Here is a 57,671-nt window from a genome sequence, read left to right on the forward strand (position 1 = left end):
CTTCATCATCCATTAGGATGACCATTTTGCCTGCGCGAATATCATCAATAATTTCTTGTGGCGTACTGATTGGCATAGTCTGTTATCCCGTTATTCTAAATTTGTTATTGCGACAGCAATGAAAAATTACGTTGCAGTGAATGCTAGTTAGGTCAATAGTTTGAGCTTTGCATTAAGCAAGTCAATGAATCTCGCGGTGTTCTGTGAGTCTGCTCTTTATCGCATGCCTCACGCAGCCACTCCCAAGACTTATGCAAAACCGTTTTGCTGTAAAAAGTCCATCGTGATACGAGACTCGGCCTTATCTTCTCGTTGTCCTTGCAGTAAACGCTCCATATAACGCGCAAGTACATCAACTTCTAAGTTGACTTTGCGCCCCACTTGAAACTGGTCATTCGTAGTTTCTTCACTCGTATGAGGAACGATCGTCAGCTTAAAAGCATTTTTACGTAAGTCGTTGACGGTTAGGCTAATACCATCAACAGTAATGGAGCCTTTCTCTGCAACGTACTTGCTAATTTCCGCAGGCATTGCAACCCAAAACTCTATCGCACGGCCAACTGAATTGCGTTCGACAATTTCACCAACCCCATCGACATGGCCAGAAACGATATGTCCACCCAATCGCGTTGTTGGCAACATGGCTTTTTCTAGATTCACCTTATCGCCTACTTGGTAATCAGCAAACCCAGTTTTCTTCAAGGTTTCTAATGACAGATCAGCACTGTAATAGTGGCTTCCGAAGTCAACTACCGTTAAGCAAACACCATTGGTCGCAATGCTATCGCCTAACTTAACGTCTGACATATCAAGCGTACCCGTTTCAACCGTGACGGTGATGTCTTCGCCCTTCGGCGTAATCGCAGCTAACTTGCCCACTGCTTCTACTATTCCTGTAAACATACTATTTCTTATCTAATTTCATTACGTTTTATGGTGGCGGTGATGCGAATGTCTACCCCAACCATACGAACGTCTGTAATGTTTAAATCTATGACGTCAGCCATAGCGCTTAACCCTAAAGCACCGATAAGCCCCCGACCATCGCTGCCCATGAGTTTTGGCGCAAGGTAAACAATGAGCTCATCTACAAGATTAGCCTTTATCATCGCACTCGCTAGCGTAGCTCCAGCTTCAACCCATAAGTGATTGATGTGGTGCTCATCCGAGATACGTTTTAATGTCGTTGATAAGTCAATTTGGTCAGCGCTGTCCAATAGAGGGATACAGTCTCCATCAGAGCGAACAATAACTCGTTCTCCATCGGTATGGAACAGCTTGAGCGCATCAGTTAAATGGTTCTGACGGTCTAAGATTACACGTACTGGTTGACGAAGCTCTTCTTGTAAATACTGCGCTTGAACACTATTAGGTAAGTCATCCCAGCGCACATTGAGTGATGCATTATCATCAATCACCGTTTTGCTAGTAGAAAGAATGCCACCACTTATCGCTCGATAACGCTGCACATCTTGGCGGGCCGCTGGGGAGGTGATCCATTGGCTCTGACCATTACTGAGTGCGCTTTGCCCATCCAAACTGGCTGCCATTTTTAATTGAACAAACGGCATGCCTGTACGCATGTACTTTATAAAACCAGGGTTAAGGGCAAGGGCATCTTGCTCTAACAAGCCGATTTGTACTTCAATTCCGGCATCACGTAACATCTGGATGCCGCGACCTGCAACTTTCGGGTTTGGGTCTACCATGGCGCAAACCACACGTGCCACTTTGGCTTTAATCAGCCCTTCGGCACATGGCGGTGTACGGCCGTAATGAGAGCAAGGTTCTAGCGTCACATAAGCGGTTGCACCAACTGCTTTTTCACCCGCCATGCGCATCGCGTGCACCTCGGCATGCGGCTCACCAGCACGATGGTGATAACCTTCACCGACAATTTCTTCATCACGAACGATGACACACCCTACATTTGGATTAGGGGCGGTGGTATAAATGCCACGTTTCGCTAACTTAATAGCTCGTGACATCATGGCGAAATCTAAATCAGAAAACGCTCTTTCAAGAGTGTGTTGAGTCATGAGCTACTCAGTCTTCTAGGCGGGCAATCTCTTCGCCAAACTCGCGAATATCTTCAAAGCTGCGGTAAACGGAAGCGAAACGAATGTAAGCCACCTTATCGAGCTCTTTGAGCTGGTCCATGACTAAATTACCAATCATTTCACTCGGAACCTCTCGCTCACCCGTCGCACGCAGTTGTGATTTGATCATACTGATCGCTAACTCTATAGAATCGGCACTCACTGGGCGTTTCTCTAAAGCGCGTTGAATACCGCCAACCATTTTATCTTCATCAAATGGTTCACGGTTGCCATTCGATTTGATCACTTTAGGCATCACTAACTCTGCGCTTTCAAACGTAGTGAAACGCTCGCTACACGCCAAGCACTGACGGCGACGTCGAACTTGATGGCCATCAGCCACTAAGCGGGAATCAATAACTTTGGTATCGTTCTCGGAACAAAAAGGACAATGCATATCACCTCCATATCTATACCAAAATAACCTCATGAGCAATCACGGATAACCACGCGTTCATGGTTATACGGACTCTATTAAAGCTATTTGGGTATAACGCTTTCAAACCGAAATAAAAGCTCATGTAGTGTAGCGGAATTGGTATGTTAGACAAAACAAAAAGGGGCGCAAAGGCCCCTTTTTCACTCAAGATCTCGTCGAATGTGTTAACTGCGTGCTAAGTAGTTCGCTTTACCAACCCACTTGTAGCTAGTTAGCTCTTCTAAGCCCATCGGACCGCGTGCATGTAGCTTTTGCGTAGATACTGCGACTTCTGCGCCAAGGCCAAATTGCGCACCGTCTGTAAAGCGCGTTGAAGCATTCACATAAACCGCCGCCGAACCGACAGAATTGATGAACAGCTCTGAGTTTTCCAAGCTATTGGTCATGATCGCATCTGAGTGGCTCGCGTTATGGACACGCATATGATCAATGGCATCTTTCACATCAGACACAACTTTTACACCAAGAGTGTAGCTCAACCATTCCGTATCAAAGTCACCTTCAACAGCATCGCGAATTTGTGTTGCTTGAGGCATCAGTGCTTTTGCCTTAGGCTCTGTCACGAAGGTCACTTTATCGTTCATGCGCTCTACGATCATTGGTAGGAATTGCGCTGCAATTTTTTCATGCACGAGCAGCGTATCTAATGAGTTACACGCAGATGGACGTTGAACTTTAGAGTTCTCAACCACATTCAGGGATTTCTCTAGATCAGCGGATTCGTCGACAAAGATATGGCTGATACCAAAGCCACCAATAATCACCGGAATCGTGCTGTTTTCTTTACACATTTTGTGTAGGCCAGCACCACCGCGTGGAATGATCATGTCGACGTAATCGTCCAACTTAAGCAATTGAGAAACAAGCTCACGATCTGGTTTTTCAATGTACTGCACAGAAGCGGCTGGAAGGTTCGCCTTTGCGAGCGCAGACTGAATAACCTTCACTAATTCCATATTCGAGAAAAAGGTCTCTTTGCCACCACGTAAAATGCTTGCGTTGCCGGTTTTCAAGCACAACGCTGCGATATCAATGGTTACGTTTGGACGCGCTTCATAAATTACGCCCACGACACCAAGCGGCACGCGACGACGAGACAGTGACATCCCATTTTCCAGTACCTTACTGTCTATTTCGCTGCCTACAGGATCGTTCAAGCTAATGACGTTGCGAACATCATTCGCAATTGCAGTCAATCGTTCTTCATTAAGCAAAAGGCGATCGAGCAGCGCATCGGTTAAACCCGCTTCACGGCCAAGTTCGATGTCTTTAGCGTTTGCCGCCAAAATAGCAGCAGAGTTTGCTTCTAGCTCATCAGCAATGATGGCTAATGCTTGGTTTTTTTGCGCAGTTGACGCTGTCGCTAATTCGAAAGCTGCATCTTTAGCAGCTTTACCCATATTCGTTAAATCCACTTTGCTTCCCTCTAATTCTATTCCTGAATGACGACCAAATCATCGCGGTGAATCACCTCAGAGCCATAATCATGACCCAAAATAGAGATGATATCTTTACTGTGCTTACCCGTAATTTTAGTTAGGTCATCACTTGAGTAGGCGCTGATGCCACGAGCCACCAACTTACCGTGAGCGTTTGTTACACGCGCCACTTCGCCTCGTGCGAAGTCACCACTAACTTTGATGACCCCTTTAGCAAGTAGGCTACTGCCCTTGCCGACCACAGCATTGACTGCACCATCATCAATAATGATGTCGCCCGATGCCGCAGGTCCCGCTAGAATCCAGCGTTTACGGTTCTCTAAGGCTTCAGCGCAAGGTAGGAAGCGCGTGCCCTGAGGTTCAGCACTTAAAGAGTCAAAGATAACATTCGGCGCACTACCAGCAGCAATAATAACCTCTATACCTGCGCGGCGAGCGATGTCTGCGGCTTGCAGCTTCGTTGCCATACCACCAGTACCCAATGTTGTACCGCTTCCACCTGCGATTTTACGCAGCGTATCGTCGATGGTTTTTACTTCCTTGATAAGCTCTGCGTTCGGATCTCTACGAGGGTCAGCAGTAAACAGACCTTTTTGGTCCGTTAAAAGCAAGAGCTTATCTGCACCACATAAAATGCCTACCAAAGCGGAAAGGTTGTCGTTATCGCCAACTTTAATCTCGCTAGTCGCAACGGCATCATTTTCGTTTACGATAGGAACAATATCGTTCGCAACGAGCGCATTAATAGTGTCACGCGCGTTAAGGAATCGCTCACGATCTTCTAAATCGGCACGGGTTAGTAGCATTTGGCCGATCTTGATACCATAAATACCAAACAAAGACTCCCATGTTTGAATCAAGCGACTCTGCCCCACCGCGGCAAGTAACTGCTTACTCGCCATCTCGTTGGGCAATGCGGGGTAACCAAGATGCTCACGGCCTGCTGCAATCGCACCAGACGAAACCATTACGATTGAATGGCCTTGTTTTTTAAGCTCAGCACACTGGCGTGCTAACTCAACCATGTGTGCACGGTCGAGTGCCAGAGTGCCGCCTGTCAGCACACTTGTACCCAGTTTCACAACGACAGTTTGTGGTTGTGAAACAACTGCATTTTGTTGATTCGTTGTCATGATGTCTTCTGAAGTGAAAAACAAATAAAGAGAGGATGTTTTAACAATCAAATAGGGAATTAACAAGAGAAAAGGTGCGTTTTCGCACCTTTTTGTTTGGTATTAAATGAAAACAACCAAATTAAGCGAAATCGAAAGACTCCGTGTGATATTCGACTTCTAATTTGAAGTGTTCTTCTAAAGTATCAACCAGCTTTTGATGGAATGTGCTCTGCGTGAGATACACTTCCTCTACCACTTTTTTGGGAAGGGCTTCAGATACCCATTGCCCTTCTTTGTTGTACTTGCCAATATGATATTTAGCAGTAAAGCCTCCCTCGATGGATTCCAAATCCATCCACCAGCCCCAAAATTCACGCTTCTCAGGCGATTTTTTGTCGTCTACACATACAGATAAACAATCAAAATAATAGCGCCCTTCTTGCGATTGTGGTTCGCGCAGGTAAGGCCCTATCGCCTTCAACTTTGACATCAAGCGAAAGTGAGTCGGGCCCTGAGTCGTCTCTGACATATGAATCTCCGTTTTCATAGTTAAAAGTAAACACCCAAGAATGATTATTATTTTTAATTATCATGAGCTTATTTTTTGCTCAGATATATCACTCTTAACTAATTTAGGAGAATTGTCACCCTAATAATTCATCTTCTAGCCACTTTATGGCTAAATCGAGGGATTGCTCATATCCTTTTGTAATTGTTTTGGAACTGATTTTTTTTGCTCTACCATACTGGCTAAATAGAGCAACAAGTTGATTATCACTGTGTGGCGACACTGGATCGCCTTCAAGACTCAAAGCCAAAATAGGCACTTTGGTTTTTCGACTGCTCAGGAAGCCCTGAACCTTCAATGACCACGCCATCATCTGACCAGCCATGCTATTAATATCAACCGCATTTTTCCCCAAACGGGAAGCCAAAAGATCTAAATACATCTTCGGCATTTTTTGTAACTTCTGAGGGGAAGTAAAAATATCATGTACGGGTGCGCCTAGAGCGACACAAGCTTTGATCTTTTCCTGCTCGACAAAAGAGAGTCTGATCATTGCATTACCACCAAAACGAAACCCAACTAACCCCACTTTGTGATGATCAACCCAAGGTAGCGAGTAAAGCTCATTCAATACCGCTTGATGTAGGCAACTTGAATTCTCGGTCAAGGGCCAATGAGAGCTATGCCCTACCGAAGGCATGTCCACGGTTAACATCGCAATATCTCGCGGTGCAAGACGATTACGGAACAAACGCCACATGTCGGTTTGTAGGGTATCCAAACCAGCGCTCACCATTACCACAGGCAACTGTTTATCCGTTCTTGGTAAATGGAGGTTCGCGATGATTTTGCGATTTTGGTAAGGCACTTCAATTTGCTTGATGGTGTACTTAGTTTTTTCTGCGCCGTCAGAATACGCTTTGTTTGCCAGAACTTGAGCTTGCGATGCCAAGTTGTCATTTTTTAAATGTGGGTAGCCTGCAATACTAAAACACAAAGAAGCAGTGAAGAGTTCATCCGCTGCCTCTTCTCCTTGCATTTCATTTGCTCGCTTCTGATGATCCATACCAAGCTTGATCCACTCAAATGTCCAGTTACCACTGTGATAACCCATTACAGTGTCTAACCAATCATCATTGGTTCGCGAGTGAGAAGATGAAGCAATTTTGGACAGTACGCCTTCCATTTCGATCGGAGACAATCCTTGCCAAGCCCATTGCAAGCGACGCAAATGACGATACCAAGCACGATCACCTTGCGCTTCTCGTTCATCAAGTATTTTTTTACTGGTCGGCATGTACTGGGTAAGCGCGGAGGTTTCTTTTGCTTGCTTATGTTTCACGAACAAAGTTTCGGAAAGATTTTTACTGACGTCTTCAGACATAGGAAGAACCCTAGGCTATTAGCATGATTTAATATCATAATAAAAAAAATGCCCCTATAAAGGGGCATTTCTCAATATTCTTTAACCGCGTTTATTTTTGCTTGCGGTTTACTGGCTCAGCATACTGGATTGACATATCCCAAGGCTGCTCGATCCAAGTGTCTTGAGCAATATCTACAACGTAATCATCCAGCAGCTCTTTGCCTGATGGTTTCGCACACACAGCGATCATTTTCGCTTTTGGATACATCTCACGTAGTTTGCGCGCTGTATCACCACTGTCTACTAGGTCTTCAACGATTAGGTAACCTTCGCCATCACCTTCAGGTGCTTTTAGTACCGTCATATCGCGCTGATGATCATGGTCGTAGCTTGAAATACAGATTGTATCAACGTAACGAATACCCAGTTCACGAGCCAAAATAGCGCCAGGAACCAAACCGCCGCGGCTTACCGCCCAAATTCCTTTCCATTGCTCAGCTGGCATTTGTTTTTCAGCCAGTTCACGGCAGTAAGTCTGCATTGCATCCCAAGTGATAATGAATTTTTTACTCATTGTAATAACCTAATAATTTGAAAATATGCATCCTCAAAATCTAGCGAAGTCACTCAAAAGCGGAATGCTCACTAACTTCTCCAAAATGTTTGGAGACGAGGATTTCAAGCTGCGCAAACGATTATTCTACCGAAACACACCGCTAATACCAACGGTGATATCAAAATTCTCTGCCTATTCCGCAGAAAAACCGTCTTCTGTGAACAACGTAAAAAAGAAAAAGCCAGCGTGAATAAATCCACACTGGCTTTTTGCTCGAGAAATTAACCGACGAGGTATTTAACGATGAAGATGGCTGACATCACCCATACACTCATCGACACTTCACGGCCCTTGCCGCTAAATAATTTGATCGCCGCGTATGCGATAAAGCCTAACGTGATACCTTCTGCAATCGAGAATGTTAGCGGCATCACCAAACAAGTCACAACAACTGGCGACGCTTCAGTTAAGTCACGCCAATCAATGCTTACTAGCCCAGACAGCATCAAGATCGCCACATAGAATAGCGCACCTGACGTTGCATAAGCAGGGATCATACCCGCAAGTGGTGAGAACAATAGAGCAAGTAGGAACAGTACACCAACAACCACGGCTGTTAGACCAGTACGCCCACCCGCAGCCACACCAGAAACGCTTTCAATATAAGATGTCGTGTTAGAGGTACCAAGTAATGCACCTACTGACGTTGCTGTTGAGTCTGCAAGTAACGCTTTGTTTAAACGAGGGATGTTGCCATTCTCATCAGTTAGACCTGCTTTTTGAGAAACGCCAACGAGCGTACCTGCGGTGTCAAATAAATCGACAAATAGGAAAGCAAATACGACGGAAATCATGCCTACTTCAAACAAACCAGAGAAATCCAGTTGCATGAAAGTTGGCGCAATGCTTGGTGGCGTTGACATAATACCGCCCCACTGCACATCACCAAATAGAAGACCAAGCGCTGTAACGCCAAGAATGGCGATCATCACCGCACCTTTCACACCACGGTGAACCAGTGCAATCGTAAGAAAGAAGCCAATCGCGGCCAATACAGATGGCAATGATGTGATCTCTCCCATAGAAACTAATGTCGCTGGGTTATCAACGACGATACCTGCATTTTTTAATGCGATAAACGCTAAGAAAAGACCAATACCAGCTGAAATACCTGTTCGTAGAGAATGCGGTATCGAGTTAATAATCCACTCACGGATCTTAAATACGCTTAAAAGAATGAACAGAAGGCCAGAAACAAATACAGCCGCCAACGCAACTTGCCACGTATAACCCATTCCCAATACAACAGAGTAAGTAAAAAATGCGTTCAGGCCCATTCCTGGTGCCTGTGCGATTGGGTAATTGGCAACAAATCCCATGATAAAACAGCCGATTGCGGCAGCAAGACAAGTCGCGACAAAAATGGCACCACGGTCCATACCGGTATCCGACAGGATCGCTGGGTTTACAAAAATAATGTAAGCCATAGTTAGGAAGGTCGTAACACCTGCAATGATCTCAGTACGCACATTTGTGCCATTTTCACTGAGTTTAAAAAGCCTCTCGAGCATGATCGAATCCTGTAAAGGTAAAAAAGTAAACGGTTGCGTAATCGATTGGCGGGAATTATAAAGTTATCAAATAGCAAATTCTAGATAGAATCTTCACTCTAATGCGTTTTTTTTCTTTGGATATGAAACACATTCTCTAACCTATCAAAGTAGGCAAAGGAATATATTCTTACAAAACAATAGGTAACCTAGATAACACAGTTCCCTAAAAGAGAATAAAAACTGAGCAATGTACTAAACTTTCAGATGAAAAAGGCCCATTTTTAACATGGTATCTAACAGATTTGATGGAAAAGTCGATAAAACCGAAGAATGGGGAATAGAAGAAGGCTTTGATGGCAATAAGTGAGTCAGGAAGAGAAAATAGAGATAAAAAAACGCCACCCAATTTGGGTGGCGGTGAATCATGTCAGCACTATCACTGAAAAAAAATTCCAATTTATAGGGGTGAACAAACTGTTCGAGTCACATGCGTTGACTTCACTTAGTAGCCAAAGCTTGTTGGGTATACAAAGTTACCGGTGTAAACAGACTTGCTATTCCAGAACATTGTACTTGGTAAACCTTTCATAACTATCACCTTTTAAATCAATTAAACATTCGTTGATTTCTCGGTTCCTTGGAGGCGATAAAACGGACTCATCCTTTGAGCATTTCATTCTTCTCTCAGAAGCTGGTTACAAATATACCACCAAGAAATTTAATTACAAGCATTTTAGTGATTGGAATCACAAAAAATACATAAATTGACCTTTATCAAAGTTTATATGTAATTAAATTACAATTTTATGAATTAAAAAATAAAGCCACTTTCAGAATGTATGATAGAGAACACATAGTGCTTGTTATTGTATTCACAAACTGTGACAGTTCTGAGAGAAATCCTTGTGATCGCGACTACTCGTACTCCTTATCTGGTGGTATGCTAACGGCAATTTGAAGGCCAAATCGTCTAGCATTTAATGCTACCTTGACAATATTTTTACGGTATATATTTGGCAAAGCACATCAAAAGGAGTCCTCCGTGTCTGAGTTCCATTCTGAGATCAGTACCTTATCACCTGCTCCACTTTGGCAGTTTTTCGATAAGATTTGTTCTATCCCTCATCCATCGAAACATGAAGAAGCATTAGCACAGTACATTATCAACTGGGCAACAGAGCAAGGCTTTGACGTTCGCCGTGATCCAACCGGTAACGTGTTCATCAAAAAGCCCGCGACACCAGGAATGGAAAATAAGAAGGCTGTTGTACTTCAAGCACACATCGACATGGTGCCGCAGAAAAACGAAGACACTGAACACGACTTCACCAAAGATCCAATCCAACCTTACATCGATGGCGAATGGGTAACTGCGAAAGGCACGACGCTTGGTGCAGATAACGGTATTGGTATGGCTTCTTGCCTTGCTGTATTGGCATCTAAAGATATTAAGCACGGTCCACTCGAAGTTCTGCTGACGATTGATGAAGAAGCAGGCATGACTGGCGCATTTGGCCTTGAAGCTGGTTGGTTAGAGGGTGAGATTCTTCTAAATACAGACTCTGAGCAAGAAGGCGAAGTCTACATGGGTTGTGCAGGTGGCGTTGATGGCACCATGACTTTCGATATTTCTCGAGAATCAACGCCTGCAGGTTTTGTAACACGCCAACTGACGCTGAAAGGCCTAAAAGGTGGTCACTCAGGTTGTGACATTCACACAGGTCGCGGTAATGCCAACAAATTACTTGGTCGTTTCCTTGCCGGTCATGCTCAAGAGCTTGATTTACGTTTAGTCGAATTCCGTGGTGGTAGCTTACGTAATGCAATCCCTCGCGAAGCGTTTGTTACTGTCGCGCTTCCTGTCGAAAACCAAGACAAACTTGCTGAGCTGTTCAACCACTACACTGAGCTGCTTAAAACTGAATTGGGTAAAATCGAAACAGGTATCGTAACCTTTAATGAAGCGATCACGACTGACGCGCAAGTATTTTCAATCGCCGATCAGCAACGATTCATTGCGGCACTTAACGCTTGTCCAAACGGCGTAATCCGTATGAGTGATGAGGTGGAAGGCGTTGTTGAAACTTCTCTAAACGTTGGTGTGATCAGCACAGAAGAAAATAAAGTCACCGTGCTTTGCTTGATTCGTTCTCTCATTGACTCTGGCCGTAGCCAAGTGGAAAGCATGCTGCGCTCGATTACTGAGCTAGCAGGCGCACAAATTCAGTTCTCAGGCGCTTACCCTGGCTGGAAGCCAGATGCAGATTCCGAGATCATGGCAATTTTCCGTGATATGTATGAAGGCATTTACGGTCATAAGCCGAACATCATGGTCATCCATGCTGGTCTTGAGTGTGGCCTATTTAAAGAACCATACCCACACATGGATATGGTTTCTTTCGGTCCAACAATAAAATTCCCTCACTCTCCAGATGAGAAAGTGAAGATTGATACTGTTCAGTTGTACTGGGATCAGATGGTCGCGCTTTTAGAAGCGATTCCAGAGAAAGCATAATTCAATCACGAAAAACGACAAAGGGTGCCATACGGCACCCTTTTTTTGGTTTAGTTGAACCCAACTACACACGGTTTTGCGCGTAAGCGGCTAATTCATCCATTGAGGTTTGTGCAACAACTTCACCATCAATGTAGTAAGTAACAAACTCACCATCGCGTACACCCAAGAGTGTCGCCTTTTCACCGTTACTGTAAGTAATATCCATTTGAACAGTGTTCTCATCGATTTGCTGCATTCGCCCCTGCTCAATGACACGGTTATCCGCTAATGGTGCAATTGGTGCCGTCGTTAACGATTTATCTAACTGGTGATTGACATCAATGTAAGTATCTACCTTTGTATCGAAGATATGTGGCTTACCATTTAACGGGTTCTTACCCGTCCAAAATTCTAGAGAGTTAAACACGATATAATCCGCTGCGATCGCGACACCATAAACAGGCGCTAAAAGCATATTTAGGCCACCTCGAGCGTAACGGTTGTCAACAGCTTTCAAGTTAAACCCCATGACATAACCTGTCACGGCATTACTACCTACGCAACCTGAAAGTGAAACTGCTACCGCAGTCAATGCACCAATTTTAGCAATTGCCTTTTTCATCAAAACCTCTAGTTAGAAAGTGTGAAACCTCAAATTCGGCGCGGATATTATCGGATAAAAAGTAGGGTTAAAAGTCCGTTTTTTTGTCCTCCATGAACAGTATTATTTTTAATACAGTCACATTTTTTAAGGCTATTATTGCGCTCTCTTCTCTATGGCTTGTTATGTATTAAACTGATAGAAAAGATCATATTGAAAACAAAAACTTCACACATACCAAAATTTCACGCATGACGATTAAAGTAATTTGTCGTGTCCTTAATGAGAATGATTAGTGCGATTTTGCAGCAATTGTTACATTGCTGATGACGCATTTGACAGAGATGGTTTATGGCCAGAAGTAAAAAAAGCAAAGTGTTTGAGCTCTTAGGACATCAAATACAACCAGGACAACGATTAGAGATCGAATTTGAAGCAGCGAAGCTATATACACATTCGCCTTTATCTATTCCTGTGGAAATCATCCATGGGAAACAAGAAGGACCAGTGTTAATGGTGAATGCCGCTATCCATGGTGATGAGCTTAATGGCGTAGAAATCGTTCGTCAGATCATTAACCAACTGGAACCACAAAAACTGAAAGGCACTGTCATTGCAGTACCTATCGTTAACGTTTTTGGTTTCATCCATAAATCTCGTTACTTGCCCGACCGACGAGATCTCAACCGTTGCTTTCCTGGCAGTGAAAAAGGCGCACTTGCATCTCGTATGGCACACGGGTTCTTTAACAACATTGCCAAGCGTTGTGACTACATTTTGGATCTACACACAGGGGCAATTCATCGCACGAACTTACCACAGATCCGCGCAAACTTAAGCAACCCAGAAACTCTGCGTATTGCTCAAGCATTTGCAACGCCAGTGATTGTTGATTCAGCATTGCGTGATGGCTCTTTACGCAGTGAAGCAGAAAAATGTGATATTCCAGTGCTCACCTACGAGGCTGGCGAAGCATTGCGCTTTGATCCACTTTCGATAAGCGCTGGTGTACTCGGGGTTCGGCGCGTAATGCAAGCCATTGGTATGTTGCGTGCGAGCAGGAAAAAGCTGCCTGAGCCTATCATAGCGAAGTCCACCAGCTGGGTTCGCGCGTCAGGTAACGGCATTTTGCGTACTGTCGTTAATCTGGGAGACAAAGTAGAACAGGGGGAAACGCTCGCTTATATTAGCTCTCCTCTTGGTCATGATGAGATAGAACTAAAAGCCCCGAAGCGTGGTTTGGTTATCGGTCAACAAACATTACCATTGGTGAACGAAGGCGATGCAATTTTCCACCTTGCCTATTTTAACCAAGGTGATAATGCTTTAGAGCAAGCAGTCGAAAGCTATATTGAAGGCCTCACTGAATTCGATGCCGAGCCGCTGACCACCGGACAGATACCGTTAGAAACTCAGTAATTCCTACCAAGTAGGCGCCTGATTAGCTCAAAAGGAGCAACAGTGCTCGCACTATCTTGTTTAAAAGCCAATAAGCTCAGCATCCATGATACTGGGCTTTTTGTTTTATGTAAGCTAACGATACTTATCGTAGTTTCCACGAATGGATAAAAAACTTTACAATCCATCGCAAAAACACATTTGATAATTAATCTCATTATCATTTATTAATCGTAATAATGTTCTTATAATCCGAGCTTCATAAAAACACTATAAATCATCAATATGAAACGATTAAAAAGTCATCCATTCAAAGTAAATCTCATTTCACTGGCTTTGCTCTTCCCTCTTTATTCATATGCCGAGACAGCGCCAAATGAAGAGCTTGAAGTCATAGGCGTTCGTTATGCCAAACCTATTACCATTGCTGAGCCTGCGCAAACCACCATTAATTGGTCAGAGATTGAAGAGCAACAGTACTCTAATTTTGCCTCAATGATCGATGCCGTTCCCGGTGCATCAATAGATGGTGGCGGTCGTTCTGGTGGCGAACGTATTAACATTCGTGGTTTTGATGATCCAAGCGATATCGCCGTCTTTGTCGATGGCGCTCCAATCGGCTTTCAACAATACCGCTACGGTACCTTCTTTTTTGATCCGTTCTTAATTGGCGAAGCAGAAATTATCAAGGGCGCGCACGACTATCGAGCACTCAACGGGAAGTTTGGTGGCTCCATTCGCATTAAAACCAAAAGTGTCGATGATCTCCTGTACGGCGAAAGAAACTTTGGTGCTCGCATCTCAAGTGCATACAACACCAACGGCGATGAGAACGCCTACACGCTAACACTCTATGGTAAAAACGATACTGGTTTTTATTTTCTAGCGAATGGCTCGGTAAAAGATTCTGATGACATTAAAGTCGGAGGTGGTGAAACGCTGGATTACTCAGGTTATGAGCAAGAAAACATGCTCGTAAAGGTCGGTTATGAAAACAACGATCACGAGTTTGAAATTAGCCACACTCGCTACAAAGATGAAGGTCGTAAACCTTGGGCTAACCGCCGCGGAAAAATGCCTAACATCACCGAATACAATATCAAGAAATACGGCTCATTAGAAAAAGCCCAATACGCTTACACCGTCGATAACAAATACACGGACAACACCACGACCATCTCTTACCACTACATGCCGACTAACCCGTATATTGATTTCAATATCAAAATGGCACGTTCCGAAAACGATCGTCATTGGGTTCGCCCTGACGTAGCATTCGAGAAAATGTTCGTTTCTGTTGGCAGTTACGGTCATGAGTCATGGCTGAGTTACGAGCGTGATTACGTTGATGTGTTTAACCAAGCGCAATTCGGAGATCACACTCTAGTCACTGGGCTTCAATATCAAAAAACCGATAGAGACTCGTTAGTATTCAACGCATCATACGACAGTAATGAAGCGAAAAACTACGGTTGGTACACCCCTTACTACGAACCATCTGGCACGCAGTCAATTTATGCCGCTTACATTGCTGATCACTATCAAGCAACAGACCGCCTAACAATCACACCTTCTCTGCGTTACGAATACATCAAGAGTGAAGGAAAAGGGAACGCAGCGCCGGATTATAATGATCCAGCTGCCGGACATAACTACGGTGAAACGACGCATAAAGGCTTTAGCCCACGTTTGGATATCGACTTTGATGCGAGCAATAATACGCGTTTAAACGCCTCCTACGCCTACGCTTTAAAAGCACCAACCGTTGATAACATCTACTCAGTGCAATATGCGCGAGCTACCGCTACGGCTACTGCTTTGAATCTGGACGTGTCTCGTATCCATGCTTATCAAGCAAGCGTTATCAACTTAACGGAAGGGCTGGTGAACTCTCGCGATAACCTCGCAACAGAGTTAACTATGTTCTATAACGATGTTAGCGACACAGTTGATATACGAACGGGCGAAAACCTCGACAAAAATACTACTGAGTTACAAAGCTGGAATACAAACCTAGATGGCTTTAAAAACTATGGCTTTGAGCTAATTTCACAATACCGGATTGAAGATTTCTACAGTAATTTCTCAGCAAGTTACATTCGCGGCAAAAACAAAGGTAGCCTATCTGACTCTACAGGTTCAGATGATGATCATCCTGATGTACCACCATTAAACATTAATCTGGGTTTAGGTTACGAATGGATTCCTGGTTTACGTACGGGCTGGGAAGTCCGTTGGTATGATGCACAAACCAAAACCAAGGCAAGCGGTAACAATTTAAAAGTGAAATCGCCAAGTGAGCAATACACGCTACAAAACGCTTACGTGGTTTGGGAAATACAACAAGTCGAAGGCTTGAGCGTTGGCGCGGTTGTGAAAAACTTAACCGATCGTTACTACGAAGCATACCTATCTAATGGCGTGCCTTCGCCTGGTCGCGAAGTCAAACTGCACCTCACTTATCAATACTAACCATACCTAAAAGATGCAGGGCAGACATTAACTGCCCTGTTATATCGTATCCAATGGCCATAATTGCACGCCGTTTTATTTATCAGTATTATCATTTCCTTTTGCTTGCATACACATTATGAACAATCTAAAAACACGGCTTCTTCTGATTTGCTTCTTACCTGTAGGTAGCCTAGCGCAAGCTTCTGAGAACATTGCAGACTACTTACAAGAACAAAGCAAGCACCAAGTTTCAGAAGATTTTTACGCACAGCCAACAGCAAATAACCTGAATCTAGATGCAAAAACTAACTCTTTAACTTGGCACGAAGATGGTAAGCCGGATCACTGTCGTTACGCCAAGCAGCCCAAAGACGTCGCAACACATTTCGACTACGGTGAAGCAAACGATCTATCTGACGGCTTACAACACTTTGATTTACCGGAAAGACATTCTGCAAAGGTCAAATCGACACATCGCACTTATGCTAATAACCCTCACCTTCTTCCTGGCAATAAACAATTTGCAGTCCCTGAAGACGGCACGTTTAGCCTGTCCGTATCATCGGATTGTTTTTAGCCGATATAAATAAAAAATGCCCTGAGACAAAACTCAGGGCATTTTCACTATTTGTTTGATGGGTAACGTCACCATCTCACCGATTTAAACTTATTCTTCGTCAGTGTCTACTTCGGTTTCACGTGCTTTGCGGGCTTCTTCTTTACGAACTTTTGCCGCTAGTTGTTCTGCTTCACGCTCTTGACGTTGCGCTGCTTTACGCTCGTTACGAACCACTTGGTTTTGGATAAATCCAGCCAGTTCTTGTTCAGCCCAAGCTTGTGCTTTCTCTTCGCTGTCAAAGCCTGTTTCACGCTTTGATACTACAGTCTTACGAGATGTCACTTGGCGAGTGATTTCTGCGCTCCAGCCGTTACGTTTTTCAGTGACGCGGATAGCAAATTTTGGATTCTTAGACATTTCTTTCATTTCCTAAGGGATTTAGGGATCAATCAGGGATTCGGTCAACTTGATAACTCCATCTAAGCTGAGCTGTTTAACACCATCCCTTGGTAAGCGCGGTATTAGAGCATAAAAGTAATCTAAACGCTGCAAGTTTTTTACGCTAGATAATAGATGACAAAGAAGAGGCAGAACAAAGCAACGTTTCGCCAAGTCACTAGAAAGAGCGACGAAGAAAAAAGAGTGATAAGAAAAAAGAAAGCGCTGGTCTCTCAACCAACGCTTTACTTAAGCTAGATTAACCTTTGGTTAATTAACCGATATTCTTACGGGCATTTTGGAACATACGCATCCAAGCGCCATTTTCACCCCAACCTTCCGGAGCCCAAGAATTTGCAACTGTGCGGAATACGCGCTCTGGGTGAGGCATCATGATAGTTACGCGACCGTCTGCTGTTGTTAAACCGGTAATCGCGTTTGGCGAACCATTCGGGTTGTTCGGGTATTGTTGTGTTGGGTTACCGAGGTTATCCACGTAACGAACCGCAACCGTACCTGATGCTTCAATCGCTGCTAGGTGCTCTGCATCACGTACTTCTACACGCCCTTCTCCGTGGGAAACCGCGATTGGCATACGCGAACCAGCCATGCCGTCGAAGAATACAGAATCAGATTTCTGAACTTCAACTAGACTAAAGCGCGCTTCAAAACGCTCAGATTCGTTGCGCACAAAACGTGGCCACAAGTCTGCACCTGGGATCAGCTCTTTCAGGTTTGATAGCATCTGACAACCGTTACATACACCTAAAGAGAACGTCTCTTCACGGTTGAAGAAGGCTTGGAACTGTTCACGAGCTTGTGCGTTAAACAGGATAGACTTAGCCCAACCTTCACCCGCACCTAGTACGTCGCCGTAAGAGAAGCCACCACAAGCTACTAGGCCATGGTATTCATCCAGTACCGCTTGGCCCGTTAGGATATCGCTCATATGGATGTCGGTTGCTTCAAAGCCTGCTCTGTCAAACGCTGCTGCCATTTCGACGTGGGAGTTAACGCCCTGCTCACGTAGAATTGCCATCTTAGGTTTAGCACCTTTCGCAATGTACGGTGCTGCAACGTCTTCATTTACGTCAAAGCTGAGCTTAACGTTTAGACCAGGGTCAGAGTTGTCTTTCTTAGCTTCGTGCTCTTGGTCTGCACACGCTGGGTTATCACGTAGACCTTGCATCTTATGCGTTGTTTCAGCCCAGATAACGCGTAGTTCGGTACGTGAACGTTCAAGCACAACTGCATCACCAGAAGTGATAACAAAGTCGTCTGAAGCTTCAACAGAACCAATCACATGTGAGCATGCCTCTAAGCCGTTTGCCGCCAGAGTAGATAGAACTGAATCTAGATCATCATTCTTAACTTGAACAACCGCACCTAGCTCTTCGTTAAATAGAACGGCTAGCGCATCGTCACCCAGCTTTGCGATGTTCGCTTTTACGCCACAGTGACCCGCGAACGCCATCTCAGCCAGTGTAACAAAAAGACCGCCGTCGCCTTTATCGTGGTAAGCCACTAGCTTGTCATCACGTACTAACGCTTGCATTGCATCAAAGAAGCCTTTTAGCTGCTCTGCATTATCTACGTCAGCAGGTTTGTCACCCAGCTGTTTGTATACTTGTGCCAATGCTGTCGCACCTAAGCGGTTTTTGCCGTTACCCAAGTCAACAAGAACTAGAGAAGTCTTTCCGTTGTCAGTGCGTAGTTGTGGAGTCACGGTCTTACGTACGTCTTCCACACGACCAAATGCCGTGATAACTAACGACAGTGGAGAAGTGACTTCTTTGCTCTCGCCGTTTTCTTCCCACTTGGTTTTCATCGACATGGAGTCTTTACCAACTGGGATAGTCAAACCTAAAGCAGGACACAATTCTTCACCAACCGCTTTCACTGCTTCGTAAAGACCCGCATCTTCACCTGGGTGACCCGCTGGAGACATCCAGTTCGCAGACAGTTTAATGTGTTTAATATCACCGATGTCTGTTGCCGCAATGTTCGTTAGTGACTCACCAACGGCTAGGCGAGCCGATGCTCCAAAGTCTAGTAATGCCACTGGCGTGCGCTCACCCATCGACATTGCTTCGCCATAGTAAGTGTCGTAGCTTGCCGCTGTTACTGCGCAGTTTGCTACTGGTACCTGCCAAGGACCAACCATTTGATCACGAGCAACCAGACCCGTAACTGTTCGGTCACCGATAGTAATTAGGAATGTTTTTTCTGCAACAGCAGGAAGACGAAGTACGCGATCCACCGCTTCATTAAGCTCAATACCATCACGAACAATGGCAGGGCTTTCCACTTTTAGTGTGGTTGCGTCACGGTGCATCTTCGGTGGCTTACCAAGCAGGATATCCATTGGCATATCGATTGGCGTATTGTCGAAGTGAGAATCTTCTAGCGTTAGATGACGCTCTTCTGTCGCCACACCCACCACTGCATACGGTGCGCGTTCACGCTTACAGATGGCGTCGAATGCTTCCATGTTTTCTGGCGCTACCGCTAGAACGTAACGTTCCTGTGATTCGTTACACCAGATTTCCAGTGGGCTCATGCCCGGCTCATCGTTTGGTACATCGCGTAATTGGAACTTACCGCCACGCTCACCGTCGTCGACAAGTTCAGGCAATGCGTTAGAGATACCGCCTGCACCCACATCGTGGATAAATGCGATTGGGTTATCGTCGCCTAACTGCCAACAACGGTCGATCACTTCCTGACAGCGACGTTCCATCTCTGGGTTTTCACGCTGTACCGAAGCGAAGTCCAGATCTTCTGCTGACTGACCAGATGCCATGGAAGATGCCGCACCACCACCAAGACCGATGTTCATTGCCGGACCACCAAGTACGATTAGGCTCGCACCTACAGGGATCTCTTTCTTCTGTACGTGTTCATCGCGGATGTTACCCATACCACCAGCAATCATGATTGGTTTGTGGTAACCACGAATTTCTTCACCCGCATGAGAAGTGACTTTTTCTTCGTAAGTACGGAAGTAACCCAATAGATTTGGACGACCAAATTCGTTGTTGAATGCCGCGCCGCCAAGAGGACCTTCAAGCATGATGTCTAACGCATTCACAATACGACCCGGCTTGCCGAAGTCGGTTTCCCATGGCTGTTCAAAACCAGGAATACGTAAGTTAGAGGTTGTAAAACCAACCAGACCCGCTTTTGGCTTACCGCCGATACCCGTCGCGCCTTCGTCACGAATTTCACCGCCTGAGCCAGTCGATGCGCCCGGCCACGGAGAGATTGCCGTTGGGTGGTTGTGCGTTTCTACCTTCATCAAGATGTGCGTATCTTCATGGTGGTACGTGTATTGACGAGATTTAGGGTCAGGGAAGAAACGCCCCGCTTTAGAACCTGTCATAACGGCTGCGTTGTCTTTGTATGCAGACAGCACATAGTCAGGTGTCGTTTCAAAAGTGTTTTTGATCATTTTGAACAAAGACTTAGGTTGATCTACCCCGTCGATAGTCCAATCTGCGTTAAAAATTTTGTGGCGACAATGCTCTGAGTTCGCCTGAGCAAACATCATCAATTCAATGTCGTTTGGGTTACGCCCAAGCTTAGTAAAGTTCTCTACCAAGTAATCAATTTCATCTTCTGCGAGTGCCAAGCCAAGGGAAACGTTTGCCTCTTCAAGCGCAAGACGACCGCCAGCTAAGATATCAACATGTGCGACAGGCTTAGGCTCTGCAACAGTAAATAATGCTGATGCGGCTTCAAATTCTGTGAATACTGTTTCCATCATGCGGTCGTGAATTAACGCTTTAACAGCGTCAGCTTGAGCTTCTGATAGAACAACTGAAGATTCGACATAATAAGCCGTACCACGCTCTAGACGTTTCACTTTATCCAGACCACAGTTAACAGCGATATCGGTAGATTTAGAAGACCAAGGCGAGATAGTGCCAGGACGAGGCGTGACAAGAAGTAGAAGACCTTCAGGCTCATGCTCTTCGATGGTTGGGCCGTAAGTTAGTAACTTTTCAAGTTTTTCTAACTCTTGGTCATCAAGGTCTGACTTTAGATCGGCAAAGTGCATAAACTCGGCATAAATGCCAGTTACAGGCAGATCTTGTTCACGACAAAGTTCCAGTAGTTTATTAACACGAAACTCAGAAAGAGCTGGGGAGCCACGCAAAATTCTCATGTGCTTAGGTCTCTTATGCAATTGATTAAGGTGATATTGGAATAAATTCAGACACTTAAAATAAGCCCTGTCGAACCTATGCCGATTCCACCTCGTCATTGCGAGCGCATTATATAGTAATTGTTTTTGTGATGTAACACCAAAAGCAACCGTTTGCGTCATTTTTTTTGTCAAATTTGAATTACAACTAAAATGTCGATAAAACACACAATGTCACGTTATAAGTGTGTGATTCACTTTGCCCCATGAGCTCGCTTTGATATAAAGGCAAATAGAAATTTTCCAAGATGTACCTATTAATGCAAATAAGTCACTTCAACCGGCTCAAGCGCAGTGCTCTAATTTTAGTTTCTGTTCTTTTACTCTCTGCTTGCCAGATTGAGTCGGAGCCCAAAAGTGAATTTGAAAAAATTCAAGAACGTGGTGTGCTTCGTGTTGGCACGCTAAACAATCAGCTTTCCTACTACATAGGTCCCGATGGTCCCGCAGGGTTGGATTACGAATTGGCGCGTCAGTTTGCGGATCAGCTCGGCGTCAAACTCGAGATTAAACCAGCCTTTCGCCAGGCTGAGCTTTTTCCTGCTCTTAAGAAAGGAGATATCGATATCATCGCTACGGGTTTAAATCAAACGTCACAAGCAGTCAAACGATTTAGACCAGGCCCGGCCTATTATTATGTAAGCCAACAAGTGGTATATAAAAAAGGGCAACTTCGACCACGAGATATCGAACAACTCATTGAATACCAAGCCTCGAAAGACGACGAGTCCGACGAAGATACAAATGCAGGCGCTCAAACATTAAAGATCGTTGAACAATCGCAATATGTTCCGACCCTAACAGCGTTAAAGAAGCAGTATCCAGAACTTCAGTTTGAAATTGTTGGTGATGCTGACACGAGAGACTTACTCAAATACGTATCGACGGGTGAGTTACGTTTTACTGTGACTGATTCGGTGGAACTTTCCCTAGCTCAGCGCCTTTATCCCGACCTTGCGCTCGCGTTTGAACTTACAGAAGATCAACCAGTATCGTGGTTTACTCGACGCTCTGAGGACGAAAGTTTGTATGCGATGCTGATAGAGTTTTTCGGTAACATTAAACAATCAGGAGAACTGTCCACTCTCGAAGAGAAGTACATTGGTCATATTGAAGCATTTGACTACGTTGATACTCGCGCATTCATTCGAGCTCTGGATGACAAATTGCCTAAGTGGGCACCTTTATTCCAAAAGTACAGCGAAGAGTTCGACTGGCGCTTAATTGCAGCATTGGCGTATCAAGAATCACACTGGAAGCCAGCGGCAAAATCGCCAACAGGTGTAAGAGGGATGATGATGCTGACTCTGCCAACAGCGAAAAGCGTCGGGGTAACAAACCGTTTAGACCCTGAGCAATCTGTTCGTGGTGGTGTCGAGTACTTACGTCGTATTGTAAGTCGCGTGCCTGATAGCATCAACGAGCATGAAAAAATATGGTTTGCGTTAGCTTCATACAATATTGGTTACGGCCACATGATGGACGCACGACGACTCACCAAAGCACAAGGTGGCGATCCGAACGCTTGGGCGGATGTAAAAGACAGGCTGCCTTTACTACGTCAGAAGCGCTATTACAGTCAAACTCGCTATGGGTATGCCAGAGGCGATGAAGCGCGTAATTACGTAGAAAATATTCGACGTTACTACCAATCCATCATTGGTCATGTCAGCCAACAGCCAGCGATTGATGAGAATAGCGATGACTTGCAAGTGATTCCGCCGCTCAACCCCGCCATTTTGATATCGGGCGCAGTAGAGACCGTCGTAGAACAAGTCTCTGGCGCTTCTGACGTCACGGTTGAAGAAGATACCGAACAAGAAAGCATTGAAGAATAAACCCGCGGTAAACTAAAAAATGACGAGCCTATGAAGCTCGTCATTTTTATTGAGTCCTAACGAAAACTTATCTAGAATCCAATATTCTGAGTGACACCAACCACACTCAACCATTCCTTTGGTTGGTCGCCTTTTCTTCATCGTTAGTAAAACTGATTGCTTTGTAACAGATTACTTTACAACCACATGGTTTAGCTCACTTGATGAAGCGGCACTTTCGGCTACACTCTGCCGAAATAACGTCACTCCTATTATTAAGCATCGTATTGAAATTGTTTGCTGGCTCTGTGCAATGCAGAAGTCAAATGAAGAACGTTTAAACCATACAATGTTTAGTGCGATTATCGAGCCTATTGCCAAGCATCGATGAGCCGCGCTTTACTGGTATAAGTCTTGTCTGCAGGAGGTTTGAATATGAGAAGACGTAGAGTGCAGTCAAAGCGTTTAAATAACACAGTAGCTGCTATCCGACGTAAACGTAAACTGACATGTATGAAAAAGAAAGTAAGTTCACGTAATCGTGTTTTTGTACATTTAGTCAATCACTAGTGCGTCCAAGCAAACATCTACCACGTTGTAGGTGTTTGCTAGCCCTCACTACTCCCACTACCTTGTTCGCTCTCTCCATTTTCTAATGCTTTTTGTGCTTGCTTCTTCGCTTTAATTTCCTTTCGGCGGCGCTTAAAAAACGCTTGTAGCTGAGTGCGGCACTCATCTTCTAGCAGCCCCTTTTCAACTAAGGCGTAATGGTAAGCGGCTTGGCTTTCAAACAAATTAAGCACTGTTCCTGCTGCTCCAGCTTTTAAATCTGGCGCTCCAAAAACAACCCGCTTAACGCGGCTATGCAATAAGGCTCCGGCACACATTGGGCATGGCTCAAGTGTTACATATAACGTCGTATCCAGAAGGCGGTAATTTTCTAGCTTTTGGCCTGCTTTACGCAGTGTTTGGATCTCAGCATGTGCGGTAGCGTCATTAGTACCAATAGAGCGATTCCACCCCTCAGCGATAATTTCACCATCTTTGACAAGCACTGCGCCGACAGGTACTTCCCCCTCAGCTTCTGCTTGCTCGGCAAGCACCATCGCTCTGCGCATAAACAATTCATCTTGAGGGGTAAACGGATGGTTAGACAAAGGAGGCTCCAAAGAAACAAAAAACGATTGAAGTCGGGAATTTTATCACCAACTTCGGTTTCACTACAGCAACACATCACGGGACAAAGTCTGCAACCCCAAAAAACCTAGTTACAAGACCTATCGATGTTCGTTGTGCGAGAACAAAAAAGCGCAGATCGAAGACCTGCGCTTTTCGGCTGCCAATTAGCGGCTTTCACACCCTACACGTTTTTACATTGTGTAAGTGTAAGGAGCTTGAATGCCTAGCGGGATACCTACCATCCAATAAGCAACTAGGAAGATAGACCAACCGATCAGCATTGCGATCGAGAATGGCATCATTAGTGACGCAAGCGTACCGATACCAGCCGACTTCACATAACGCTGACAGTAAACCACTACAAGAGGGAAAAATACCATTAGAGGCGAAATGATGTTCGATACAGAGTCACCCACACGGTAAGCCGCTTGAGACAGCTCAGGCGAGATACCAACCGCCATTAGCATTGGCACTAAGATTGGACCAATTAAAGCCCATTTTGCCGATGCCGAACCAATAAGTAGGTTTACAGACGCGGTTAGAAGGATCATACCGATGATGGTCACTTCACCTGGTAGGTTCATCGCTTTTAAGCCTTCTGCGCCATACAACGCTAGCATCGTACCGATGTTTGACTGAGCAAATGCAGATAAGAACTGAGCACAGAAGAACGACATTACAATGTATGCGCCCATGGTTGACATGGTGTCAGCCATCGCTTTGATAATGTCGTTGCTGGTCTTGAACGTTCCAGACACTTTACCGTAAACGTAACCAGGAATGATAAACAGAATAAAGATCAGCGGAACGATAGACTTCATGATCGGTGCTGAGAAGGCCGTAATTTCACCTTCAGGCGAGCGTAGCGCTGATGTTTCTGGAATTAATGCTGCAACAAGTAAGGCAATACCCGCCATCATTGCCCAACCAGCATAACGGAATGCTTTTGATTCCAGTTCAGTAAATGAACCTAGGTTTGGCGCAGTTTCCGCATCGTCATCAATTGGCATTTTTGACAAACGAGGCTCAATGATTTTTTCTGTCACGTACCAACCAATCGCTACAATAATGATGGAAGATAGGCCAGTAAAGAAGATGTTCGCTAATGGGTTAACCACGTATTCAGGATCAAGAACCTGCGCCGCAGTTTGCGTAAAGCCTGCTAGTAGTGGATCTATACCTGAAGGGATAAAGTTTGCAGAGAAGCCACCAGATACACCTGCAAATGCTGCCGCAATACCTGCTAAAGGGTGACGACCTGCCGCATGGAAGATAATACCGCCAAGAGGAATAACCAGAACATAGCCTGCATCTGCCGCAGTATGCGATACAATGGCAACCAAAATAAGCATTGGAGTAAGAAGCTTAGCTGGCGTGAAGTTCAGCATCTTCTTAAGACCCGTCGTAATAAAACCCGAAGAATCTGCAACACCCACACCTAGCATTGCGACAAGTACGATACCCAGTGGCGCAAAGCCAGTAAACGTCGTCACCATATTAGCAAGGAAACTTGCTAGCGCTTCGCCCGTAAGTAAGTTGGTGATAGTAAGAGCTTCGCCCGTTCGAGGGTTTGGAAGATCGAATGATACATTCGACAAAAGTGCTGACGCCGCCCAAGTAATGATCAATGCCCAGAAGAACAAAATCGCAGGATCAGGAATTTTGTTACCTGTCCTCTCGATAAAGTTTAAAAAGCGCTCCATCCCGCTCGGCTTCGATGATGGTGCCTTATTTACAGCTTGGTTACTCATGGTAACTCCATAGTGAATGATGTTGGTGCCAAGGCCTATTTGAGTAATTATGACGGCCTACTATCCAACGAGTATTCTAGTAAACACTAATGGAGAAAGCACAAGGTTCTATATTTTTTTTCATAATTGGAGACATATTTTGCAAAAACACCACTTCAATTAAACATAATAAAAACAGTAGCACGTCAACTCAATTAACAGTTCAAAAACCATTTATTAACCGTGACAAATCCGGTATCAAACAGGAATTACACCCGCATTTGTCTCAGCCCATGTATGCAATTGAACTTAGTTTTCGAATTCACTGTACTGTGAAATCATAGTTTTCAGCTGAACGGATTGCGTCTGCCCCATTCTATCTTCCCAACTTGTTGTGATGATGATCGTCTTTAGTGAACCTGATACAGTAGCAGGTGGCACATCCCACTCCACCGTGTACGCTCCAGTGGCGGAAGATCCTGTCACGATAGAGGCAAAACTGGCAGTAGAAATCGTAGAAAGCGCATCCGAAGCACCACGCGTTCGGAACCATTCAAGCTGGTTCTCTGTTAGACGCAGTGCTTCAATACTTTTTATGGCATATTCGGATTCGCGTTCTAGATACACGTTTAGCTTCGTTAAACCTAACGCGCCTACGCCAAGAAGCAGGAAAGAAATTAAGACTTCTAGAAGGTTAAATCCTTTTTGTTTAGAGATCATTCCAAGAGCCTCTCAACCACGATATTCTTTTGTGATTACTTGGGATAGAAGTAGCATCAAACTCCAAATTTAATGAACTTGAAAAAACACTTAATCCACCAACTGTATCAAACACAAAACCTCCGGTTGGCTTGAAAGCCCCTCCTGAGATAAATGTTAGCTTCGCTTTTTCTGCTGTAGATAAACTCCCTAAATGAGCGGTGCCTGAAACTTCAGATGTCCATCTTGAGGACATATTCCCGACAGGAGATGTATACAAGTGATAAACCATGCCAGGAAAGGTATCGGTACCATAAGTCGAGAGTATGCCATTCTCTACCACTAGAACTTTGGGAGAAGCACCCGCAGTTACTCCTAGTCCGTTTTCCAAATCACAATCTCCCTCCACCCAAACTTTATCATTTGAAGCAAAGGCAGCAAGAATAAGATCCTTACACGAAGTGTTTCCCGCACCAGAGCTTACTACGCTACCACTTATGACTGTAAATTCATTTTTTACAGTTGCAATTTCGCTTCGTGGATAACCAAAGAAAGATTCAAACGGATCTAGGTCAGGATCGTGTATGAAATCATGTTCAAACATCTTATTATCACCAATGTAGTCGGTATTATTTCCTACAACCTTAACTTTGTAGTCATTTATCCCTCCAGAGCCATCGCAGTTAGAGTCTCCGGACACACACAAACCAGGTCTTTGCGTATCTGTTTTATATGCAGAATTACATGTATTTCCTGTAGGATCATTCGTTACGACACCTCCATGCAGTTTAATTGAAGCCTGAAACCGTACAGATACACAGTAATCAGGTGTAACAAATTCAGGCTTAAAAGTATTAGATCCCACTAACATCAAATCAGATCGGGCTTGAATCGCCCCAGTCGTTCGACTCAGAACTTTTATGTTCTTTTTCAGTTTAAAATGATTGTTCGCAAAAGATTGAATTTCAAAGTAACTCGGATTGGCTGAAGATGCTGTAGCGCTGACTATCACATCACACGTTGAATAGTCTTGGCTATCTGGTAAGACTGTGTCATTGTTTTTGTTTATTGCGAACGCACATTCTAACCCGCCCTCCGCTTTCCAGTGTGCCTGTCGCGCTTTTAGCTCGTTCTGAGCAACTTTTATTTGGAAAAAAACACCTTTTGAAGAAGCTAGGGCAACAATTAAAGCAAGAAGCAATAGAACGGAAGTGACCAACAAAGTAACATATCCAGATTGGTTGGGCTTAAACTTCATTGCCAGTTCCTCTGCTTAATAGAAAACTCCGCGACTTTACTCAGCTCTCCATCAACGGTTTGCAACCCTAAGGACACATCAGTTATGCCACTTACTTTTGTTCCATTCTTTACACTCGCTGAACTGATTGAGAATTGAGTGACCTGAAGAATATCTTCATCGAATAGTGATCTACAGAAATCAATTCCGGCAAAAGATTTAATATCAGCTTGAGAAGCAACAGGATTTGAACAAAACTTAAGCTGATTTCCATCCCGTATATATTTAATATTTTGATAACCACTACCTTCTTTAAGATAAACAAAACCAACAGAGGCTCCTCCACTGACTGTAATAGTGTTTGTAGCTCCAGACAGCTTTAGCGAATTACCATTACCACCATCGTAACCCGCTCGCTGAATATCCTCTTTCATCAACATGAGGGTAACGTTGAGTCCTTGTAGAAGATGTAATTCTAAATTTTTTTCTCTTGCTGTTTTTTGGAGGCTAATAAATACAGAACCAATCACTCCTAATAGAACTAAGCCTATTAACGAACTTATCATAAGCTCAATTAACGACCCGCCTCTTTGGTAACGCTTACTCACACTCTGGGTAATCATATAACTTGCCTCCAAGTCGGCTACATATTTTGATACGTCCCGGTGGATTGGACAGAGCGACCTCCAATATCAAGCTTGGGTTTGCCGTTGGGTAAAACTGCATTGTTCCACCACGTGGCCACCCTCTTACCTCATCAAAGCTAATTCTTGCAGGGGGGGCGTAGAGTTGTTGGATGGTAAGTTCAGAGTATGATGAGCCTGACAAGTTCAGAATGGTATTGCCCGCACCACTTTCCGAATCCGTAAGCTGAAATGACCACCCTCCGTTGTTGACTGGTACATTTTTATCCATTGGAAAATGTACATACAACTTTGTATTTCTCATCACTGCTTCAGACTTGCTTTGATTCAAAAACCCCACCAACTCTGTTGCAAGTCTTTGCATTTGCACAGTTTGTGAAACACGGCTAAAGCTTGGAGCTGCAAACGCCAATATAATACTCAGTACAGCAACAGTAATAAGAAGCTCCAACAACGTAAACCCGCGAGGCATTTCCCAAATTCCTATGTAAACGGCAAAAGGGCCGTAATTCATCTTGCACAGATGCTATCACCTGCCAAAAATAGGCGGAAAAGTGAAAAGGAAACTACTCGTGATGATTCGAATTTCTCGTTGTAACGGCTACAAAAAAGGATTGAGAGGGATGACATTGATCGAATTACTGATAGCTGTCGTGATTGTCGGGATCATTGCTGCGATCGCCTACCCTTCTTACACTAATCATGTAATCAAGTCTCATAGGACGGTTGCCTTGAGCGATCTTAGTCGAATTCAGCTAGAGCTAGAGACATCTTATGATGGTGGGTACGACTGGAGTCATATTCTCTCTGGAGGAACATGCACTCTATGTGACTCAGACAAAAATAGATTTTCTTTCGATATTGCTAGCTCTGCAAGTACGGCCTATACCATTACAGCAACAGCAAAATCACCTCTTGGACAAGACGACGACGAGTGCTTGACTGGTTCTAAAACGATTACTTTAACGTCAACAAATGTCGAAGAACCAAGTGATTGCTGGAACTAGCAAGAACACCGAGATGCAAAAAGGCCTGCATTTTAGCAGGCCTTTGTATTTGTGCTTTTCACTAACGTCTTAGCTGGTTAAATCATCAAAGAACTTTTTCACACCGTTGAAAAAGCCTTCTGATTTAGGCTTGTGCTTTGTCGCCGCTTCACCACCACAAGATTCTTCAAACTCTTTGAGCAGTTCTTTTTGGCGTGAGCTTAGATTTACTGGTGTTTCGACAACCAACTTAACAATCAAGTCACCGATACCGCCACCGCGAACGCCTTTCACACCTTTACCACGCATGCGGAACATACGACCTGTTTGCGTTTCTGAAGGTACTTTTAGGCTTACGCGACCATCTAGAGTTGGTACTTCAACTTCACCACCTAGAGCCGCCATCGCAAAGCTTACTGGCACTTCACAGTATAGGTTGTTGCCATCACGCTCGAAGATATGGTGCTCTTTCACGTGCACTTGTACATACAAGTCGCCAGCAGGCGCCCCCATTTCTCCCGCTTCACCTTCGCCAGATAGACGAATACGGTCGCCAGTATCAACACCTGCAGGGATCTTAACGTTAAGTGTTTTTGTTTTCTGCTTACGACCTTGACCATGACACTCATTACAAGGGTCTTTAATGATTTTACCTTTACCGTGACAGGTAGGACAGGTTTGTTGCACTGCGAAGAAGCCTTGTCGCATCTGTACTTGACCATGACCATGACAGGTACCACATGTTTCAGCAGATGAACCTTTCTTCGCGCCACTACCATCACAGGTATCACAGTGTACTAGTGTCGGTACTTCGATCTCTTTCGTTACACCACGAACTGCTTCTTCTAGCGTTAATTCCATGTTGTAACGTAGGTCAGCACCTCGCTGGGCACGGTGGCCACCACCGCCACGACGACCACCACCAAAGATGTCACCGAATACATCGCCAAAGATGTCGCCGAAATCAGCACCGCCGCCGCCAAAGCCGCCGCCACCGAAACCACCGCCGCCTTGTTCAAAAGCAGCATGACCGTATTGGTCGTACGCCGCTTTCTTTTGAGGGTCGGTCAGAACTTCGTACGCTTCTTTTACTTCTTTAAACTTGTCCGCCGCAGAATCATCACCCTGGTTTCGGTCTGGGTGGAATTTCATCGCTAGACGCTTATACGCCTTTTTGATATCGCGCTCTGAGGCATCACGGCTTACGCCTAATACTTCGTAAAAATCACGTTTTGACATGTTCTTCGTCACCAGTTAATTACTACAAACGGCATCGATTCACCGCTTGGTGTTTGTATCGTTCTAGGTAAGTGCACTTGTCTGCAACATACTTAACTAGAAAGACAGCGTTTACAAACAGACGGGCGTAAGAGTTGCCCCAAACGCCCGCACACGAAGTCTTATCGACCCCAGATGGCTAAGTAGCCATCTGGTTAAGAAATATTATTTCTTGTCGTCTTTAACTTCTTCGAACTCAGCATCTACAACGTCGTCTTCTTTAGACTGTGCACCTGCGTCAGCACCTTGTGCTTGCTGCGCTTGAGCTTGTTGTTGAGCGATTTCCATCAGCTTTTGAGAAGCAGTCATTAGTGCTTGAACTTTAGCATCGATAGCTTCTTTGTCTTCGCCTTTACGTGCTGTTTCTAGCTCAGAAATTGCTGCTTCAATCTTCTCTTTCTCTTCTGCAGGTAGCGCTTCACCAGCTTCTTCTACTTGCTTACGAGTACCGTGAATCATTTGGTCAGCTTGGTTACGTGCAGTTGCTAGCTCTTCGAACTTCTTGTCCGCTTCTTTGTTAGCTTCTGCTTCTTGAACCATTTTCTCGATGTCTTCATCGCTTAGACCGCCAGAAGCTTGGATAGTGATCTTCTGCTCTTTACCAGTCTGCTTGTCTTTCGCAGATACGTGTAGGATACCGTCCGCATCAAGGTCAAACGTAACCTCGATTTGTGGCATACCACGTGGTGCAGGCTGGATGCCTTCTAGGTTAAATTGGCCTAGAGACTTGTTGTACATCGCTTGCTTACGCTCACCTTGTAGAACGTGGATAGTTACCGCGCTCTGGTTGTCTTCCGCTGTAGAGAAAACTTGGTTCGCTTTAGTTGGGATAGTTGTGTTCTTCTCAACTAACTTAGTCATCACGCCACCCATTGTCTCGATACCTAGAGACAGTGGAGTTACGTCTAGTAGTAGTACGTCTTTAACGTCACCAGCAAGTACACCACCTTGAACTGCAGCACCCATTGCTACTGCTTCGTCAGGGTTTACGTCACGGCGCGCTTCTTTACCAAAGAACTCAGCAACTTTCGCTTGAACCATTGGCATACGAGTCTGACCACCAACTAGGATTACGTCAGTGATGTCGTTTACTGATAGGTCAGCGTCAGCTAGAGCTACTTTTAATGGCTCAAGAGAGCGTTGTACTAGGTCTTCAACTAGAGATTCTAGTTTTGCACGAGTCACTTTAATGTTCATGTGCTTAGGACCAGTTGCATCTGCAGTAACGTAAGGTAGGTTTACGTCTGTTTGAGAAGTAGAAGAAAGCTCGATTTTCGCTTTCTCTGCTGCTTCTTTAACACGCTGCATTGCTAGTGGGTCGTTCTTAAGGTTGATGCCTTGCTCTTTGTTGAACTCATCAACCAAGTAGTTGATTAGACGGTTATCAAAGTCTTCACCACCTAGGTGAGTATCACCGTTAGTTGCTAGAACTTCGAATGTTTTCTCGCCTTCAACTTCATCAATTTCGATGATTGAAATATCGAATGTACCACCACCAAGGTCGTATACCGCGATAGTGCGATCGCCGCCTTTCTTATCTAGACCGTAAGCTAGTGCAGCTGCCGTTGGTTCGTTGATGATACGTTTAACTTCTAGACCTGCGATACGGCCAGCATCTTTTGTCGCTTGACGCTGAGCATCGTTAAAGTAAGCAGGTACTGTGATAACTGCGCCAGTTACTTCCTCACCAAGGAAGTCTTCAGCAGTTTTCTTCATTTTCTTAAGAACTTCAGCAGAAACCTGAGGAGCTGCCATTTTTTGGCCTTTCGCTTCTACCCAAGCATCACCGTTGTCAGCCTTAACGATTTTGTAAGGCATGATTTCGATGTCACGCTGAACTTCTTCGTCTTCAAAACGACGACCGATTAGACGCTTAATTGCAAATAGCGTGTTTTCTGGGTTAGTTACTGCTTGACGTTTCGCTGGTTGACCTACTAGCGTCTCACCGTCAGTGTAAGCAATAACCGATGCAGTAGTACGTTCGCCCTCTGCGTTTTCAATTACACGTGGTTTGTCGCCGTCTAATACAGCAACACATGAGTTAGTAGTACCTAAGTCAATACCAATGATTTTACCCATCTGGCTATCTCCGAATAAATTCTATTTTCGTTTGGTTATAACCCCAATGTGGGGGGAGGAGAATCGGGTTTCAACCCTTGCTCACAAACAAAAATAATCAATGTTTGCTTCTCTATGCCACATAGATAAGGGCGGCAAAATGCTTTTCAAGGGCAGAATTAAAAAAAAGCGTCTTTTTTCGAAATTTATGTGTTTCTTTCTGATTAGTTGGGAACTCGTCACACTGCTGTAGCGCAACAAAACGTCATTTCCCAGATAAATTTATTTATGTCCGACTCTTCCTAAATAAAAAACGAGCTCATAAGAGCTCACTTCAATATTAGGGTTAAAATAAATTATTCAAGGTATTAGGCGTTCGCTTGAGCAGGCTCAGCATCAACACCTTCTTCTTTACCTATCTCACCTTCTGTTTTTGCAACAATGGTGTTCACTGCCGTGTCGCCGACAACGTTAGATGATGTACAGAACATATCATTAATACGGTCGACCGCTGCAATGATTGCCAAACCTTCAGGTGGTAAGCCTAGCTGGTGAAGCAGAACGCCTACCATTACCACGCCGCCCCCAGGAACGCCGCCCGCACCAATAGATAACAGAAGAATAGTTAAGCCAAGTGTGAAGATGTCTGCGGTGTTAATTGGCTGGCCAAAAGCGTTCGCAACAAACATCGTTGCTAGAGCAATATAGATAGACACACCAGACATATTCATCGTTGCGCCCAGTGGTACACCGAAGCCAGCAACCGATTTAGAGACCTGAAGCTTTTCTGTCAGTGTGCGCATCGTTACCGGGATAGTCGCGTTTGAGCTCGCGGTAGATAGAGAGAAAAGAATCTGCTCACGAGTTGCACGTAGGAAAGTCTTTGGAGAAGTTCCTGTCGCAATACTCACTGCCATTGGGTAGAAGAAGAAGATCCAGAACACCAACATCGCAACCACCAAAGCCACGTAACCGGCAACGGACATTAATGTATTGGCGTTTAGCGTTGCACCTAGTTGAATCATTAGTGCGAACACACCATATGGTGCAAGACTCATCACTAATCCAACCAATTTCATCATGATTTCATTTGCCATTTTGAATGTGCGAATAGCTGGGCCACCACGAGAATCCAAAGCTTGAATTGCAAGCCCCGTCAAAATTGCCATAAAGATGATTTGCAGCATGTCGCCGCTAGCAAACGCTTGTACAGGGTTGCTAGGAACAATGTTAACAACTAAAGAGAAAATGTCCGGCGTCTCTGTCGTTGTCAGCTGCACAGCCTCAGATACCGTTCCTGCTAGATTAGCGCCCGCTCCTGGCTGGAAGATCAAGCCGACAGTCAAAGCCGCCGTAATCGCAATGATGGTGTTAAGAATGTAAAGGGTAAAAGTTTTTCCACCAAGACGACCAAATGCACTGATGTCTTTCAAGTCAACAATGCCGCATACGATTGAAACGTAAACTAAAGGAACAACAAGCAATTTGATCAGTGAGACGAACATGCCGCCAACACCTTCTGCTGCTCCAAGTAGGTATGTATCAAAAATCGCAATACCGCTAAATAAGTACTGAATTGCTGTCCCCAGCACAAGGCCGGCAAACAAGCCTATAAAAATCTTACTAGAAAGCGATTTATCCATTATAAATCTCCGATATGTTGTGTTTGCTATTTACATTTTTGTAGTTATATATGCTTACTTTTAAAGCATTAGTCGCAAATCATACACACCGAAGTTACAAAATAAAGTGATAATTTACATTTTTGTTAACGAAATTGTTTTAGAAAAAATGACTATATTTACATTCCTATGCAGAACAAACATTCACACAACGAATGATTACAATCACTTATAGCCCTTCCCATTAATAAACACGCAGCGAGATGAGAGAAAATCTCCTATAGGAAAATAATTAACCAATAGGAAAAAATATGAAGGGGATCAAATTTTCATTTATCGATATACAACGAAGTTCGATGCAGTCATTTATGTTTAAAACAAAAAAGCGCCCATCAAAAATGATGGGCGCTTTTATACTTAAAAAACAGGCAGTTAAAGTTACTTAGCAACCATTACCATTGCCGGACGAATCACACGGCCGTTTAGTTCGTAACCTTTTTGCATAACAAACATAACAGTGTTTGATTCATGATCAGGGCTCTCCTGAATCGACATCGCTTGATGGAACTCTGGATTGAATGCTTCACCTTCAGGGTTGATTGCTTTCAAGCCAAATTTCGCTACAACGTCTACAAACGTTTTATGTGTTAGTTCAACGCCTTCTAGGAACGGCTTCACAGTTTCATTCTCTGTATCTGCCGCTTGAATTGCACGCTCTAGGTTATCAATAACAGGAAGCAGCTCTTCTGCAAACTTGTTCAACGCAAACTTACGTGCTTTATCGATCTCTTGCTCAGTGCGACGACGCATGTTTTCTACTTCAGCTTTAGAACGCAACACCGCATCTTGTTGCTCTTTTACTTTTGCCTCGCTAGACAATAGTGCCGCTTCTAGTTGAGCAATCTTAGCGTCTGTCTCATCACCAAGCTCTTCAAGCTCAGCTTCAACTTCTTGTGCTTCAGCTTCTACTTTTTCAGCCTCTTCGATGATTTGATCAAGCTCTTCTTCTGTAACTTTGTTTTCTTCGTTGCTCATGATATCTCCAGAATTCAACATAATGCCCTTAAAGCCATGCGCGTTTTTGCGGGCTTTAACCACATAAAAATTCGCATATTTAGGTGACTTGCCATTATTATGGGGATGAAGATTCCTGATTCAAGCCTCTTTAATGCGGAAATGCTATGAAAAATCCATGTAACGTGATCGCGATTATCGGAAAACCAAGAGATCAACAAGCAATTCAAACTCATAAAGAGTTGTACCAATGGTTGACCTCTGAGGGCTATAAAGTATTCATTGACGATCGCCTTGCCGCAATACTGGATGATATCCCACAGAGTCAGTTTGCTAGCTTAGTTGAACTAGGAAAAAATGCCGATCTAGCCATTGTGGTTGGTGGCGATGGCAACATGTTAGGTGCGGCAAGAATTTTATCCCGATTTGATGTGCCAGTTATAGGCGTGAACCGTGGAAATTTGGGCTTCTTAACTGACTTGAACCCAGACGACTTCCAAGCGTCTCTGCAAGCGGTACTCGACGGTGAGTATATTGAAGAGGAACGTTTTCTTTTAGAGGCGGAAGTACACCGCCACGGACAAATAAAGAGCCATAACGCTGCGCTAAACGAAGCCGTACTTCACCCAGGGCAAATTGCTCATATGATTGAATTTGAAGTGTACATAGATGAAAGCTTCGCCTTCTCTTTACGGGCCGACGGTTTGATTGTCTCCACTCCGACTGGCTCGACGGCATATTCACTTTCTGGCGGCGGCCCAATTCTTTCTCCTAGCTTGAATGCCATTTCACTCGTGCCAATGTTCCCTCATACATTGTCGAGTCGACCTTTGGTGGTTGATGGAAAACGTCGAATTAAATTGGTGGTATCACCAGAAAACCGTGGAACACAAGAAGTTAGCTGTGATGGACAAGTCTCGCTTCCAGTTACCCCTGGCGACGAAATTCACATCTATCAAAGTCCAAATGTACTAAAGCTCATCCATCCAAAAGACTACAGCTACTATCACGTCTTACGGAATAAGCTTGGCTGGTCTAGTAAATTGTTCTAACACTTGTTACTCAGGGCAATAACTTCAATAAAAAAGCCAGCAGCTCAATTGCTACTGGCTTTTGGCTTTCTTAGACAAGAAATAGACACAAAGTAGTGAGGCGACACGATATTTGTCATCATTAAAGAGAAGCTTATAAATTTTGATCCTGTGGGCAAACTTTACACAAAAGATAGAAAAGCAAATTCAATGATCTATGTCCGGTGATATTCTCACCATGAATAGAGTATTAACTCTATTTCATAAAATCAATAAAGGACATATTATGAAGAAAACCATCATTCTGTCTGTTCTCAGTACATTAGCACTTATTGGCTGCCAATCAGAGGAAACGCAAGTCAACAGTGTATCCAACGCAAAAGCGGAAGATATCACTAAGACGAAGCGTGCCCTCGCTCAACAATTGAGTGAGAACTATGCTGCCATTGAACCCATGCTGAGAAGAGATATTACTCCACAACAGACTAACGTGTCTGTATCAGCATTTGTTAAGCAAAACCCTAACTCAGAGTTCAGCCGCCAGCTTGTACAAGCTGACACTCAAATTCGTAGCTGGAAAGGTATTTCTGAATACTCAGATCAGTTGTTAGAAGTTCGCTTGGCAAATGAAGCCATGATAACAGCATGGCAAAGTGGCGAGGTCGAGCCATTATTTGCATTTGAACCAAGTGGTGATGATGAGAATTGGCAATACATCGAAGCATTTGATGTTTATGGCAACGTCCATCAACTCGATGTTTACCAGCTCCCTGAGGTACCTGTACTTGTCGTTGATAACAATAGCTCTGCAGAGCTAAAAGCAGGCTTGCAAGCTATGCAAGCTGAGATGAAAAAACTCGGTCAACCAGCTTTAGTTCAACCATATATTGCTGATGAACAACGCCAAAATACACCGCTATTGTCAAGTAGCGCAGTAGGCGAAGCGGCTCCAATTCAAACCACGCAGTTGAAAAAGATCCGTCTAGCCGATGACAAAGAACCTTGGATCTCTGGCAAGGCAGAAATCTACGCTATCGTAACGGGCGTCAATCCAAGTCGTGATGAACCTACTCTCGATTTGGTGGAGCTTCCATACTTAGACTACGATAACCAAGATTACTATCCGAATCAGATCATTATTCACTGGTCTCGTTACCGCTGGGGTGCGGCAGACATTGTGCTCATGGAGCAAGATGACGGCACAGACTATAAACAATTGGCAAAACTCCTTGTTCAAGTTGCCGAAGAAGTATTGAAAGCGATTCCAGATCCAGAAGTTCAGGCTTACGCGATTATTCCGCAAATCACGAACAAGATCATCGACACTATCCCCGATGGTGTACTCACGAATGATGATGACTTCGTCGACGTTTACTACACTCTAATGCAAGACACTTCATACGTGGATCACCCAGGTGCAGGTGTGAATGCAGTCGTCACACTAGAACCACTAACGATTAACCCAACTCGTCCGTAACCTGTTCAATTTTAATGAGTCGTTGTAATCACATCGGCTCATTTTTCCCACTTCATCACAAAAAAACAGCCTACAAAGAAAATTTTCCTTACCTGACTTTACTGTATAAAGAAACAGTATATACTGTTCTCTTATACAGTATTGTTCAGTTATACAGGTAAATAAAATGCTGGCTCATCTAAGTGTTAATAATTTTGCGATTGTTAAGTCTTTACAACTCGAGCTTTCTAAGGGCATGACCACCATTACAGGTGAAACAGGCGCGGGTAAATCCATTGCTATCGATGCTTTAGGGCTCTGCTTAGGCGGACGAGCCGATGCCGGCATGGTGCGACAAGGTGAAGAGAAAACCGAAGTTAGCGCCGCTTTTTTATTGGACAACAACTTACATGCAACACGTTGGTTAGAAGATAACGATCTGCTAGATGGCAGTGAGTGTATTTTGCGTCGTATTATCACAAAAGAAGGCCGCTCAAGAGCCTTCATTAATGGCAGCCCTGTTCCACTATCACAACTCAAATCTCTAGGGCAGCTACTTATCAATATCCATGGGCAGCACGCTCATCATCAATTGATGAAAAGTGAGCACCAAATGGCCATGCTCGACCAATATGCTGGGCATTTAAACCTACTAAAAAGCACACGAAGTGCTTACCAGCATTGGCGTCAGGCGGATAATAACCTCAAGCAGCTAAAAGAAAATAGCCAGCAAAACCAGGCGCAAAAACAGTTGCTTGAATACCAAATCAAAGAACTGAATGAGTTATCGCTAGGTGAAGAAGAATTTGCAGAGCTCGAGCAAGAGCATAAACGACTATCCAACAGTGGTGAACTCGCCACTACCTGTCAGCAAGCCATCGAACTTATTTACGAAGGTGAAGAAGTCAATGCGCTTGGTATTTTGCAATCGGCCAATCACTCCCTAATTCAATTAGCCGAATTAGATGAAAAGCTATCTGAGCTACCTAACATGCTGTCAGAAGCGATGATTCAACTTGAAGAAACGAAGAATGAATTACGCAGCTACTTAGATGGCATCGATGTTGATCCAGCTCGTATGGCTTATGTAGAAGAACGTTTTTCTAAAGTGATGTCTGTAGCTCGTAAACACCACGTAATGCCAGAAGAACTCTACCAGCATCATCAAGATCTTCTGGCCCAAGTAGAAGCGTTAGATTGCTCCGATGAACGTTTAGATGAACTTGCTCAAGAAGTAGAACACAAGTACCAAAGCTTTCTAACACAAGCAGAAAAACTGCACAAATCACGCAGCCGTTACGCAAAAGAACTGAACAAACTGATCACACAAAGCATGCACGAATTGAGCATGGAGAAAGCAGTATTCAGTATCGAAGTTAGCAATGACAACACGCACCCATCGCCGCTTGGCATGGACAGCGTGTGCTTCTTAGTATCGACCAACCCGGGACAACCATTGCAACCTATAGCAAAAGTTGCGTCAGGCGGTGAGCTATCACGTATCTCTCTAGCTATCCAAGTGATCACCGCTCAGAAAGTAGATACACCAAGTTTAATCTTCGATGAAGTGGACGTAGGTATTAGTGGCCCAACAGCTGCCGTAGTGGGCAAAATGCTACGCAAGCTTGGCGAATCTACTCAAGTATTGTGTGTCACTCACCTCCCTCAAGTTGCCGGATGCGGCCATCAACAAATGTTTGTTGCTAAGCAAACCAAAGCAGGCCAAACCGAAACCCAAATGCACGCATTAGATGAACAACAACGTGTGGCAGAATTAGCTCGCTTACTTGGTGGTAGTCAAATAACCGACTCAACGTTGGCAAACGCAAAAGAACTGCTTATCGCCGCTTAATAAATCGACAAGGGATGAGATATGGATATCAGAGCAATACACAAAACCAACTGCTTAGATCTCATCCCTATTTTTATTGAGTTAGAACATTACTACTTCAAAGAAAAAGCTTCATCAAAACACGATCTGGTCCATTATCTAAAGAGCCAAGTCTTCTCTGAACATTCTGATGTTAATATCATTGCGGTTTACGATAATGATGACGTCGTAGGCTTTGCATCTTATACCGTCATGTTCCCTGCCCCAAAACTCTCAGGGCAGATGTACTTAAAAGATCTGTTCGTATCTTCGAAGGTTCGAGGAAAAGGGGTTGGTCTCAAGTTAATGAAGTATCTGGCATCTTTGGCGATCAAGTGTGGATGCCAAAGGTTGGACTGGACAGCTGAAAGTAGTAACCCTACCGCAGGTCAGTTTTACCGCTCAATTGGTGCAACACTAATTCATGAAAAAGAGTATTATCGTTTTTCAGGTGATGCATTACGCGAATTCGCCAAAACCGACTAACGAGTCACTAGGCTTTGCTCACCGCTGAAAGCGTCCATCACCCTACTTCCGATTGAAATTTGCTCTTCGTCACCTAACTAATACGTCATGTGGTGACATTTACCGCCTAATATCGGTGAATAAATGCAACTCAACTCAAAATTCGTTGTCAGATTGTCTACCATACGACGCATAGCTTTTTACATCTGCGTCGAGCTTGTTTATTATCAGCGCAGTATTTTAAAGGTTACTAAGAAATTATTATGCAATTAAAGAAGTGGTTAGTTGCCGTACCATTAGCAATGACATTGCTGACAGGATGTTCGGTATTGGAAAGACTGGTTTATCGTATTGATATCAACCAAGGCAACTATGTAGAACAAAGTGCGGTTGATAAATTAAAGTTTGGGATGACTAAAGCACAGGTTCGCTTCGTATTAGGGTCGCCAATGCTTATTGAAAACGGCTATCCAAACACTTGGTATTACATCTATCATCATACTCCTGGCCATGGCGAACCAGTACAGAAAGATCTGATTGTAAACTTTAATGACCAAGGCACGCTCGCAGACATCAGTGGTGACTTTCCAAAAAGTGACGCATTTTACGAGCAAATTCAGTAAACTGACTTTTGCAAAAAAACCTCCCGTTTGGGAGGTTTTTTATTATATAGAAATCATGTTAGTCAAACTTTGAGTAACTCACATGAGCTATTGGGTTAATATTAATCCTGCTTATTTTTACGTACAGAACTAGGCTTGCCACCGGTGACTGGGTCTGCACTCCCCTCGGTTTTAGCCTGCTCCGCCCGCTTACGGCGAATCTCTTTCGGATCGGCAAGTAACGGACGATAAATCTCTATTCGATCTCGATCTCGAACGGTCGCATCCAACTTCACGTTACGACTAAACACACCCACTTTGTTCTTGGACAAATCAATTTCAGGGTACAACTCCAATACACCGGATTGTCGAATGATCTCTTCTACCGTTGCGTGATTATTTACCACTAAGTTAAATACACGCTGTTCATGAGGAAGAGCATAGACAACCTCAACGTGAATCATATCTGACTCAATACTCATAACACTCGTAGACCTGTTTTGCGCGTTTAGTAAATGCATTTACCATATTACTAGTAAGCTCGTTAAAAATCTTACCGAAGGCCATCTCAATCATTTTACTTGAGAATTCAAACTCAAGCTTTAGTTCAACCTTGCAAGCTTGTTCATCTAGCGCGGTAAAAATCCAACCACCACGCAACGTCTTAAACGGGCCATCCACCAAGTTCATCATAATTGCCTGACCGGGGATCAACTCATTTGAAGTCGTAAACGTTTTGCTGATTCCAGCCTTCGCCACATCGACAGAAGCCACCATACCATTCCCCGAAGACTCAATGATTCTAGAGCCCGAGCAACCAGGCAGAAATTCAGGGTATTTAGCAACATCATTAACCAGATTGAACATCTGTTCGGCGCTAAAAGACACAAGCGCAGAACGGCTGACTTGCTTCATACATACTCCTATCGATACATGTACAGATTTAAAGCTACTCGCCAATTTTACTTTTATTCCACGATTGCGCAAATAAAAGGATTTCCTATCCGATATCCAACCCGTATAATGACGCTATTATGGCAAAGAAAAAAACGAAACAAAAAGCGGGTAGCAATACTATCGCGCTGAATAAAAAAGCTCGCCACGAGTATTTCATCGATGATGAAATCGAAGCTGGCTTGGAGCTCCAAGGTTGGGAAGTGAAAGCCCTTCGCCAAGGTAAAGCCAATATTTCTGAAAGTTACGTATTTATGCGTGACGGTGAAGCCTTTGTGAGTGGCATGACAATCACTCCTTTAAATCAGGCATCGACACACGTTGTGGCGAATCCTACACGTGTGCGTAAACTACTAATGAGTCGTCGTGAGCTGGATAATCTATTCGGACGTGTAAACCGTGAAGGTATGACATTAACGGCCCTCTCACTGTACTGGTCTCGCTCTTGGGTGAAACTAAAAATTGGCGTAGCAAAAGGTAAAAAGCTGCACGATAAACGTACGGATCTAAAAGAAAAAGACTGGGCAAGAGAAAAAGCACGCGTAATGAAGAGCGCGCTGCGTTAATCTTGACCACTTAAACGCATAGTACTGGACAGCCAATGCTTTTCTGTTACTATGCGAATATTACCTGGGGCTGATTTAGGATTCGACGGGAATTCAGAAGTCTGAGGTGCATGCCGAGGTGCGGTAGGCCTCGTTAACAAACCGCAAAAAAATAGTCGCAAACGACGAAAACTACGCACTAGCAGCTTAATAACCTGCTAAGAGCTCTCTCGCCCTAGCTTCCGCACGTAAGACGGGGATCAACGAGGGATCAAACCCAAACGCGCTAGCCCGGATTCTCCCGCCTGAGAGATGAACGGCGAATTTTAATTCAGGCTAGTCATTCATTAGCGTGTCGGTTCGCAGGTGGGTGGCGAAATTAAAGATCGACTAAGCATGTAGTACCAATGATGAACGGTTTTCGGACGCGGGTTCAACTCCCGCCAGCTCCACCAAACGTTTGGAAAAGGCCACCTTCGGGTGGCCTTTTTTGTATCAACTAAAATAGTCTCTTTTTTCAAACATTCATGCTTTCTGAAATCTTACTACATGGATTACCGCATACCTTTGGCCCATGTAGGTTTACAAACTCGTTGAGTATTAATCAGTAAACAAGAAGTTCATAAGTACTAATCAAAAAGGCAGAAAGCATGGTACTAAAAGCCCTGCAACTTAAAAGTCTTCTGCTTACCTATCCTTTCTAAGAGATAACTAGATCTAAGTCTAAAGTCTATACTCATCTCCCTCGATGAATTGATTGATGTATTCATTGTTAGTCCCTACTCGCTTGTTTCATTACAACTCTATAGATGTAATGACTACAAACAGTAGTTACAAAAAATAACGTAACTCTAATCACAAAGTTAACCTTAGATATTGAATAGAAACACAACATATATAGATTTTTAAATTTCAAAATGAAAATATTGTTGTGAAAAATTAAGTTACTGGAATTATTACAGTCATATTAGTGAGCATTGTAATGAATTTTGAAGAAAGTAAATTGAATGACGAACACGTTAATCAATACACACCGCAAATCAATGGTGTGTTAACAAAGAAAGGAAAACCACTTAGTAGCCTGAAGGTTAGCCTTAGTATTGGTTTAAGCATGTCAGGGAAAACAATAGACTTATCAACATTCACAGACAGTACTGGTCGCTTTGAATTTTCTCCAGTCTATGAAAATAAAAACATCATAAGCACTCCTCTTATTGAGCACTATGTAACTATTGTTTTAGTCGCAGAACTCAGTAATGATGAAAGTACTATTATTTGGGAAGGAAGCTTTGATGGTTATAAAATAGAGGATTACGTAAAAAATAACATGGCTAACCTTGCTTGTGACACTGAGAACCCTCTTAAGTACTTTGCTTTTTCAATTGATGATGAAGAAAACGATGACTACTACGTAAACAGCCAATGTAATTTATTTGGTTATATAGACTCTGACTTATATGGAAATTAAACAATGCACTCATGATACAACTCCAGTTCCTATATCTCCTCTATGTCCATTTATTTACGGGGGATATTGAGTATCGGTTAGAAGGAGGTTCTGGTATCGACTTCCACGCTCATGGACTGGGAAAAAATCTGTTCCGGGTTATGTCAATACCGCTACAAGTAATGAGTGGTCGGCACTACAACCCAAATCTCAAGCTTACCTAGAACGCAACGTATTTCTTGACTTCAACAATAGATATAATGCTCGGATGACTGATGGTTGGGTAAGTAAAATAGTCTCTTCAATTTTGACCTTACTAAGAATTTCAGGTCTGGGTCATATAATACAACAAATAGCAACTGTAGGCCTTACTGCTTGGGATCAACTAGCTAAAGCTATGGCGTACATCTCAAAACTAAAAAACGAGTATACAGAACACGTTCGCGGTATTTTAGGTCACATGAATGTAATGTCAGGTAGCGCAGCGATCGACCTATCGAGTATTACTTATAGAGTGATAAAACTTTGTTTTTCGAGACTAGTAAGAAGGTTAGATAGTCATGTTAGAAATGCTCTAAATATAGTAGAGTGACAGTAAAAGGCACGAACAATTATTCTAAAAACCGCTCTATTATCCTCAACTAGATTGAGTTCAGAGAAAGCGAAGCTATTTAGGCTTCGCTTTTTATTAGGGCTTAGAGTTGTTAACAATATTAGAAGCGATACTCTACACCTAGTGATGCTTGGTTAAAGTCTGTTTCCGTGTTTGCACCGTTCGCGACATTCTCCGCATTGAGTTCTACGTCGTACCACATATATTCTGCGTTAACTAAGAAGTTATCAGTAACTTTAAAACCGACACCGGCACCAGCGAATACACCTTCATCATCTTTGTTGCCTTGGAAGCCCGCAACGTTGTAATCCGTCGAGTACCACATTTGACCGCCTTTTGCGTAAAGGTCGACACGATCAGCAATGGGAGCGGTAACTTTTAGAGCCGCTGTATAGCCGTCCGTTTCGGCATTTGCTAGGTTATTACCATAGCTACCGAAATCAATGTAACCACCTTCCAACGCTAAGTAAGGATTAAAACGGTAACCAACTAAACCTTGAATAACATCGCTGTCATCATCAAAGTCATCTTGTCCATCAACTTTTAAGTAACCGTAGTTGGCGCCAACATATACACCATGATCGTTGGAGTCCGCAGCATGTGATAAAGTACTAAACGTTGCTAAAGAAAAAAGGCTAATCAAAGTAACAACATTGCTTTTCATTTCGTTCTCCTAATATAAGTTCTATTGAAGGTTCGAATAGTAAAGAGCAAATGCAATGCCAACTTTAAATTAATGAAAAATATATTTAATTTTATAGAACACTGACAATCCTCTAAAGAACGCCGAACAAAAACAGAAAAAAAGAGCTGTCTGTTTACTTTATATAAACAATACTAAATTGAGGTTAATCGCTGATGTGAAAAAGATTCTTGTTAATTTGTAGATTTTTCAAAGAAATTAAATAAACATCTAAAATACTCTTGTAGATTAATCAGTCAAAAAACGCTTAGCTAGTTTTTATAAGAAAGGAAGCTAATCACACATACGTTGCATCTTACTTTGCTTCAAGCCGTGAATACTCTACTCTTTGCCTAAGCAGAGTTTAATGGAACTGAAGTATGTTAAAAGGCAGTGAATACCCTTCTATTCGAGCATTAAGGACGTTTGTCGCGGTCTCTAATTACCTCAGTTTCTCTAAAGCAGCGGATGCCCTATGTATTACGCAAAGCGCAGTAAGCAAACAAATCGCATCGCTGGAGCAATTGGTGGGTTTACCTTTAATACAAAGAGGGGCGAGTGGTATTGAGTTAACCGAAGAAGGCAAGCGTTATCTGCCGCAAGTCACAGAAGCTTTGGAGCTTATTCAGCATGCAACTGCCAACTTAATCCAGTCAGATTCAAAGCAAGAATTACTCACCGTGGACGTAACCCCTTCTTTTGCCAGTCTTTGGTTGATACCTAATATTGATGACTTCCACCAGCAACATCCTAACATCCGAGTAAGAGTCTGTACTGGGGATGGGAACGTCAAAGATTCGAGCAACGAAAGTGACTTACATATTCGCTGCCTTCCATTATCCACGCATTATGAATACAGCCACTTACTATGCGAAGAAATACTACTATTGGTCGGTTGTACTAACGCTCCTGCACTCAAGAATGTGCACGCTGTTAGCGACTATCCGCTGATACCTCAAATCACTCGTCCTCAGTTGTGGGAGCAATTTAAGGCGGCACATGCAGTAGAATCAACCGTTACCTATCACTCTGTAGGCTTTGAACATTTTTACCTAGCTTACGAAGCCGTCAAAATGGGAAAAGGACTCGCCTTACTTCCTGATTTTATGGCGCAGAATTCTATTTTGAGAGGGGATATCCAACATATTCTCAACCTAACTTTACAGAGTGGTTATGGTTATTACGTGATGATCCCGAATTATCGCCTATCGGCTAAGAAAGTGGCGGCGTTTTACGAATGGTTGAAGAGCAAACTAAGCTAATATTGTTTTCTTGAAATGCTTTTGGTAAACCAAAACAACTCAAAGACTTCAGTATCTGTCTGCTCCAAATTGTGGCATTCTCATTAACACTGTTTCAAAAGGATAAATGGATTGAAAGATATGGACAGCAATTCGCCCAAACTCTCATTACGTACCATTGAGCCAACGGATTACCCTGAGCTTGCAGAACTAATGGACTTAGTGTTTCCTGATGTTGGCGGCTCATGGCCACGGCTGACTATTATGGATCTCATTCATCAGTTTCCTGATGGCCAAATCTGTATTGAAGATAACGGCAAAATAGTCGGTGCAGCATTAACCATTAAAGTGGACTACAACCGCTTTTCTCTTCCTCATCTATATACCGACATCATTACCGAAAACAACGTCATACAGAATCAAGTAACCGGTGATGCAATGTATGGTCTCGATGTATTTGTCCACCCGGACTATCGAGGGCTACGTTTAGGTCGACGTTTGTATGATGCGCGTAAAGAGCTTTGCCGGAGTAAGAACTTCAAAGCAATTTTAGCCGGTGGCCGCATCCCGAATTACCACAAATATGCTGACGAATTGAGCGTGGCTGAATACATCGACAAGATAAAACGCCGTGAGCTTCACGATCCTATTTTGTCTTTTCAGCTTGCAAATGACTTCGATGTAAAGCGTATTATGCGTGGTTACTTGCCAGAGGATAGTGCTTCTAAAGGCTACGCAACTCTACTGGAGTGGGATAACTTTTTCTACGAAGAGGATATTCAATCCGTCCATGATGTAGAAAAAACGCTGATTCGTATTGGTGTTGTGCAGTGGCAAATGCGTGCTATGAATGACTTAGAGGACTTGCTCGATCAGGCTGAGTTCTTCATTTCTTCTCTTGCGAACTACAAAGCCGATTTCGCCCTATTCCCTGAATTCTTTAACGCGCCGCTGATGGGATTGCAAAACGACCAAAATTCCGTCGAAGCAATTCGCTTTTTGGCTAGCTTTACAGAAGAGATCAAAAACCGCTTCTCGCAGATGGCTGTCACCTACAACATCAACATTATTGCAGGCAGTATGCCCGTTATCGAAGATGGCAAACTGTATAATGTGGCCTACTTGCTGCAACGAGATGGTGAAATAAACGCTCAATATAAGATCCACATCACGCCCCATGAGCAAAAAGACTGGGTGATCGACGGTGGTGACAATGTTCAAGTGTTCGAAACCGATGCGGGCAAAGTCGGCATACTGATTTGTTATGACAGCGAATTCCCTGAATTGGGAAGAATGTTAGCAGAACAAGGCGCACAAATTGTATTCGTTCCTTTCTGGACGGACACAAAAAATGGCTACCAACGAGTACGAATCTGTTCCCAATCACGAGCCATCGAAAACGAATGCTACGTTGCAATTGGGGGCAGTGTCGGCAACTTACCTCGTGTTGATAATGTCGATATCCAGTACGCACAATCTGCCGTATTCTCACCGTCGGATATCTATTTCCCACACGATGCGACCTTGACAGAAGCAAGCGCCAACACCGAAATGATAATCTTCGCTGATGTTGATTTGACTAAGTTGAAACAGCTTAATACCGAAGGCTCTGTCACCAACTTACGTCATCGCCGCCTTGATTTGTATGGTGCATTCACCAAAGCCAAAGAGTCATAAGGATCTCCCTAATTCGCCGCTACCAAAGAGCGTGGCGGCGAGTAAAGCAAGCTGCAGGTTGATTCAGCGCAATTATCAGAGGCATGTCAGTTTTTCTCAACGGTGAGAAACAAGAATTGACCCAATAGGACATTCGGAGTATCACTCCAACTTCGTTCCGCTTTTATTAGGGGAAAGCTTTTGGAACATATTAACGAACTTCTCATGTCAATGAAGCCTTTGCTTGAGCAATATGGCTACGTTGCGCTGATTGTCAGTATATTTCTAGAAGGGATAGGTATCCCGATGCCTGGTCAATCACTGATGATCGCGGCATCTTTGCTCTCGTCAGAACAAGTCATGAACCTAAGTATGGTAATGATGGTATCGTGGCTGAGTTGCTTTTTTGGTAATACCTGTGGCTACTTAATCGGTTATTACTTTGAGGGGTGGTTAGATAAAAAAGGCTACATTTCCGGCCCGAAGATGCAAACGCTTCAATTAACTATCCAGAAATACGGCCCTACGTGCTTGGTCGTCAGCCGCTTTATTGAAGGAATGAAGCAATTTATGCCTCTTGCATGCGGTATCGCGAAAATGCCACGTAGAGAGTTTTTGCTCGGTAACGCCCTCGCGGCGACGGTTTGGGTATTGGTATTCAGCTTGTTAACTCACTTTGCATTTGAGCATTTAAGCGTGTTGAGCAACCTGTACACCGAATACAAATATCTGGTATGGGCATTTGCTGCTGTCTTATTTACGTGGATGGTTTTAGGTATTGTTAAACGCAAAAAAGCCAAATCAATGCAATAACAACAGTCTCTTCATTAGCGCATAACTAAAGCTCGTGGTATCAGTGAGATACGCAACACGAGCTTTTACCTTTTTCTTTACGTGTAAAATTTAAACAGCCATTTAGACGTCTAGACGTTGACAATGTAGAAATGTGATATTAGTCTGCTCTTCTCTCTTATCATTAACATTGTCGTTTACATGTCCGGTTCCCAACAAACTACTAAAACAGTTGCACCGTCTGCGGTCGCACTGATCCCATTAATTGTATTCCTTGCGCTATTTATTGGCGTAGGCACTTACTTATCTTTGCAAGGCGTGGAATTTGCCTTCTACCAGCTGCCTGCACCCATCGCGGTATTACCAGCCATCATCATTGCGTTTCTTTTAAGTAAAGAGAAACTTAACCGCTCAATCGAACACTTCATGCGTGGTGTTGGCCACCCAGACATCATCGCAATGTGTATGATCTATCTGCTTGCAGGTGCCTTTGCTGCGGTAGCAAAAGCCTCTGGTGGTGTTGATGCAACAGTGAACCTTGGCTTATCCGCTATTCCAACCAGCATGATTTTACCGGGCATTTTTCTGATTTCTGCTTTTATCGCAACAGCAATGGGGACTTCGATGGGTACCATCGCAGCCGTTGCCCCCGTAGCGTTGGGGATTGCTGAATCAGCAGGAATGAGCTTACCGTTAACCGCAGGCGTTGTGCTGAGCGGCGCTATGTTTGGTGATAACCTTTCTATCATCTCTGACACCACCATCGCGGCGACACGCTCTCAAGGTTGTGAGATGAAAGACAAGTTTAAAGAGAACATTCGTATTGCTTTACCTGCGGCGTTGATCGCGATTGCAGTGTTCGCTTTCAACAGTACCGCGACTCAAGTGCCTGAAACTGGCGATATTGAGTGGCTAAAAGTCTTGCCGTACATCACTATTTTGATCCTAGCGGTATCTGGTGTGAATGTGTTTGTGGTTCTGTCGATTGGCATTCTTTTGGCTGGCGGCGTGAGCTTGGCATCGATTGACAATTACGGACTAACTAATCTAGCCCAAGACGTTTACAAAGGCTTTGGTAACATGCAAGAGATCTTCTTGTTATCCATGTTGATTGGTGGTTTGAGTGAACTGATGCGTCGCCAAGGTGGTCTTGCTTTTCTAACAAATTTCGTTAGTAGCCTTATCCACGCGTTTGGCTCTAGTCACTCTAAGCATGCGAACAGTCGTGCAAGCGAGCTAGGTATTGCAGGTTTGGTATCAATGGTCAATGGCTGTACGGCAAACAACACCGTAGCCATCATTGTATCGGGCAGCGTTGCTCGCCAACTGGCGGAAGAGAATAATGTCTCTCCTCGCCGCTCAGCAAGCTTGTTAGACATTTTCTCATGCGTGGTGCAAGGCGTGTTGCCTTACGGTGCTCAAGTACTGCTGCTAGGTTCCGTGTTCAACCTCTCGCCACTTGAAGTAGTTGCCAATTCTTACTACTGTTTTGCATTAGCGATAGCGGCTGTTGTCGCGGTGTTTATCAAACATCCCGCTCGTCAACCTGTAGCGCAAACTGAGAACTAACGACAAATACCGAAAAGGCTCCGATGGAGCCTTTTTACTTTCCTTTCTTCTTTTTTTCTTTTCCGCGAGCAGATTTACTTCAAAGCTGAACGCAAACTTTGCGCACTGTGTAAAGGAATCGCAAAGCGATGCGCCACATCGCGTAGAGATTCCACCTGAGCCTCGTTACTGATTGCTAATTCGCCTGCCACATCGACGTGGTTATTCTCAAACCCCACTCTCACATCGAATCCAAGTAACATCGCACTCGCTAAACAGTCTTGCTCTCGCGCGCCAAAAGCACAAATGGCACATCGAATTTCTTCCTCGACAAAATGCGCCAAATTCAAACCTCGTAAATCCCATGGCGAAGACTGTTGAGCTTGGTGATAACGCCCTAACACCACTAATGCATGCTGATGCGTTTTAGGTAACACGCCCGCATCACGCAGTTGGAAATAACGTTCAATGTCGGTTGCATCGTAGAGAATAATTTGGCTCACGATGTTGTGTTCTGCCACCCAATGGAAAAAGGCATGCCCTTCTTTCTCACTTGCGCGATCAGGGATTAACTCCCTCAATGCAAAAGAAGCCGCTTCTGGTTTCACAGCTGTAACTAACGCCATCTGTTGTGGCGGAGAATACAAGCCCACCGCCTCTGTGGTGAGCTGTACCATCATGTTTTGTCCCACCGCTTCTTTCACGGCATGGTAAATTGCCATGTTGTCGTCGATGTCTAATGAATGACGTCCGTTGGCGTCTCTAGCATGCAAATGGATCATGGCAGCCCCTGCCGTTTGACAAGCGATAGCCTCTGCAACCAGTTCGTCTGTTGTCATGGGTAAGCTGGCGTGATCGTACTTAGTTTTTCTTGCACCGTTTGGGGCCACGATAATAGCGATAGGCTCTCGTATAGATCGATTTTCTAATTCCATTCCTTCGCTACCTCTTTTAGCGTTAATGAGAGTTTGCCAACTAGCTCATCAATATGGTGAGGCTGAATAATGAATGGCGGTGCAAGCAAGATATGATGCCCATTAACGCCATCAATCGTTCCGCCCATTGGATAGCACATTAAGCCATTTTCCATTGCTCGCTGTTTGATGCGTTTGTCTGCCAATGTGGCTTTACTCAGAGGCGCCTTGCTTTCTTGATCCGCCACCAGCTCAATGCCAACAAACAAACCTTTACCACGAATGTCGCCAATGTACGGTAAATGGGCCAATGCAGAAGTAAGCTCATTACGCAGCAAAGCACTTTGCCGATTCACCGCCGTTAACAAATTATCTTGGAAGATGGTTTGAATGGTCGCCACGGCAGCAGCGCACGCCACAGGGTGCGCCATAAAAGTATGACCATGTTGGAAAAAACCGCTTCCATCAGCAATAGCTTGATAGACTCGATCATTCGCAACCACCGCGCCAATAGGTTGATAACCCGCACCAAGCCCTTTAGCCATACACACCAGATCGGGTTCTGCCTCTTCTTGCTCAAACGCAAAAAAACTGCCACTGCGTCCAACGCCACACATGACTTCATCCAAGATCAATAACACATCGTATTGGTCGCATATTTCGCGAATACGCTTGAAGTAACCTTGTGTGGCAGGCACAGCTCCAGCGGTGGCTCCCACAATGGGCTCAGCGACAAAAGCCATGACATTATCAGCCCCCAACTCAAGAATTTTTGCCTCTAGCTCATTCGCCGCTCGCAATGAGTAATCCAATTCCGACTCATGACTCTGCTGATAACGATAAGCATAGCAAGGGGCGATATGATGGCTCGGGTGTAAGATGGGTTTGAACGGTTCACGTCGCCATTCATTACCTCCGACAGCCAAAGCCCCCAACGTATTGCCGTGATAACTTTGCTGACGCGCGATGAATTGCTTTTTCTCTGGCTTACCTGATTCCACGAAATACTGCCGCGCCATTTTTAGTGCCGACTCCACCGCTTCTGATCCTCCACTGACTAAATACACATGGTTGAACTGTTCAGGCATGTGCTGACAAATCAATTCTGCTAGGCGCTCACTGTTGTCACTAGTAAAAAATCCAGTATGAGCAAATGGCACTCGCTCGATCTGTTCCAACATGGCTTTTTTAACGGCGTGATGACTGTGGCCAAGGTTTGATACCGCAGCACCACCACAAGCATCGAGATACTGCTTTCCATGCTTATCGAATAGATAAACACCTTCACCTCTATCGATGATTGGTAGCGTGGCATGGCAATGACGGTGAAATACGTAAGACATTTGAGTCCCTTCCAATGTGTAATACTTGCACACATCATCAGGAACAAACCCAAACGTGACAAGAGAATAAATCTCACCCTCTATGAGCTTTTGGAATGCCACAAACCAAAAACACCAAAACCCTTGATATTTAAACAATAAAATAAAAATAGGCCAGCTTTTTTAAAGGCTGGCCTATGGGTAACCCAAAGCTAAAAACAGAATCGTTTTACGAGTTTAGTGCCTGTTCTAAATCGGCTAGAATATCGTCAATATGTTCAATACCCACCGATAAACGAATCATCTCTGGAGACACACCAGCTTGTTTTTGTTCTGCTTCGCTCAATTGACGATGAGTCGTCGATGCAGGATGGCAAGCCAATGATTTTGCATCGCCAATGTTCACCAAACGCTTAAAGATTTTCAAAGCATCATAAAAACGCACACCAGCGTCATAACCATCTTTTAAACCAAACGACAAAATTGCAGAAGGCTTACCTTTCATGTATTTTTCGGCGAGATGGAAGTGTTCAGAACTTGGCAATCCGGCATAACTTACCCAACAGACTTTGTCATTCTGTTCCAAGAATTCAGCCACTTTGAGTGTGTTCTCGGTATGGCGCTCCATACGCAGCGGTAACGTTTCTAACCCTTGCATAAGCATAAATGCATTCATCGGTGATAATGCGGCTCCGGTATTACGCAGTGGTACGGTACGCGCACGCCCGATAAATGCCGCCTCACCAAACGCTTCGGTATACACCACGCCGTGGTAAGAAGGTTCTGGTTGGTTGAAAACAGGAAAGCGGTCTTTGTGCTGTGCCCAAGGGAATTTACCGGAATCCACAATCACGCCACCTAATGTGGTGCCATGCCCACCAACGTATTTAGTGAGAGAGTGAACTACGATATCCGCACCGAACTCGATGGGTTTGCACAGCACTGGCGTCGCGACGGTGTTATCCACAATCACAGGTACGCCTTGTGCATGAGCAAGCTCCGCCACACGTTCTAAATCGATGATATTGCCCGCAGGGTTCCCAATGCTCTCGCAGTACACCGCTTTGGTATTTTCATCAATTAATTCGGCCAAACTTTCTGGCTTGTCATCTTTAGCAAACTTCACCTGAATACCTTGATTTGGGAGCATGTGCGCAAACAAGGTATAAGTACCGCCATAAAGTTGCGGCGTAGAAACGATGTTATCGCCCGCTTGCGCTAACGTCAGAATCGCATAGTTAATCGCTGCACTCCCCGCACTCACGACCAATCCAGCAATGCCGCCTTCTAACGCTGCCATGCGTTTTTCCAGCACGTCATTAGTCGGATTCATGATGCGAGTGTAGATATTACCCGGCACTTCCAAGTTAAACAGATCAGCGCCGTGCTGCGCGTTATCAAACTCGTACGCGACTGTTTGATAAATCGGCGTCGCGACAGATTTAGTGGTAGGGTCAGTTTCGTAACCAAAATGGATGGATAGCGTTTCGTCTTTCATGTTCTTCCCTGTCTTTCATCACTCAAATAGCGGCAAGCAAAGCACTTACCTTGCTTATAAAACTTATATTGCCCAACTTTTCAACAAATAACGTAGGGATGAATCACAGAGATAAAACGCTATTTCAACTGTCCAAGTAACCAGTGACGAAACGTTTCTGTCGCATTCGTACGTGTGTTCATGATCAAGTAATACCCTGCATTAGCAGGAATCGGTTTGAATGGAGAAACCAAACGCTCTGTCGTCAATTCATCCTCAATCAGTGCCATTCGTGCCATCGCAATCCCAACGCCTGCTTCGGCTGCAGACATTGCCATATCCGTTCGATTAAAAAAGTGTCCGATATCGGTTTTAAAATCCAACCCCATCGCTGACGCCCAATATAGCCACTCATAGTCACGCGTCGCTTTTTCCCATGGCATCGCATCGTGTAGTAGCGTCGCCTCTTGCCATTGCTTCACTGGCATTGAGTTTTTTTGCTCACCAAACAACGTTTTTAGCCAGCCATGATCCTCAAGGTATTTTGGACTCATCACCGGTAGCAGATGCTCATCCAAAATCAGCTCCGCGTTAGCATTTCTATAAGGATGAAGACCATAGTCAATTGCGACGTCATAGTCTTTTATCTCACTATTTACCAGCGCACCTTCCGCAAAGATTTGTACTTGGATATCCGGATTATCATGATGGAAGCTTTCGAGCTTTGGGACTAACCATTTGAAAGCAAAAGAAGGCGTCAACTTCAAACGAATTTCATTGGTTTGCTTTTCTACTTTGAGCTCATCAAGCAATTTGCTCAGTTCCGAAAAGTGAAACTGCGTCGCTTGGTGTAACTGAGTGCCTTTTACGGTTAAACGAATACCGCGAGAATGGCGTTCAAATAAAGTAAAACCTAATAACGCTTCCAAATGAATAATTTGTTGGCTTATGGCACCAGTGGTGAGGTGTAAATGTCTTGCAGCACCAGTAAAGCTGTTGTACTCCGCGACTTGGCTAAATAAACACAAACCACTTATCAGATTACTTTTCATCCTTGAGCCTATAGTTTTTCTAAACGCTGTGTGTAATTTATATCGATTGTTAACAAAAGGTAAAGAAAAGAAACTGAGCACTCTGATAAATGTGTGGAGTGCATCAATGGAAGTCATCGTATTAGGCAGCGGCGTTATCGGCTTAACCTCTGCTTGGTATTTATCTCAAGCAGGCTATCAAGTTACCGTCATTGACCGCCAAGCAAGCAGTGCCATGGAAACGAGCTTCGCCAATGCCGGGCAGATCTCATATGGCTATTCTTCGCCTTGGGCTGCGCCTGGTGTTCCTGTTAAAGCCATTAAGTGGTTAATGGAGGAGCATGCTCCACTTAAAATCAAACCCACTCTGAATGCCGACATGATCCGCTGGGCAAGTAAAATGGTCGCGAACTGCACCCTACCTCGCTATCAAGTTAACAAGGCTCGCATGCTTTCGATCGCCAACCACAGCCGTATTTGCTTAGAACAGTTACGCCAAGAACACGCCATTGAGTATCAAGGACGTCAGTTTGGGACCTTGCAAGTATTCCGAACACATCAACAGCTGCAAGCCATTGAAAAGGACATGCAGCTCCTTGAACAAAGCGGAACCCGATTTAAGCTAATGGACGTCGAACAATGTATTGAACAAGAGCCAGGGCTTGCACTTGTGAAAGACAAACTGGTTGGTGGCTTGCATCTACCTGATGACGAAACGGGCGATTGCCATCAATTTTGCCAACAACTAACGGAGCTTGCTAAGGCACACGGTGTCCGATTTGAGTTCGATACTGAAGTAAGCAATTGGGTTACAGTAGGCAAAAAGATCATAGGTGTCCAAACGAACCGAGGACAATTTAAAGCAGACCAATATGTGGTGGCCTCTGGCAGCTACTCTACAGCGCTACTCAAGCAACTCGATATTGATATTCCGGTCTACCCTGTCAAAGGCTATTCACTCACCATCCCGATGGAAGATGAACACTTCTCTCCTCGATCTACTGTGATGGATGAAACCTATAAAGTCGCTATGACTCGATTTGATGACAGAATTCGCGTAGCTGGCACCGCAGAATTAGCAGGGTTTGATACTTCCCTTCCACAAAAGCGCAAAAACACCATCGAAATGGTCATCCGTGATCTTTTTCCTCGTTGTGGTGACTTCAGCCAAGCTGAGTTTTGGAGCGGCTTTAGGCCAATGACGCCTGATGGCACACCAATTATCGGCGCGACTAAATACGATAACCTTTTTACTAACACCGGACACGGAACTCTGGGCTGGACGATGGCTTGTGGTTCAGGTCAATTGCTAGCAAGCGTAATGAAAGGTGAAAAAGCAAAAGTGATGGATAATGCGGAGCTTAACCTTTGTCGTTACTCCTGAGGACATAACTGAACAAAAAACAGGCAGACACTTACTCCACAAAATGCATAACCACTGGTATTTTTAACTCATCAAAATCGCAGCACATTTAAATGACAATGTGCTGCATAATTAATCATCAGACAAATCTTCTACCTAAAAGGAGCAAATAAGCAATAAGAACCAAATTTTAACAACTGCTCTCCATTCTGTGTTCATCATCACGCTACAAAGGATTTGTAGCTAAAAAAGTTAACAATTGCATTACATAAAGGGTAATGTATTGTGTGAAAAACAACCACAAACACAACTAACAGGGAAAATACTCATGCAGTCATTAGTTGATTTTCTGAATGGAATTATTTGGAGCCCGGTACTGATCTATTTGTGCCTTGGCGCAGGTTTGTTCTATTCAATCATGACGCGTTTTGTACAAATTCGTCACTTCTTTGAGATGTGGCGCTTATTACTTTCAGGGAAGAGTTCAACAAAAGGGATATCATCATTTCAGGCACTTGCCGTTTCACTGTCTGGCCGTGTAGGTACAGGTAACATTGCTGGTGTTGCTGCTGCTATCGGTTTCGGTGGCCCAGGCGCCGTATTCTGGATGTGGGTCGTAGCCTTCTTTGGCGCTGCAACCGCATACGCAGAATCAACACTTGCACAAATTTATAAAGAAGAAGACGAAGGCGAGTTCCGTGGTGGCCCTGCTTACTATATTGAGAAAGCAATGGGACAAAAATGGTACGCTTGGATCTTTGCTATCGCGACCATCTTTGCTTGTGGTGTTCTACTTCCTGGCGTTCAATCGAACAGTATCGGTAACGCAGTAGAAGCCGCATTTGGCTCAGGTGACATGATTGAAACCGCTATTGGTACCTTCAGTTTTGCTAAAATTTTCACTGGTACGGTTGTTTGTGTCATTTTGGCTTTCATCATTTTTGGTGGCGTAAAGCGTATCGCGAACTTTACCCAAGTCGTTGTGCCATTTATGGCGTTAGCTTACATCATTACTGCGTTTGTCATCATCCTTCTAAACATTGGTGAGGTTCCACGCATTTTCGGCATGATCATTGGTGACGCGTTCACACCAATGGCAGGCGTTGGTGCAGCAATCGGCTGGGGTGTAAAACGTGGTGTCTACTCCAACGAAGCAGGTCAGGGTACTG

General features: G+C 44.1%; 48 protein-coding genes and 1 other RNA gene (1 of these 49 running past the window's edge). 20 read left to right on the forward strand and 29 right to left on the reverse strand.

Features of this window, described 5'->3' with window-relative positions:
• Positions 1 to 249: 249 nt before the first annotated feature.
• The 9 genes from R7Q47_RS16305 to R7Q47_RS16345 all read right to left on the reverse strand — a co-directional run bounded on the left by R7Q47_RS16305 (position 250) and on the right by R7Q47_RS16345 (position 9,093).
• Entirely contained in the window at positions 250 to 903 is a 654-nt protein-coding gene (locus tag R7Q47_RS16305) for a riboflavin synthase (protein WP_318089261.1), read from the reverse strand.
• An 8-nt stretch (positions 904 to 911) separates the two neighbouring features.
• Positions 912 to 2,039, reverse strand: coding sequence for a bifunctional diaminohydroxyphosphoribosylaminopyrimidine deaminase/5-amino-6-(5-phosphoribosylamino)uracil reductase RibD (ribD, locus tag R7Q47_RS16310; RefSeq protein WP_017635684.1), 1,128 nt, complete (start codon positions 2,037 to 2,039; stop codon positions 912 to 914).
• A gap of 7 nt (positions 2,040 to 2,046) precedes the next feature.
• Positions 2,047 to 2,496: a transcriptional regulator NrdR gene (gene nrdR / locus R7Q47_RS16315; protein WP_005381578.1), complete on the reverse strand. Its 450-nt coding sequence runs from the start codon at positions 2,494 to 2,496 to the stop codon at positions 2,047 to 2,049.
• A gap of 206 nt (positions 2,497 to 2,702) precedes the next feature.
• Positions 2,703 to 3,953: a glutamate-5-semialdehyde dehydrogenase gene (locus R7Q47_RS16320; RefSeq protein ID WP_017635685.1), complete on the reverse strand. Its 1,251-nt coding sequence runs from the start codon at positions 3,951 to 3,953 to the stop codon at positions 2,703 to 2,705.
• A 17-nt stretch (positions 3,954 to 3,970) separates the two neighbouring features.
• Entirely contained in the window at positions 3,971 to 5,110 is a 1,140-nt protein-coding gene (gene proB / locus R7Q47_RS16325) for a glutamate 5-kinase (RefSeq protein ID WP_017820604.1), read from the reverse strand.
• 121 nt (positions 5,111 to 5,231) lie between these two features.
• Positions 5,232 to 5,621: a sigma factor-binding protein Crl gene (gene crl / locus R7Q47_RS16330; protein WP_005381584.1), complete on the reverse strand. Its 390-nt coding sequence runs from the start codon at positions 5,619 to 5,621 to the stop codon at positions 5,232 to 5,234.
• A 115-nt stretch (positions 5,622 to 5,736) separates the two neighbouring features.
• Positions 5,737 to 6,984, reverse strand: coding sequence for an esterase FrsA (gene frsA, locus R7Q47_RS16335; RefSeq protein ID WP_005381586.1), 1,248 nt, complete (start codon positions 6,982 to 6,984; stop codon positions 5,737 to 5,739).
• Positions 6,985 to 7,075: 91 nt separating this feature from the next.
• On the reverse strand, positions 7,076 to 7,540 hold the full coding sequence (gene tet(34), locus R7Q47_RS16340; RefSeq protein WP_005381590.1) for an oxytetracycline resistance phosphoribosyltransferase domain-containing protein Tet(34): 465 nt from the start codon (positions 7,538 to 7,540) through the stop codon (positions 7,076 to 7,078).
• A 263-nt stretch (positions 7,541 to 7,803) separates the two neighbouring features.
• Positions 7,804 to 9,093: an NCS2 family permease gene (locus R7Q47_RS16345; protein WP_005381592.1), complete on the reverse strand. Its 1,290-nt coding sequence runs from the start codon at positions 9,091 to 9,093 to the stop codon at positions 7,804 to 7,806.
• A gap of 1,024 nt (positions 9,094 to 10,117) precedes the next feature.
• On the opposite strand from R7Q47_RS16345, the gene R7Q47_RS16350 reads away from it, so the two are divergent.
• Positions 10,118 to 11,590, forward strand: coding sequence for an aminoacyl-histidine dipeptidase (locus R7Q47_RS16350; protein ID WP_005381594.1), 1,473 nt, complete (start codon positions 10,118 to 10,120; stop codon positions 11,588 to 11,590).
• A gap of 64 nt (positions 11,591 to 11,654) precedes the next feature.
• Here R7Q47_RS16350 and R7Q47_RS16355 read toward each other — a convergent pair whose 3' ends face one another.
• Positions 11,655 to 12,194, reverse strand: a complete 540-nt coding sequence (locus R7Q47_RS16355) for a DUF3332 domain-containing protein (RefSeq protein ID WP_248487409.1) — start codon at positions 12,192 to 12,194, stop codon at positions 11,655 to 11,657.
• Positions 12,195 to 12,524: 330 nt separating this feature from the next.
• On the opposite strand from R7Q47_RS16355, the gene R7Q47_RS16360 reads away from it, so the two are divergent.
• The 3 genes from R7Q47_RS16360 (at position 12,525) to R7Q47_RS16370 (ending at position 16,602) form a co-directional block, all read left to right on the forward strand.
• Positions 12,525 to 13,592, forward strand: coding sequence for a succinylglutamate desuccinylase/aspartoacylase family protein (locus tag R7Q47_RS16360; RefSeq protein ID WP_222712424.1), 1,068 nt, complete (start codon positions 12,525 to 12,527; stop codon positions 13,590 to 13,592).
• 264 nt (positions 13,593 to 13,856) lie between these two features.
• The gene (locus tag R7Q47_RS16365) at positions 13,857 to 16,043 is read left to right on the forward strand and encodes a TonB-dependent receptor domain-containing protein (RefSeq protein WP_053306531.1); all 2,187 of its coding nucleotides are present in this window, start codon (positions 13,857 to 13,859) and stop codon (positions 16,041 to 16,043) included.
• Between the two features lie 118 nt (positions 16,044 to 16,161).
• Complete coding sequence (locus tag R7Q47_RS16370) at positions 16,162 to 16,602, forward strand: DNA-directed RNA polymerase subunit beta (protein ID WP_318089262.1); 441 nt, start codon at positions 16,162 to 16,164, stop codon at positions 16,600 to 16,602.
• A 90-nt stretch (positions 16,603 to 16,692) separates the two neighbouring features.
• On the opposite strand, the gene R7Q47_RS16375 is transcribed toward R7Q47_RS16370, so the two are convergent.
• Together R7Q47_RS16375 and purL are read right to left on the reverse strand one after the other, a co-directional pair.
• Entirely contained in the window at positions 16,693 to 17,001 is a 309-nt protein-coding gene (locus tag R7Q47_RS16375) for a DUF3622 domain-containing protein (protein ID WP_025998700.1), read from the reverse strand.
• A 295-nt stretch (positions 17,002 to 17,296) separates the two neighbouring features.
• Positions 17,297 to 21,190 carry a phosphoribosylformylglycinamidine synthase gene (purL, locus tag R7Q47_RS16380; RefSeq protein WP_318089263.1) on the reverse strand — a complete coding sequence of 1,298 codons (3,894 nt, stop codon included), beginning with the start codon at positions 21,188 to 21,190 and terminating at the stop codon, positions 17,297 to 17,299.
• Between the two features lie 299 nt (positions 21,191 to 21,489).
• Between purL and mltF the strand changes: the two genes are divergently transcribed.
• On the forward strand, positions 21,490 to 23,067 hold the full coding sequence (gene mltF / locus R7Q47_RS16385) for a membrane-bound lytic murein transglycosylase MltF (protein WP_318089264.1): 1,578 nt from the start codon (positions 21,490 to 21,492) through the stop codon (positions 23,065 to 23,067).
• 587 nt (positions 23,068 to 23,654) lie between these two features.
• Here the strand turns inward: mltF and tadA are convergent.
• From tadA to R7Q47_RS16415, 6 genes are all read right to left on the reverse strand, one after another.
• Positions 23,655 to 24,164, reverse strand: a complete 510-nt coding sequence (tadA, locus tag R7Q47_RS16390; protein WP_064376798.1) for a tRNA adenosine(34) deaminase TadA — start codon at positions 24,162 to 24,164, stop codon at positions 23,655 to 23,657.
• 252 nt (positions 24,165 to 24,416) lie between these two features.
• Complete coding sequence (locus R7Q47_RS16395) at positions 24,417 to 25,976, reverse strand: AbgT family transporter (RefSeq protein ID WP_005383758.1); 1,560 nt, start codon at positions 25,974 to 25,976, stop codon at positions 24,417 to 24,419.
• A 288-nt stretch (positions 25,977 to 26,264) separates the two neighbouring features.
• The gene (locus R7Q47_RS16400; RefSeq protein WP_154204806.1) at positions 26,265 to 26,675 is read right to left on the reverse strand and encodes a prepilin-type N-terminal cleavage/methylation domain-containing protein; all 411 of its coding nucleotides are present in this window, start codon (positions 26,673 to 26,675) and stop codon (positions 26,265 to 26,267) included.
• Positions 26,665 to 27,912 (reverse strand): hypothetical protein, encoded by a 1,248-nt coding sequence (locus R7Q47_RS16405; RefSeq protein ID WP_154204807.1) that lies wholly within the window; start codon positions 27,910 to 27,912, stop codon positions 26,665 to 26,667. Before R7Q47_RS16405 ends, R7Q47_RS16400 begins: the two co-directional genes overlap by 11 nt.
• Positions 27,909 to 28,514, reverse strand: a complete 606-nt coding sequence (locus R7Q47_RS16410; protein ID WP_054867885.1) for a PilW family protein — start codon at positions 28,512 to 28,514, stop codon at positions 27,909 to 27,911. Before R7Q47_RS16410 ends, R7Q47_RS16405 begins: the two co-directional genes overlap by 4 nt.
• A complete protein-coding gene (locus tag R7Q47_RS16415; protein ID WP_154204808.1) occupies positions 28,492 to 29,007 on the reverse strand; it encodes a GspH/FimT family pseudopilin in 516 nt (171 codons plus the stop codon). The genes R7Q47_RS16410 and R7Q47_RS16415 overlap by 23 nt, the downstream gene beginning before the upstream one ends.
• Before the next feature lie 103 nt (positions 29,008 to 29,110).
• On the opposite strand from R7Q47_RS16415, the gene R7Q47_RS16420 reads away from it, so the two are divergent.
• Positions 29,111 to 29,542: a type IV pilin protein gene (locus tag R7Q47_RS16420; RefSeq protein WP_053302986.1), complete on the forward strand. Its 432-nt coding sequence runs from the start codon at positions 29,111 to 29,113 to the stop codon at positions 29,540 to 29,542.
• A gap of 69 nt (positions 29,543 to 29,611) precedes the next feature.
• Here R7Q47_RS16420 and dnaJ read toward each other — a convergent pair whose 3' ends face one another.
• The 4 genes from dnaJ to grpE all read right to left on the reverse strand — a co-directional run bounded on the left by dnaJ (position 29,612) and on the right by grpE (position 35,514).
• The gene (dnaJ, locus tag R7Q47_RS16425; protein ID WP_017635700.1) at positions 29,612 to 30,760 is read right to left on the reverse strand and encodes a molecular chaperone DnaJ; all 1,149 of its coding nucleotides are present in this window, start codon (positions 30,758 to 30,760) and stop codon (positions 29,612 to 29,614) included.
• A 204-nt stretch (positions 30,761 to 30,964) separates the two neighbouring features.
• Entirely contained in the window at positions 30,965 to 32,878 is a 1,914-nt protein-coding gene (gene dnaK, locus R7Q47_RS16430) for a molecular chaperone DnaK (protein ID WP_005381623.1), read from the reverse strand.
• Between the two features lie 347 nt (positions 32,879 to 33,225).
• Entirely contained in the window at positions 33,226 to 34,500 is a 1,275-nt protein-coding gene (locus tag R7Q47_RS16435) for a dicarboxylate/amino acid:cation symporter (RefSeq protein WP_005381625.1), read from the reverse strand.
• Between the two features lie 417 nt (positions 34,501 to 34,917).
• Positions 34,918 to 35,514 carry a nucleotide exchange factor GrpE gene (gene grpE / locus R7Q47_RS16440; protein ID WP_021034134.1) on the reverse strand — a complete coding sequence of 199 codons (597 nt, stop codon included), beginning with the start codon at positions 35,512 to 35,514 and terminating at the stop codon, positions 34,918 to 34,920.
• Positions 35,515 to 35,660: 146 nt separating this feature from the next.
• Between grpE and nadK the strand changes: the two genes are divergently transcribed.
• The 5 genes from nadK (at position 35,661) to bamE (ending at position 40,938) form a co-directional block, all read left to right on the forward strand.
• Complete coding sequence (gene nadK, locus R7Q47_RS16445; RefSeq protein ID WP_005381631.1) at positions 35,661 to 36,545, forward strand: NAD(+) kinase; 885 nt, start codon at positions 35,661 to 35,663, stop codon at positions 36,543 to 36,545.
• A gap of 265 nt (positions 36,546 to 36,810) precedes the next feature.
• Positions 36,811 to 38,001, forward strand: coding sequence for a DUF3103 domain-containing protein (locus R7Q47_RS16450; protein ID WP_005381632.1), 1,191 nt, complete (start codon positions 36,811 to 36,813; stop codon positions 37,999 to 38,001).
• 166 nt (positions 38,002 to 38,167) lie between these two features.
• Positions 38,168 to 39,832 carry a DNA repair protein RecN gene (recN, locus tag R7Q47_RS16455; protein ID WP_005383750.1) on the forward strand — a complete coding sequence of 555 codons (1,665 nt, stop codon included), beginning with the start codon at positions 38,168 to 38,170 and terminating at the stop codon, positions 39,830 to 39,832.
• Between the two features lie 21 nt (positions 39,833 to 39,853).
• Complete coding sequence (locus R7Q47_RS16460) at positions 39,854 to 40,336, forward strand: GNAT family N-acetyltransferase (RefSeq protein ID WP_213901720.1); 483 nt, start codon at positions 39,854 to 39,856, stop codon at positions 40,334 to 40,336.
• 242 nt (positions 40,337 to 40,578) lie between these two features.
• On the forward strand, positions 40,579 to 40,938 hold the full coding sequence (gene bamE, locus R7Q47_RS16465; RefSeq protein ID WP_017820585.1) for an outer membrane protein assembly factor BamE: 360 nt from the start codon (positions 40,579 to 40,581) through the stop codon (positions 40,936 to 40,938).
• 101 nt (positions 40,939 to 41,039) lie between these two features.
• On the opposite strand, the gene R7Q47_RS16470 is transcribed toward bamE, so the two are convergent.
• Together R7Q47_RS16470 and R7Q47_RS16475 are read right to left on the reverse strand one after the other, a co-directional pair.
• The gene (locus tag R7Q47_RS16470) at positions 41,040 to 41,399 is read right to left on the reverse strand and encodes an RnfH family protein (protein ID WP_025768875.1); all 360 of its coding nucleotides are present in this window, start codon (positions 41,397 to 41,399) and stop codon (positions 41,040 to 41,042) included.
• Positions 41,389 to 41,832: an SRPBCC family protein gene (locus R7Q47_RS16475; RefSeq protein WP_005381641.1), complete on the reverse strand. Its 444-nt coding sequence runs from the start codon at positions 41,830 to 41,832 to the stop codon at positions 41,389 to 41,391. Before R7Q47_RS16475 ends, R7Q47_RS16470 begins: the two co-directional genes overlap by 11 nt.
• A gap of 119 nt (positions 41,833 to 41,951) precedes the next feature.
• Between R7Q47_RS16475 and smpB the strand changes: the two genes are divergently transcribed.
• The 3 genes from smpB to R7Q47_RS16490 all read left to right on the forward strand — a co-directional run bounded on the left by smpB (position 41,952) and on the right by R7Q47_RS16490 (position 43,884).
• On the forward strand, positions 41,952 to 42,437 hold the full coding sequence (gene smpB, locus R7Q47_RS16480; protein ID WP_005381642.1) for an SsrA-binding protein SmpB: 486 nt from the start codon (positions 41,952 to 41,954) through the stop codon (positions 42,435 to 42,437).
• Positions 42,438 to 42,503: 66 nt separating this feature from the next.
• Positions 42,504 to 42,871: a transfer-messenger RNA gene (ssrA, locus tag R7Q47_RS16485) on the forward strand.
• 527 nt (positions 42,872 to 43,398) lie between these two features.
• The gene (locus R7Q47_RS16490) at positions 43,399 to 43,884 is read left to right on the forward strand and encodes a DUF6795 domain-containing protein (RefSeq protein WP_206958391.1); all 486 of its coding nucleotides are present in this window, start codon (positions 43,399 to 43,401) and stop codon (positions 43,882 to 43,884) included.
• Positions 43,885 to 44,576: 692 nt separating this feature from the next.
• On the opposite strand, the gene R7Q47_RS16495 is transcribed toward R7Q47_RS16490, so the two are convergent.
• The gene (locus tag R7Q47_RS16495) at positions 44,577 to 45,140 is read right to left on the reverse strand and encodes a porin family protein (RefSeq protein ID WP_005381668.1); all 564 of its coding nucleotides are present in this window, start codon (positions 45,138 to 45,140) and stop codon (positions 44,577 to 44,579) included.
• A 398-nt stretch (positions 45,141 to 45,538) separates the two neighbouring features.
• Here R7Q47_RS16495 and R7Q47_RS16500 point away from each other — a divergent pair, with 398 nt between their 5' ends.
• The 4 genes from R7Q47_RS16500 to R7Q47_RS16515 all read left to right on the forward strand — a co-directional run bounded on the left by R7Q47_RS16500 (position 45,539) and on the right by R7Q47_RS16515 (position 50,416).
• The gene (locus R7Q47_RS16500) at positions 45,539 to 46,420 is read left to right on the forward strand and encodes a LysR family transcriptional regulator (protein WP_047102126.1); all 882 of its coding nucleotides are present in this window, start codon (positions 45,539 to 45,541) and stop codon (positions 46,418 to 46,420) included.
• 120 nt (positions 46,421 to 46,540) lie between these two features.
• Positions 46,541 to 48,076: a bifunctional GNAT family N-acetyltransferase/carbon-nitrogen hydrolase family protein gene (locus tag R7Q47_RS16505; RefSeq protein WP_047102129.1), complete on the forward strand. Its 1,536-nt coding sequence runs from the start codon at positions 46,541 to 46,543 to the stop codon at positions 48,074 to 48,076.
• 204 nt (positions 48,077 to 48,280) lie between these two features.
• The gene (locus tag R7Q47_RS16510) at positions 48,281 to 48,868 is read left to right on the forward strand and encodes a DedA family protein (protein WP_005383738.1); all 588 of its coding nucleotides are present in this window, start codon (positions 48,281 to 48,283) and stop codon (positions 48,866 to 48,868) included.
• Positions 48,869 to 49,048: 180 nt separating this feature from the next.
• On the forward strand, positions 49,049 to 50,416 hold the full coding sequence (locus tag R7Q47_RS16515) for a Na+/H+ antiporter NhaC family protein (protein ID WP_017635705.1): 1,368 nt from the start codon (positions 49,049 to 49,051) through the stop codon (positions 50,414 to 50,416).
• A 74-nt stretch (positions 50,417 to 50,490) separates the two neighbouring features.
• Here the strand turns inward: R7Q47_RS16515 and R7Q47_RS16520 are convergent, their stop codons facing one another.
• The 4 genes from R7Q47_RS16520 to R7Q47_RS16535 form a co-directional block, all read right to left on the reverse strand.
• The gene (locus R7Q47_RS16520) at positions 50,491 to 51,330 is read right to left on the reverse strand and encodes a 3-keto-5-aminohexanoate cleavage protein (RefSeq protein WP_213901719.1); all 840 of its coding nucleotides are present in this window, start codon (positions 51,328 to 51,330) and stop codon (positions 50,491 to 50,493) included.
• On the reverse strand, positions 51,321 to 52,652 hold the full coding sequence (locus R7Q47_RS16525; RefSeq protein WP_086046552.1) for an aspartate aminotransferase family protein: 1,332 nt from the start codon (positions 52,650 to 52,652) through the stop codon (positions 51,321 to 51,323). Before R7Q47_RS16525 ends, R7Q47_RS16520 begins: the two co-directional genes overlap by 10 nt.
• A gap of 208 nt (positions 52,653 to 52,860) precedes the next feature.
• Complete coding sequence (locus tag R7Q47_RS16530) at positions 52,861 to 54,129, reverse strand: O-acetylhomoserine aminocarboxypropyltransferase/cysteine synthase family protein (protein WP_054579031.1); 1,269 nt, start codon at positions 54,127 to 54,129, stop codon at positions 52,861 to 52,863.
• 119 nt (positions 54,130 to 54,248) lie between these two features.
• Positions 54,249 to 55,160 (reverse strand): LysR substrate-binding domain-containing protein, encoded by a 912-nt coding sequence (locus R7Q47_RS16535; protein ID WP_053302974.1) that lies wholly within the window; start codon positions 55,158 to 55,160, stop codon positions 54,249 to 54,251.
• A 106-nt stretch (positions 55,161 to 55,266) separates the two neighbouring features.
• Between R7Q47_RS16535 and R7Q47_RS16540 the strand changes: the two genes are divergently transcribed.
• Both R7Q47_RS16540 and R7Q47_RS16545 read left to right on the forward strand, forming a co-directional pair.
• Positions 55,267 to 56,523 carry a D-amino acid dehydrogenase gene (locus R7Q47_RS16540; RefSeq protein WP_225455720.1) on the forward strand — a complete coding sequence of 419 codons (1,257 nt, stop codon included), beginning with the start codon at positions 55,267 to 55,269 and terminating at the stop codon, positions 56,521 to 56,523.
• A gap of 307 nt (positions 56,524 to 56,830) precedes the next feature.
• Positions 56,831 to 57,671 carry the 5' portion of an alanine/glycine:cation symporter family protein gene (locus tag R7Q47_RS16545; RefSeq protein WP_318089265.1) on the forward strand. Its footprint extends 707 nt past the window's final position, so 841 of the gene's 1,548 nt are visible here — the first part of the coding sequence; its start codon is at positions 56,831 to 56,833; the stop codon falls past the right edge of the window.

It is taken from the genome of Vibrio sp. Vb0349, assembly GCF_033338975.1.

What these genes read in the sequence shown, in the direction of transcription:
- R7Q47_RS16535 (WP_053302974.1), bottom strand. Translation starts at nt 55,160, where the DNA reads ATGAAAAGTAATCTGATAAGTGGTTTGTGTTTATTTAGCCAAGTCGCG.
- R7Q47_RS16420 (WP_053302986.1), top strand. Translation starts at nt 29,111, where the DNA reads ATGATTCGAATTTCTCGTTGTAACGGCTACAAAAAAGGATTGAGAGGG.
- frsA (WP_005381586.1), bottom strand. Translation starts at nt 6,984, where the DNA reads ATGTCTGAAGACGTCAGTAAAAATCTTTCCGAAACTTTGTTCGTGAAA.
- smpB (WP_005381642.1), top strand. Translation starts at nt 41,952, where the DNA reads ATGGCAAAGAAAAAAACGAAACAAAAAGCGGGTAGCAATACTATCGCG.
- R7Q47_RS16520 (WP_213901719.1), bottom strand. Translation starts at nt 51,330, where the DNA reads ATGGAATTAGAAAATCGATCTATACGAGAGCCTATCGCTATTATCGTG.
- nrdR (WP_005381578.1), bottom strand. Translation starts at nt 2,496, where the DNA reads ATGCATTGTCCTTTTTGTTCCGAGAACGATACCAAAGTTATTGATTCC.
- R7Q47_RS16530 (WP_054579031.1), bottom strand. Translation starts at nt 54,129, where the DNA reads ATGAAAGACGAAACGCTATCCATCCATTTTGGTTACGAAACTGACCCT.
- R7Q47_RS16370 (WP_318089262.1), top strand. Translation starts at nt 16,162, where the DNA reads ATGAACAATCTAAAAACACGGCTTCTTCTGATTTGCTTCTTACCTGTA.
- mltF (WP_318089264.1), top strand. Translation starts at nt 21,490, where the DNA reads ATGCAAATAAGTCACTTCAACCGGCTCAAGCGCAGTGCTCTAATTTTA.
- R7Q47_RS16505 (WP_047102129.1), top strand. Translation starts at nt 46,541, where the DNA reads ATGGACAGCAATTCGCCCAAACTCTCATTACGTACCATTGAGCCAACG.
- grpE (WP_021034134.1), bottom strand. Translation starts at nt 35,514, where the DNA reads ATGAGCAACGAAGAAAACAAAGTTACAGAAGAAGAGCTTGATCAAATC.
- crl (WP_005381584.1), bottom strand. Translation starts at nt 5,621, where the DNA reads ATGTCAGAGACGACTCAGGGCCCGACTCACTTTCGCTTGATGTCAAAG.
- R7Q47_RS16360 (WP_222712424.1), top strand. Translation starts at nt 12,525, where the DNA reads ATGGCCAGAAGTAAAAAAAGCAAAGTGTTTGAGCTCTTAGGACATCAA.
- R7Q47_RS16395 (WP_005383758.1), bottom strand. Translation starts at nt 25,976, where the DNA reads ATGAGTAACCAAGCTGTAAATAAGGCACCATCATCGAAGCCGAGCGGG.
- bamE (WP_017820585.1), top strand. Translation starts at nt 40,579, where the DNA reads ATGCAATTAAAGAAGTGGTTAGTTGCCGTACCATTAGCAATGACATTG.
- R7Q47_RS16375 (WP_025998700.1), bottom strand. Translation starts at nt 17,001, where the DNA reads ATGTCTAAGAATCCAAAATTTGCTATCCGCGTCACTGAAAAACGTAAC.
- R7Q47_RS16305 (WP_318089261.1), bottom strand. Translation starts at nt 903, where the DNA reads ATGTTTACAGGAATAGTAGAAGCAGTGGGCAAGTTAGCTGCGATTACG.
- R7Q47_RS16540 (WP_225455720.1), top strand. Translation starts at nt 55,267, where the DNA reads ATGGAAGTCATCGTATTAGGCAGCGGCGTTATCGGCTTAACCTCTGCT.
- R7Q47_RS16410 (WP_054867885.1), bottom strand. Translation starts at nt 28,514, where the DNA reads ATGATTACCCAGAGTGTGAGTAAGCGTTACCAAAGAGGCGGGTCGTTA.
- R7Q47_RS16515 (WP_017635705.1), top strand. Translation starts at nt 49,049, where the DNA reads ATGTCCGGTTCCCAACAAACTACTAAAACAGTTGCACCGTCTGCGGTC.
- R7Q47_RS16365 (WP_053306531.1), top strand. Translation starts at nt 13,857, where the DNA reads ATGAAACGATTAAAAAGTCATCCATTCAAAGTAAATCTCATTTCACTG.
- R7Q47_RS16470 (WP_025768875.1), bottom strand. Translation starts at nt 41,399, where the DNA reads ATGAGTATTGAGTCAGATATGATTCACGTTGAGGTTGTCTATGCTCTT.
- R7Q47_RS16355 (WP_248487409.1), bottom strand. Translation starts at nt 12,194, where the DNA reads ATGAAAAAGGCAATTGCTAAAATTGGTGCATTGACTGCGGTAGCAGTT.
- recN (WP_005383750.1), top strand. Translation starts at nt 38,168, where the DNA reads ATGCTGGCTCATCTAAGTGTTAATAATTTTGCGATTGTTAAGTCTTTA.
- R7Q47_RS16405 (WP_154204807.1), bottom strand. Translation starts at nt 27,912, where the DNA reads ATGAAGTTTAAGCCCAACCAATCTGGATATGTTACTTTGTTGGTCACT.
- R7Q47_RS16400 (WP_154204806.1), bottom strand. Translation starts at nt 26,675, where the DNA reads ATGATCTCTAAACAAAAAGGATTTAACCTTCTAGAAGTCTTAATTTCT.
- ribD (WP_017635684.1), bottom strand. Translation starts at nt 2,039, where the DNA reads ATGACTCAACACACTCTTGAAAGAGCGTTTTCTGATTTAGATTTCGCC.
- R7Q47_RS16345 (WP_005381592.1), bottom strand. Translation starts at nt 9,093, where the DNA reads ATGCTCGAGAGGCTTTTTAAACTCAGTGAAAATGGCACAAATGTGCGT.
- R7Q47_RS16450 (WP_005381632.1), top strand. Translation starts at nt 36,811, where the DNA reads ATGAAGAAAACCATCATTCTGTCTGTTCTCAGTACATTAGCACTTATT.
- R7Q47_RS16435 (WP_005381625.1), bottom strand. Translation starts at nt 34,500, where the DNA reads ATGGATAAATCGCTTTCTAGTAAGATTTTTATAGGCTTGTTTGCCGGC.
- tadA (WP_064376798.1), bottom strand. Translation starts at nt 24,164, where the DNA reads ATGCGCAGAGCGATGGTGCTTGCCGAGCAAGCAGAAGCTGAGGGGGAA.
- R7Q47_RS16525 (WP_086046552.1), bottom strand. Translation starts at nt 52,652, where the DNA reads ATGTCTTACGTATTTCACCGTCATTGCCATGCCACGCTACCAATCATC.
- R7Q47_RS16415 (WP_154204808.1), bottom strand. Translation starts at nt 29,007, where the DNA reads ATGCCTCGCGGGTTTACGTTGTTGGAGCTTCTTATTACTGTTGCTGTA.
- R7Q47_RS16460 (WP_213901720.1), top strand. Translation starts at nt 39,854, where the DNA reads ATGGATATCAGAGCAATACACAAAACCAACTGCTTAGATCTCATCCCT.
- R7Q47_RS16490 (WP_206958391.1), top strand. Translation starts at nt 43,399, where the DNA reads ATGAATTTTGAAGAAAGTAAATTGAATGACGAACACGTTAATCAATAC.
- proB (WP_017820604.1), bottom strand. Translation starts at nt 5,110, where the DNA reads ATGACAACGAATCAACAAAATGCAGTTGTTTCACAACCACAAACTGTC.
- R7Q47_RS16495 (WP_005381668.1), bottom strand. Translation starts at nt 45,140, where the DNA reads ATGAAAAGCAATGTTGTTACTTTGATTAGCCTTTTTTCTTTAGCAACG.
- nadK (WP_005381631.1), top strand. Translation starts at nt 35,661, where the DNA reads ATGAAAAATCCATGTAACGTGATCGCGATTATCGGAAAACCAAGAGAT.
- purL (WP_318089263.1), bottom strand. Translation starts at nt 21,190, where the DNA reads ATGAGAATTTTGCGTGGCTCCCCAGCTCTTTCTGAGTTTCGTGTTAAT.
- R7Q47_RS16510 (WP_005383738.1), top strand. Translation starts at nt 48,281, where the DNA reads ATGTCAATGAAGCCTTTGCTTGAGCAATATGGCTACGTTGCGCTGATT.
- R7Q47_RS16500 (WP_047102126.1), top strand. Translation starts at nt 45,539, where the DNA reads ATGTTAAAAGGCAGTGAATACCCTTCTATTCGAGCATTAAGGACGTTT.
- dnaJ (WP_017635700.1), bottom strand. Translation starts at nt 30,760, where the DNA reads ATGTCAAAACGTGATTTTTACGAAGTATTAGGCGTAAGCCGTGATGCC.
- dnaK (WP_005381623.1), bottom strand. Translation starts at nt 32,878, where the DNA reads ATGGGTAAAATCATTGGTATTGACTTAGGTACTACTAACTCATGTGTT.
- R7Q47_RS16475 (WP_005381641.1), bottom strand. Translation starts at nt 41,832, where the DNA reads ATGAAGCAAGTCAGCCGTTCTGCGCTTGTGTCTTTTAGCGCCGAACAG.